This is a genomic window from Paraburkholderia sp. TE9906, from assembly GCF_056279605.1.
Window position 1 is genome coordinate 56943 of the sequence record NZ_JBWCCT010000003.1, and the last position, 57024, is coordinate 113966.

Annotated in this window: 50 protein-coding genes (1 of these 50 cut by a window edge); 20 read left to right on the top strand and 30 right to left on the bottom strand. The window is 65.2% G+C overall.

Features of this window, described 5'->3' with window-relative positions; translation table 11 throughout:
- Window positions 1-29: 29 nt before the first annotated feature.
- The 3 genes from ACZ9H4_RS08030 (at window position 30) to ACZ9H4_RS08040 (ending at window position 3130) form a co-directional block, all read left to right on the top strand.
- Window positions 30-689, top strand: a complete 660-nt coding sequence (locus tag ACZ9H4_RS08030) for a response regulator (RefSeq protein ID WP_408142141.1) — start codon at window positions 30-32, stop codon at window positions 687-689.
- Window positions 689-2053, top strand: a complete 1365-nt coding sequence (locus tag ACZ9H4_RS08035) for an ATP-binding protein (RefSeq protein WP_408142143.1) — start codon at window positions 689-691, stop codon at window positions 2051-2053. Before ACZ9H4_RS08030 ends, ACZ9H4_RS08035 begins: the two co-directional genes overlap by 1 nt.
- A 309-nt stretch (window positions 2054-2362) precedes the next feature.
- Window positions 2363-3130, top strand: a complete 768-nt coding sequence (locus tag ACZ9H4_RS08040) for a ProQ/FinO family protein (protein WP_476118687.1) — start codon at window positions 2363-2365, stop codon at window positions 3128-3130.
- A 17-nt stretch (window positions 3131-3147) separates the two neighbouring features.
- Here ACZ9H4_RS08040 and ACZ9H4_RS08045 read toward each other — a convergent pair whose 3' ends face one another.
- Together ACZ9H4_RS08045 and hpaC are read right to left on the bottom strand one after the other, a co-directional pair.
- Window positions 3148-4500, bottom strand: a complete 1353-nt coding sequence (locus ACZ9H4_RS08045) for a TAXI family TRAP transporter solute-binding subunit (RefSeq protein WP_476118689.1) — start codon at window positions 4498-4500, stop codon at window positions 3148-3150.
- 385 nt (window positions 4501-4885) lie between these two features.
- Window positions 4886-5431 carry a 4-hydroxyphenylacetate 3-monooxygenase, reductase component gene (hpaC, locus tag ACZ9H4_RS08050; protein ID WP_408142149.1) on the bottom strand — a complete coding sequence of 182 codons (546 nt, stop codon included), beginning with the start codon at window positions 5429-5431 and terminating at the stop codon, window positions 4886-4888.
- A gap of 323 nt (window positions 5432-5754) precedes the next feature.
- On the opposite strand from hpaC, the gene ACZ9H4_RS08055 reads away from it, so the two are divergent.
- The gene (locus ACZ9H4_RS08055; protein WP_408142151.1) at window positions 5755-6405 is read left to right on the top strand and encodes a response regulator transcription factor; all 651 of its coding nucleotides are present in this window, start codon (window positions 5755-5757) and stop codon (window positions 6403-6405) included.
- 220 nt (window positions 6406-6625) lie between these two features.
- Here ACZ9H4_RS08055 and ACZ9H4_RS08060 read toward each other — a convergent pair whose 3' ends face one another.
- The 5 genes from ACZ9H4_RS08060 to ACZ9H4_RS08080 form a co-directional block, all read right to left on the bottom strand.
- Complete coding sequence (locus tag ACZ9H4_RS08060) at window positions 6626-7369, bottom strand: SDR family NAD(P)-dependent oxidoreductase (RefSeq protein ID WP_408152660.1); 744 nt, start codon at window positions 7367-7369, stop codon at window positions 6626-6628.
- 115 nt (window positions 7370-7484) lie between these two features.
- A complete protein-coding gene (locus ACZ9H4_RS08065) occupies window positions 7485-8609 on the bottom strand; it encodes an amidase (RefSeq protein ID WP_408142155.1) in 1125 nt (374 codons plus the stop codon).
- Entirely contained in the window at window positions 8606-9121 is a 516-nt protein-coding gene (locus tag ACZ9H4_RS08070) for a nuclear transport factor 2 family protein (protein ID WP_408152658.1), read from the bottom strand. Before ACZ9H4_RS08070 ends, ACZ9H4_RS08065 begins: the two co-directional genes overlap by 4 nt.
- A 20-nt stretch (window positions 9122-9141) precedes the next feature.
- Window positions 9142-9528, bottom strand: a complete 387-nt coding sequence (locus ACZ9H4_RS08075; protein ID WP_408142159.1) for a hypothetical protein — start codon at window positions 9526-9528, stop codon at window positions 9142-9144.
- A gap of 90 nt (window positions 9529-9618) precedes the next feature.
- Window positions 9619-10791, bottom strand: a complete 1173-nt coding sequence (locus ACZ9H4_RS08080) for an acyl-CoA dehydrogenase family protein (protein WP_408142161.1) — start codon at window positions 10789-10791, stop codon at window positions 9619-9621.
- 237 nt (window positions 10792-11028) lie between these two features.
- Here ACZ9H4_RS08080 and ACZ9H4_RS08085 point away from each other — a divergent pair, with 237 nt between their 5' ends.
- A complete protein-coding gene (locus ACZ9H4_RS08085) occupies window positions 11029-12528 on the top strand; it encodes a PAS domain-containing sensor histidine kinase (RefSeq protein ID WP_408324466.1) in 1500 nt (499 codons plus the stop codon).
- A 7-nt stretch (window positions 12529-12535) separates the two neighbouring features.
- On the opposite strand, the gene ACZ9H4_RS08090 is transcribed toward ACZ9H4_RS08085, so the two are convergent.
- The 4 genes from ACZ9H4_RS08090 to ACZ9H4_RS08105 are packed head-to-tail and all read right to left on the bottom strand — an operon-like array spanning window position 12536 to window position 16122.
- Entirely contained in the window at window positions 12536-13852 is a 1317-nt protein-coding gene (locus tag ACZ9H4_RS08090) for an MFS transporter (RefSeq protein ID WP_476118692.1), read from the bottom strand.
- Window positions 13853-13899: 47 nt separating this feature from the next.
- Window positions 13900-14292: a tautomerase family protein gene (locus tag ACZ9H4_RS08095; protein WP_408152656.1), complete on the bottom strand. Its 393-nt coding sequence runs from the start codon at window positions 14290-14292 to the stop codon at window positions 13900-13902.
- Window positions 14293-14341: 49 nt separating this feature from the next.
- Window positions 14342-14842: an aromatic-ring-hydroxylating dioxygenase subunit beta gene (locus tag ACZ9H4_RS08100; RefSeq protein ID WP_408152655.1), complete on the bottom strand. Its 501-nt coding sequence runs from the start codon at window positions 14840-14842 to the stop codon at window positions 14342-14344.
- Entirely contained in the window at window positions 14839-16122 is a 1284-nt protein-coding gene (locus ACZ9H4_RS08105; protein WP_476118695.1) for an aromatic ring-hydroxylating oxygenase subunit alpha, read from the bottom strand. The genes ACZ9H4_RS08100 and ACZ9H4_RS08105 overlap by 4 nt, the downstream gene beginning before the upstream one ends.
- Before the next feature lie 106 nt (window positions 16123-16228).
- Between ACZ9H4_RS08105 and ACZ9H4_RS08110 the strand changes: the two genes are divergently transcribed.
- Window positions 16229-17149 (top strand): LysR family transcriptional regulator, encoded by a 921-nt coding sequence (locus ACZ9H4_RS08110; RefSeq protein ID WP_408142171.1) that lies wholly within the window; start codon window positions 16229-16231, stop codon window positions 17147-17149.
- 13 nt (window positions 17150-17162) lie between these two features.
- Here the strand turns inward: ACZ9H4_RS08110 and ACZ9H4_RS08115 are convergent, their stop codons facing one another.
- Complete coding sequence (locus tag ACZ9H4_RS08115) at window positions 17163-18050, bottom strand: LysR family transcriptional regulator (protein WP_408142173.1); 888 nt, start codon at window positions 18048-18050, stop codon at window positions 17163-17165.
- Window positions 18051-18191: 141 nt separating this feature from the next.
- A complete protein-coding gene (locus tag ACZ9H4_RS08120) occupies window positions 18192-19961 on the bottom strand; it encodes a SulP family inorganic anion transporter (protein WP_476118698.1) in 1770 nt (589 codons plus the stop codon).
- A gap of 275 nt (window positions 19962-20236) precedes the next feature.
- Here ACZ9H4_RS08120 and ACZ9H4_RS08125 point away from each other — a divergent pair, with 275 nt between their 5' ends.
- From ACZ9H4_RS08125 to catC, 3 genes are all read left to right on the top strand, one after another.
- Window positions 20237-21394, top strand: a complete 1158-nt coding sequence (locus ACZ9H4_RS08125; protein WP_408142176.1) for a muconate/chloromuconate family cycloisomerase — start codon at window positions 20237-20239, stop codon at window positions 21392-21394.
- A 37-nt stretch (window positions 21395-21431) separates the two neighbouring features.
- Complete coding sequence (gene catA, locus ACZ9H4_RS08130; protein WP_408142178.1) at window positions 21432-22340, top strand: catechol 1,2-dioxygenase; 909 nt, start codon at window positions 21432-21434, stop codon at window positions 22338-22340.
- 172 nt (window positions 22341-22512) lie between these two features.
- On the top strand, window positions 22513-22803 hold the full coding sequence (gene catC, locus ACZ9H4_RS08135; RefSeq protein ID WP_476118701.1) for a muconolactone Delta-isomerase: 291 nt from the start codon (window positions 22513-22515) through the stop codon (window positions 22801-22803).
- 153 nt (window positions 22804-22956) lie between these two features.
- Here catC and ACZ9H4_RS08140 read toward each other — a convergent pair whose 3' ends face one another.
- Window positions 22957-23937: a PDR/VanB family oxidoreductase gene (locus tag ACZ9H4_RS08140; protein WP_476118702.1), complete on the bottom strand. Its 981-nt coding sequence runs from the start codon at window positions 23935-23937 to the stop codon at window positions 22957-22959.
- A 190-nt stretch (window positions 23938-24127) separates the two neighbouring features.
- A complete protein-coding gene (locus ACZ9H4_RS08145) occupies window positions 24128-25012 on the bottom strand; it encodes a LysR family transcriptional regulator (RefSeq protein WP_408142184.1) in 885 nt (294 codons plus the stop codon).
- Window positions 25013-25150: 138 nt separating this feature from the next.
- Between ACZ9H4_RS08145 and ACZ9H4_RS08150 the strand changes: the two genes are divergently transcribed.
- The gene (locus ACZ9H4_RS08150; protein WP_408152651.1) at window positions 25151-25936 is read left to right on the top strand and encodes a sulfite exporter TauE/SafE family protein; all 786 of its coding nucleotides are present in this window, start codon (window positions 25151-25153) and stop codon (window positions 25934-25936) included.
- A 399-nt stretch (window positions 25937-26335) separates the two neighbouring features.
- Complete coding sequence (locus tag ACZ9H4_RS08155) at window positions 26336-27082, top strand: glucose 1-dehydrogenase (protein WP_408142188.1); 747 nt, start codon at window positions 26336-26338, stop codon at window positions 27080-27082.
- 155 nt (window positions 27083-27237) lie between these two features.
- On the opposite strand, the gene ACZ9H4_RS08160 is transcribed toward ACZ9H4_RS08155, so the two are convergent.
- On the bottom strand, window positions 27238-28119 hold the full coding sequence (locus ACZ9H4_RS08160) for a LysR substrate-binding domain-containing protein (RefSeq protein ID WP_408142476.1): 882 nt from the start codon (window positions 28117-28119) through the stop codon (window positions 27238-27240).
- A 127-nt stretch (window positions 28120-28246) separates the two neighbouring features.
- On the opposite strand from ACZ9H4_RS08160, the gene ACZ9H4_RS08165 reads away from it, so the two are divergent.
- Complete coding sequence (locus ACZ9H4_RS08165) at window positions 28247-29485, top strand: 2-aminoethylphosphonate--pyruvate transaminase (RefSeq protein WP_476118703.1); 1239 nt, start codon at window positions 28247-28249, stop codon at window positions 29483-29485.
- A 32-nt stretch (window positions 29486-29517) separates the two neighbouring features.
- Window positions 29518-30321, top strand: a complete 804-nt coding sequence (gene phnX, locus ACZ9H4_RS08170; RefSeq protein ID WP_476118704.1) for a phosphonoacetaldehyde hydrolase — start codon at window positions 29518-29520, stop codon at window positions 30319-30321.
- A 57-nt stretch (window positions 30322-30378) separates the two neighbouring features.
- Here phnX and ACZ9H4_RS08175 read toward each other — a convergent pair whose 3' ends face one another.
- Both ACZ9H4_RS08175 and ACZ9H4_RS08180 read right to left on the bottom strand, forming a co-directional pair.
- Window positions 30379-31275 carry a LysR family transcriptional regulator gene (locus ACZ9H4_RS08175; protein ID WP_408142194.1) on the bottom strand — a complete coding sequence of 299 codons (897 nt, stop codon included), beginning with the start codon at window positions 31273-31275 and terminating at the stop codon, window positions 30379-30381.
- Between the two features lie 151 nt (window positions 31276-31426).
- The gene (locus ACZ9H4_RS08180; RefSeq protein WP_408142196.1) at window positions 31427-32644 is read right to left on the bottom strand and encodes an amidohydrolase family protein; all 1218 of its coding nucleotides are present in this window, start codon (window positions 32642-32644) and stop codon (window positions 31427-31429) included.
- A gap of 270 nt (window positions 32645-32914) precedes the next feature.
- On the opposite strand from ACZ9H4_RS08180, the gene ACZ9H4_RS08185 reads away from it, so the two are divergent.
- Window positions 32915-33946, top strand: a complete 1032-nt coding sequence (locus ACZ9H4_RS08185) for a GGDEF domain-containing protein (protein WP_476118707.1) — start codon at window positions 32915-32917, stop codon at window positions 33944-33946.
- A gap of 67 nt (window positions 33947-34013) precedes the next feature.
- Here the strand turns inward: ACZ9H4_RS08185 and ACZ9H4_RS08190 are convergent, their stop codons facing one another.
- Complete coding sequence (locus ACZ9H4_RS08190; protein ID WP_476118709.1) at window positions 34014-34922, bottom strand: LysR family transcriptional regulator; 909 nt, start codon at window positions 34920-34922, stop codon at window positions 34014-34016.
- 133 nt (window positions 34923-35055) lie between these two features.
- Here ACZ9H4_RS08190 and ACZ9H4_RS08195 point away from each other — a divergent pair, with 133 nt between their 5' ends.
- Both ACZ9H4_RS08195 and ACZ9H4_RS08200 read left to right on the top strand, forming a co-directional pair.
- Complete coding sequence (locus tag ACZ9H4_RS08195) at window positions 35056-35838, top strand: glucose 1-dehydrogenase (RefSeq protein WP_476118710.1); 783 nt, start codon at window positions 35056-35058, stop codon at window positions 35836-35838.
- Between the two features lie 269 nt (window positions 35839-36107).
- A complete protein-coding gene (locus ACZ9H4_RS08200; RefSeq protein ID WP_408142204.1) occupies window positions 36108-36401 on the top strand; it encodes a hypothetical protein in 294 nt (97 codons plus the stop codon).
- A gap of 91 nt (window positions 36402-36492) precedes the next feature.
- On the opposite strand, the gene ACZ9H4_RS08205 is transcribed toward ACZ9H4_RS08200, so the two are convergent.
- The 5 genes from ACZ9H4_RS08205 to ACZ9H4_RS08225 form a co-directional block, all read right to left on the bottom strand.
- Window positions 36493-39435, bottom strand: coding sequence for an Hsp70 family protein (locus ACZ9H4_RS08205; RefSeq protein WP_476118713.1), 2943 nt, complete (start codon window positions 39433-39435; stop codon window positions 36493-36495).
- A gap of 9 nt (window positions 39436-39444) precedes the next feature.
- Window positions 39445-41292, bottom strand: a complete 1848-nt coding sequence (locus tag ACZ9H4_RS08210; RefSeq protein WP_408142207.1) for an Hsp70 family protein — start codon at window positions 41290-41292, stop codon at window positions 39445-39447.
- A complete protein-coding gene (locus tag ACZ9H4_RS08215; RefSeq protein ID WP_408142209.1) occupies window positions 41289-41867 on the bottom strand; it encodes a DUF2760 domain-containing protein in 579 nt (192 codons plus the stop codon). Before ACZ9H4_RS08215 ends, ACZ9H4_RS08210 begins: the two co-directional genes overlap by 4 nt.
- A gap of 492 nt (window positions 41868-42359) precedes the next feature.
- The gene (locus ACZ9H4_RS08220; RefSeq protein ID WP_476118715.1) at window positions 42360-43043 is read right to left on the bottom strand and encodes a hypothetical protein; all 684 of its coding nucleotides are present in this window, start codon (window positions 43041-43043) and stop codon (window positions 42360-42362) included.
- Window positions 43044-43250: 207 nt separating this feature from the next.
- Complete coding sequence (locus tag ACZ9H4_RS08225; protein WP_476118717.1) at window positions 43251-44474, bottom strand: tyrosine-type recombinase/integrase; 1224 nt, start codon at window positions 44472-44474, stop codon at window positions 43251-43253.
- A 165-nt stretch (window positions 44475-44639) separates the two neighbouring features.
- On the opposite strand from ACZ9H4_RS08225, the gene ACZ9H4_RS08230 reads away from it, so the two are divergent.
- Window positions 44640-45701, top strand: coding sequence for a DNA-binding protein (locus ACZ9H4_RS08230; protein ID WP_476118718.1), 1062 nt, complete (start codon window positions 44640-44642; stop codon window positions 45699-45701).
- A gap of 192 nt (window positions 45702-45893) precedes the next feature.
- On the opposite strand, the gene ACZ9H4_RS08235 is transcribed toward ACZ9H4_RS08230, so the two are convergent.
- The 4 genes from ACZ9H4_RS08235 to ACZ9H4_RS08250 form a co-directional block, all read right to left on the bottom strand.
- Window positions 45894-47456 carry a DHA2 family efflux MFS transporter permease subunit gene (locus ACZ9H4_RS08235; protein ID WP_476118719.1) on the bottom strand — a complete coding sequence of 521 codons (1563 nt, stop codon included), beginning with the start codon at window positions 47454-47456 and terminating at the stop codon, window positions 45894-45896.
- Between the two features lie 80 nt (window positions 47457-47536).
- A complete protein-coding gene (locus ACZ9H4_RS08240; protein ID WP_408324411.1) occupies window positions 47537-48796 on the bottom strand; it encodes an HlyD family efflux transporter periplasmic adaptor subunit in 1260 nt (419 codons plus the stop codon).
- A 41-nt stretch (window positions 48797-48837) separates the two neighbouring features.
- The gene (locus ACZ9H4_RS08245) at window positions 48838-50367 is read right to left on the bottom strand and encodes an efflux transporter outer membrane subunit (RefSeq protein ID WP_476118720.1); all 1530 of its coding nucleotides are present in this window, start codon (window positions 50365-50367) and stop codon (window positions 48838-48840) included.
- Window positions 50368-50469: 102 nt separating this feature from the next.
- A complete protein-coding gene (locus ACZ9H4_RS08250; protein ID WP_408142222.1) occupies window positions 50470-50907 on the bottom strand; it encodes a MarR family winged helix-turn-helix transcriptional regulator in 438 nt (145 codons plus the stop codon).
- Between the two features lie 214 nt (window positions 50908-51121).
- On the opposite strand from ACZ9H4_RS08250, the gene ACZ9H4_RS08255 reads away from it, so the two are divergent.
- Both ACZ9H4_RS08255 and ACZ9H4_RS08260 read left to right on the top strand, forming a co-directional pair.
- Window positions 51122-51820, top strand: coding sequence for an FMN-dependent NADH-azoreductase (locus ACZ9H4_RS08255; RefSeq protein WP_476118721.1), 699 nt, complete (start codon window positions 51122-51124; stop codon window positions 51818-51820).
- Between the two features lie 4 nt (window positions 51821-51824).
- Window positions 51825-52250 (top strand): cupin domain-containing protein, encoded by a 426-nt coding sequence (locus ACZ9H4_RS08260; RefSeq protein WP_408142226.1) that lies wholly within the window; start codon window positions 51825-51827, stop codon window positions 52248-52250.
- 363 nt (window positions 52251-52613) lie between these two features.
- On the opposite strand, the gene ACZ9H4_RS08265 is transcribed toward ACZ9H4_RS08260, so the two are convergent.
- The gene (locus ACZ9H4_RS08265) at window positions 52614-52946 is read right to left on the bottom strand and encodes a hypothetical protein (RefSeq protein ID WP_476118723.1); all 333 of its coding nucleotides are present in this window, start codon (window positions 52944-52946) and stop codon (window positions 52614-52616) included.
- 302 nt (window positions 52947-53248) lie between these two features.
- On the opposite strand from ACZ9H4_RS08265, the gene ACZ9H4_RS08270 reads away from it, so the two are divergent.
- Window positions 53249-54604: an MFS transporter gene (locus ACZ9H4_RS08270; RefSeq protein WP_408152636.1), complete on the top strand. Its 1356-nt coding sequence runs from the start codon at window positions 53249-53251 to the stop codon at window positions 54602-54604.
- 342 nt (window positions 54605-54946) lie between these two features.
- Here ACZ9H4_RS08270 and ACZ9H4_RS08275 read toward each other — a convergent pair whose 3' ends face one another.
- Window positions 54947-57024, bottom strand: partial view of a penicillin-binding protein 1A gene (locus ACZ9H4_RS08275; protein ID WP_476118724.1) — the 3' portion only. Its footprint extends 418 nt past the window's final position; 2078 of the gene's 2496 nt are visible here — the last part of the coding sequence; its start codon lies off the right edge, out of view; its stop codon occupies window positions 54947-54949.

Consider the following 57024-nt stretch of genomic DNA (forward strand, 5'->3'; position numbering starts at 1 on the left):
CGGGAAAAAAACTGGACGGAGAAAAGGCCATGCGCCTGCTACTGGTCGAAGACGACGAGATGATTGCGGAAACGGTGCAGGGCGCGATGCGCCGCTCCGGCTATGCGACCGACTGGGCTGAAGACGGCCGCGCGGCGGAACTATCGCTGGACAATGACGTGTACGACCTCGTGCTGCTCGATCTCGGCCTGCCCAAGAAGGACGGCATCGAAGTGCTCAACGCGTATCGCAAGCGCGGCGGCACCGCGCCGGTGATCATCCTGACCGCGCGCGATGCGGTCGACGAAAGGATTCGCGGCCTCGACGCCGGCGCCGACGATTACCTGATCAAGCCGTTCGACCTCGACGAACTCGCCGCGCGTGTGCGCGCGCTGCTGCGCCGGCGCACCGGCCAGAAGCAGCCCATCTATGCGCACGGCGAACTCACGCTCGACCCCGCCGCGCACGAAGTCACCAAGGACGGTACGCCGCTGCCGCTCGTGCCGCGCGAGTTCGCGCTGCTGCAGGCGCTGATCGAAGAGCCCACCCGCGTGTTCACGAAGGCCGAGCTCGAAGAAAAGCTGTATGGCTGGGGCGAGGAAGTAGGCAGCAACACGATTGAGGTTCACGTGCACAGCTTGCGGCGCAAGATCGGCGCGGAGCAGGTCGTCACGGTGCGCGGCGTCGGTTACCGTCTGAAGAGGTGCTGATGAGGTCGATTCGCCGCTGGCTGCTGGGTTGGCTGATCTTCGGCATGGCGGCGGCCTCGGCCGTGGCCGCCTTCGGGATCTTTCAGACGGCGCGGCAGGAAGCCGGCGAACTGTTCGACTACGAACTGCGCACGATCGCGGTGTCGTTGCCGTCGAACCTGAACGGCGCGGGCGACGGCGAGCATCGCCACCCCGACCTCGGCGGACTGGCCGACGACCGGGTCGTCATCGAAATCTGGGATCGGGGCGGCGAGCAGATCTATCACTCGATGGAGGCGCCGGTGTTCGAGCGGCTGCCTGAGGGCTTCAGCATGGTCGAGCGGGGCGGCTCGCAATGGCGCACCTTCGGCGTGCAGCAGAAAGAGCGCTATGTGCAGGTCGCGCAGCCCATCTCGGTGCGCGAGGACCTCGCGCTGCGGCTCGCGCTGCACACGCTGTGGCCGCTCGGCGTGCTGGTCCCGGTGACGATCGTGCTGGTGCTGCTGGTGGTCGCGCGCGGGCTCGCGCCGATCGGCGGCCTGTCTCGCGCGCTATCGACGCGTTCGATCGACTCGCTCGAACCGCTGCGTCTGGACGGCACCGTGCCGGTCGAAATCAAGCCGCTGGTGGAAGCGCTCAACGATCTGCTGCAAAGGCTGCATACCGCGTCACAGGCGCAGCACACGTTCATTGCCGATGCCGCTCACGAGCTGCGCTCGCCGCTCGCCGCGCTGAAGCTGCAATTGCAGGCGGCTTCGCGCGACGGCTCGTTGAAGGGCGAAGGGCAGACGCTCGAACGAGTCGAGGGACGCGTGAACCGGATCATTCATCTGGTGCAGCAGTTGTTGACCCTCGCGCGCGAGGACGCGCAGCCGGTGACGTCGATGGTGCCGGTCAGCTTGCGCCGGATCGGCGAGCAGGTGGTGGGCGACCTGTCGCTGCTGGCGGAATCGGCGGAGATCGATCTCGGGCTCGAATGCGAAGACGCGCGCACGCCCAACGACGCTTACACGGTGCTCGCCGAGCCGCACGGCGTGGGCGTAATGTTAGCTAACCTGATCAATAACGCGATCCGGCACACGCCGCGCGGCGGCCGTGTCGATGTGATCCTCAAGCGGGCGGGCGCGCGGGTGGGGTTCGACGTCGTCGATAATGGCTCGGGCATTCCGCAGGCCGAGATCGAGCGCGTGTTCGACCGCTTCTATCGCGGCGAGGAAGCGCGCGGCGACGGCAGCGGGCTAGGCCTCGCGATCGTGTCGCGGATCGCCGAGCGGCATCAGCTGGGACTGTCGTTGCGCAATAACGAGGGGCGGCCGGGCCTGTGCGTGGCGGTGTTCGGTCTGAAGGCGCACGATGCCGAGGCGCCTGTGGCCGTCAGAGTCTGACGAGGCTGGGGAAGGGCGCGCGGCGGTGGGCGCGCACATGCTGGTCGCGGGGGCTGGGGGGTCTGCGCGCAGATTCAAACGGCGCCGTGGAATGGAACCGTAAAGTGGGCCCGTAAAGCGGCCCTGTAAAGCGGGCCCATGAAGCGGCAGATTTGCCCGCCACCGGGTCAGCGTCAACGCGAGACGCGCGAGCCGGAACCTAGGTCGCTCATCGCCTCGCGGCTACCCGCGTTTGTGTCCCGATGGCATTGTCACGAGCGCATTGCCACACGCTGCTACAATCTCGTCTTTCTCGATTGATTGTGCGCTATGGGTTTCGAACAACTCGCTGAACTGAAGAAGCAACTGGCCGCGGCACGCGCCGAAGCTGCGCCTGCCGCCAGGTCCGATGCCAAACCGGCATCCAAGCCTGCTTCGAAAGCCGATTCCAAGGCCGGTTCCAGGCCGGGCGCGAAGCCTGCCCGCAGGCCCGCGCAGCCGCGTCGCGACGCGCCCGCAGCGGGCGCGCAAGCGAAGCCGGCGGTGGACGCCAAGCCGGTCGACCCGGTGGTGAAATCGATCGGGCGTCTGCAAAAGCGCTTCCCCATCGCCTTCCCGAAGAATCCGGCGCCCAAGCTGCCGTTGAAGGTCGGCATTTTCGAAGACCTCGTCGTGCATGCGAAGGAACTGTCGCTGAGCGAAGCCGAGTTGCGCGACGCGATCAAGACGTGGTGCCGCGGCAGCCGCTACTGGAAGTGTCTCGTCGAAGGCGCGGCACGCGTCGATCTGACGGGCGCAGCCGCAGGCCAGGTCACCGCGCAGGAAGCGGCGGGCGCGCAGCGTCTGCAGGCGCATCGGGCAGGCAAGGGCGCGCCGAAGGCGGCAGCGGCGGGTGCGTCTGCGGTTGAAGGCGCAACCGAAGCGGCAACTGAAGCGACGAGCGCAGCGCCCAATGTGGCCGAAGCGGCGACCACGCCGGATGCGTCCGACAGCGATGGCAAGCCGCAGGCCAACGCCGCTGAGGCGGCCGTGTCCAACGAAACGGTTGCCGCGCTCGCCAACTCGCCGGCCAATTCCCCGGCCGCACCCGAAGCATAAAGTCCTCGCCACCCCTGCTATGGGGTGCTGCCTTGCCGCTCCGCAGCCGCCAGCCGGCTGCGCACGAAGCCGACGTGTTCGCGTAGCACATAGAACGCGTCGGCGTAGGCGAGCGGCATGCGCAACCGGTTCAACGACGCCTCGATTTCATCCAGTTGAGCGAAGAGCTGCTTGCGCTCTTCGTCGGTCGAATCGGCGAGCGCGTCGCGTTCGATTGCAATCAACGACCCGTAATAGCGATAAATGCGCGAGCGCACGCGCCAGCGGTAGAGCGCGGGAATCACACGCATGGCCGGAAACAGCAGCACCGCCACCGGCAGCAATAGCACCAGCGTGCGGTCGCCGATACTCGCCAGCCAGAATGGCAGCGTGCGGTACAGGAAACTTTTGCCGGTCTTGTAATAGCGCTGCGCGTCCTCGCTGATCTGATATTCATGAGCGGTCGGATTCGGGAATTGCCCCGCACGCTGCAACAGCCCCGGCATGCCATGCACGTCCTGCGCCGCTTCGATCAGCAGGTCGGAGATCGCCGGATGAAGATTGGTCCGCGCGACGAGTTCGACTGTCGGGCTGATCAGATGCACCGTTTCAGGCGGAATCCGATACTTCAGATCCAGCACGCCGGGCGGCAGGTCGATCTGATCGAGGTACGGAAAGAGCCGCGTATACGCGCTCGCTTCTTCGAAATTCATCACCGAAATGCCGGGCACCTTGAGCAGGCGCAGCATCAGGCTGCGCGTGGCCGAGTCGCCGCTGAGGATCGCCGCGTCCACCTCGCCCGAGACCAGTTGGGTGGCGGCCTGCAAACCGTCGCTCGGCACCAGCACGGTGCCGCCGCTGGGCCCGATGCCGTTTGCATCCAGCAGCTTGAGCGACAGCAGGCGCGTACCGCTGCCTTCGCGGCCTATCGCGATGCGCTTACCTTCCAGTTGTGAAAGCTGGGTCACACCGGTACCGCGATAGAACACGACCACCGGGATATAGAAAAGGCTGCCGAGCGACATCAGCGACGACGTGTCAAGCCCGCCGGCGACACCGCCTTGCACGAGCGCGATATCGACATGCTGTTTCGGGTCGAGCAGTCGTTGCAGGTTCTGCACCGAACCGTCGGATTCCAGCACGTTCAGCCGCACGCCGTTGCGGGCGAGGATCTTTTTGTACTGGTTTGCGGTGATGAGAAACGAACTGTCGCGCGGGCCCGCGCTCATCGTGATGGTCTTCGGCGGTGCCGGGTCGACCAGCCAGATCACCAGCGTGAGCGCCAGCACGACGAGCGCGGCCACGAGCACGAATGGCAGCGTGTGATCGCGCCATTCGGCATGCGGCTGCTCGCCGGGAAACTGCGGGGGACGCCGACGCTGAGCTTTCATGGACACTCCGTGGCTGAAGCCGGATAAACACATTGTCCACTGTACGCGGCGGATTTACCGTCGGCAGTTTGCTCTATTGACCATGCGCAGCGCATGGCCGGCCGGTTGCGCTATGTGTGGGATCTGAACGTCATCGCGCACCACGCCCTGATGATTGTCATCGCACGGCATGTCGTGCCGGGTTCGCGGTGCCGCGCCCCTGCAGGCGTGCCCGAATGCACCGGTAAACGGCTTCCGGTTGAACGTTCGACATCCTAAACGTCAATGTCGACGACGTCGATGGTTTTGTTGTTCGGCGGCATGGTGCCGCGCCGAAGGCGCCGATGCGTTCGCACTCAGGTCACAGCGTAGCGGACCACCACAGCCTGCCGCTGGTCAACCCCGTTCAACACGACGCAACCCGCTTGATGCGATGGAAATTGCGATCGAAATAGATCAGTCCGTCACCATCGGCGCGCACGCTGATGCGCGTCGTCTTCACGAACATCACCGAGTGCGAGCCGACTTCCTTCAGATCGACGATCTCGCCTTGCAGGCTCGCGAGCGCATCGCGCAGCACCGGTACGCCGTGTGCGCCGTCGTCCCAGATCGGCCAGCCGAAGCGTTCTTCCATCGGCACCTGGGTCATCCCTGCGAAGTGGCGCGCGAGCAGCTCGTGCTCGCCGGGCAGTACGTTGACACAGACATGCCGGTTGCCTTCGAAGGTCGCGTGCATCGCGCTCGATCGGTTCAGGCAAACGAGCAGCGTGGGCGGCGTATCGGTAACGGAGCACACCGCGCTTGCGGTGACGCCGCAGCGTCCATGCGGACCGGCGGTCGTGATGACGTTGACGGCCGCGCACAGATGCGCCATCGCCTGGCGGAATTGCTGCTTCTCGTTCAGGTGGGCGTCGCTGTCGGCGGTCGCGAGCGGGGGCGGGGTCGTGGTCATGATCTCGGTTCCTTGAGGGCGCGGCATCGTGGGTGCTGATCTGGATTGAAGCGTAATCAATCCGGATCCGGAAAAAAATCCGCACGCGCGGCGCGCAGCTGGGCGTCTTTCCCAACGTTTCTAAAGTTTTCCCCAATGCCCCACGCGTCCTCTGTGCCCTGGTGCACATTTGATTCGAACGACAGGCGCGTGACTGGGTTGTCAGCGCCGATTCAGCGTAACTTTCAGGGTAATTAGCACTTTGCACGGTTTTTTTCGCTGGCTATGATGGTTCGCGCTACACGTCCCGAACCACCCCGTCACGAACTGCTCCCGCGCCTTCCATGCCTCACTCGCCGCCATCCGTTCCCGCTCCCGCACCGATCGTCTATATCGTCGACGACGACAGCGGCATGCGCACGTCGCTCGCATGGCTGCTCGAATCGGTCGGCGTGAAGTCGGCGGGCTTTGCCAATGCGAGCGAGTTTCTTGCCGCGTTCGATCCGGCGATTCCCGCTTGTCTGGTGCTCGACGTGCGCATGCCGGAGCAAAGCGGCTTCGATGTGCAAGCGGAGTTGAACCGGCGGGGCGCCAACTTGCCGATCATTTTCGTCAGCGGCCACGGCGACATTCCGATGTCCGTGCGCGCATTGCAGAACGGCGCGATCGATTTCGTCGAAAAGCCGTATAACTCGCAGCAGATGCTCGATCGCGTGCAGCATGCGTTGAAGCTCGCCGCGCAGCGGCACGTCGCCGGACAGAAGCAGCGCGAACTGCGCAGGCGGATCGAGTCGCTGACCGCGCGCGAAACGGAAGTGCTGCGCGGGGTGATCGACGGCAAGGGCAGCAAACGCATCGCGAGCGATCTGTCGATCAGCGTGAAAACGGTCGACGTGCATCGCGCGAGCATCAAGGACAAACTCGGCGCGGCTTCGATCGCGATGCTGGTGCGCGAAGTAATGGCGGTGTGGGAGGGGGACGGGGCGTCTGGCTGACGGCGTGAGGGCGATGGCGATGCATCCGAACGTCGCTCCCGCTGCGTGCTGCGAACGCACAGTCAACAGACACAGCGACGGCTAACACGAACGCAAGGGCAAGCACACGCGGCGCGTGGAGGTACACCCGGATGGCGCGCCAAAAAGCACACCATGCAGGCACACCAGCGCGTACAAAACCGTACCAAAGCGCACCGCGTGCGTCGAACCTTCTCGCCCTTCACCGCATGAACAATCCGCCATTCACATCCCAGCACGCGCCGTTGGCAAAGTAGGCATTCTCTGCGGCGAGCATCACCGCCACATCGGCGACATAATCCGCCGAGCCCAAACGCCCTGCGGGAATATTGGCGATCACCGCCTTGAGCTTCTCCGGCGCGACGCTTTCGTGCACGATCGGCAAATCCATCGGACCCGGCGAAATGGCGTTGACGGTCACACCGGCCGCGCCGAGGTCGCGCGCAAACACCTTGGTGAGCGTAATCACGCCGCCCTTGGCCGCCGCATAGTGCGCGCCGGTCGCCGAGCCGCCGTTCTGCCCGGCCAGCGACGCGATGTTGACGATGCGCCCCTGGCCGACGTCGGCGAAATGCTGGCCGAACACCTGACAGCCGAACAGCACGCTGCGCAGATTGACGTCGATGACCTGATCGAACTGCTCGGCGGTGATCTCCATCACGGGGACGACCTTGGACGCGCCGGCGTTGTTGACCAACGCGTCCACGCGTCCCCAGCGCTGGAGGATCGCATCGCGCGCGGCTTCGAACGCGGCCTTCGCGGTGACGTCGAGATTCAGCGCGAACGCGCTGGACCCGTCGGCGCTCAGATCGCGCGCGAGCGCCTGCGCGGCAGCGAACGCGATGTCGCCGATCGCGACCGCATAACCGGCCGCGTGAAAACGCACGGCAATCGCGGCGCCCAGGCCGCGTGCGGCACCTGTGACGAGGACGACTCTTTTTTTCATGACTTCGACTCCGTTAGTAAGCGACGGCAGGCGAGAGCGGGCACGACGCGCCGCCATGACACGCGGCAGCATGCGTCACCTGATGTTGCTCGGGCCCGCCCGATCCCGATCGCGTTCAGGCGGCAAGAGCAGCTTCGAAACGCGCCGCAATCGCGCACACCTGTTCGTCCTGTCCTTTACGTCCGACGATCTGCAAACCCGCCTTCAGCGGCGAGCCCGCGATCGGCAGCGGCAAGCTCAACGCGGGATGGCCGCTCAGATTGAACGGCCGGATCAGCGACGACATCGCGATCACCGACGCGCCGCCGCGCGCCTCGTCGAGTGTGATGGGCAGAGCGGGCAGCGTTGGCAGAATCAGCACGTCGACGTTATCGAGCGCATGATCGACGGCCGCGGTGAATTGCCGGCGGATCTGTTGCGCAGCGTCGAGTTGCGCGGCGGTGGTTTTCGCCGCGGCGCGCAGCCGTGTATCGAGATCGACGCCGAGCTTGCCGGTTTCGAGCAGATGACCGAATGCGCGCGATGTCTCCACATTGATGACCGCGAGGCCCGCATCGAACGCAGCCGCCAGCCCGTCGAGCCGTACCGCGTGCGCAGTGCAACCGGCCACATCGGCCGCTCGCGCGAGCGCTGCGCCGATCTCGGGGATCGCTTCGGCCTGCACGACGCCGACCTTGCACGCGCCTTGCCACACGCGTGCGGCCTGCGCGTCGAAGTCGGCGGTGATCGCCTGCATCACGGCCACCAGCATCGACATGTCGCGCGCAAACGGCCCGACGCAATCTAGCGAGGATTCACGCGGCGCCACGCCGTGCCGCGACACGCGGCCGAACGTCGGCTTCAGGCCGAGCACGCCGCAGCACGCGGCGGGCCCGCGAATCGAGCCGCCGGTGTCGGTGCCGAGCGCGGCATCGGCGAGCTTCAGGCCAACCGCCGCAGCCGAACCGCTCGACGATCCGCCCGGAATACGCGTAGCGTCCTGCGGATTTTGCGGTGTGCCGGTGTAGTCGTTGATGCCGGTCATGCCGAACGCGAGTTCATGCATGTTCGCTTTGCCGACGACGCGCCAGCCGGCCGCGAGCAAACGCGCGACGACCTCCGCATGCTCTGCCGCGGGCGCCGTGTCGGCCAGCGCACGGCTTGCGGCCGTGCTCGCGTAGCCGGCGATATCGATCGTGTCCTTGATCGCGATCGACGCTCCTGTGCCGCCCAACGACAACGTCTGGATAAACTCGTTCATGGGTTAGGTGTCCTTGCAGTGACTTGCCACGGCGCATCGAACAGGCGCTCGGTGCGAAAGTGAGTGATGAGCCAGTCGCGGCCATTGTCCGCTGGCGCGAAATCCACTTCGAGGCGCGCCGAGATCAGCTCCGCCGGCGCATCCACATAGCCCGACGCCTGCAGCATGATCCAGCGGCCCTTCGCGGCGGCGCCGCGCACGTCGATCGTTTCCGACGTGAGGAAGTGCACGTTCACCGAGAAATGCGGCGACGGCGGCAGGTAGCGGGACAGCATCGCGATGATTGCCGCATGACCCTTCAGGCATCCGAACTTGTTGGCGTATTGCGGGCCGATGCCTTCCCAGACGGCATCGTGGGCAAACAGCGCGGCGAGCGTCTCGCCTTCGAGCGCGCCGCACGGTACATCGCACAGCGCCATATAACGCGCCATCGTGCGGCGTACCGCAGTCTCGGCTTCGAGCGCGGCGAGCCGTTCGCTCAGCACGCGCAGCGTATCCGGATTCGTCTCCATTGCATCGCGCTCCGTCATGTTCACGCCGCGTTCGCGTGCTGCGGCGGCACTTGCAACGCGCGCCCAACGCGCGCCTCGATCTTGCCATAGCGCCACAGGTTGTATTCGCCGACCGGCGTCGTGCGATACAGATTGCACACGGCGACCGTCGTGTCGAAGTCGCGCACGTCGGCCATGATGTAGAAGGTCCACGGCGAGTTGTCCGCGTGGCCGACGGTGAGGCGGTCATCGTCCATGATGCCGAGCACCTCGACGCCGTCCATTGCTTCGATCGCGGCCAGCATCTTGCCGTAGGCCTGCCACACCGTGCCGATCTGCTCGCGGGGCAAATCGAAGAAATTCTGCGTGACGCCACAGCAGAACAGAACGCGTAGCGGCAGCGCCGGATTGCCGGTCGAGGTGGACATGAGTAGGTTCTCCTTGAAATCGTTTGAACAGAGCAAAGCGAAAATGATCGGGTCGCTTCACCTAACCTGCGGATCGCGCAAAAGCGCCGATCACAAATAACCGGGAATCGGCGGCACGCCGACGAATACCGCACCGGCGCCGTCATAGTTGCCCTCGCCGAGAAACGCGTGCTGCGTGACGACCATCGAGTCGCGCAACAGCCGCTGCAACGGATGGGTGCGATAGATCGCCATCGTGCCGCCAAGCCGGTACGCGCGCTGCACGACCTCGGCGCCTTCGCGCGCGATCTGCGTGGCCGCGAGACGCAGCAGGCTGACCTGATCGGCGGTGACGGGTGTGCCGGCGAGGATCGATTGCCAGACCTCATCGGTGGTGTCGTAGAAGAACGCGCGGGCCGAACGCAATTGCGCCTCGGCTTTGGCGAGTTCGATGCGGTAGTACGCGCGGTCAGCGAGTTGCGGCGCGCCGGTCGTGGTCTTGCGCCCGCCGGCCATCTGATTGGCGACATCGAGCGCGGCGCGGGCCAGCCCGAGGTTGACGACGGCGAGCACCTGCGCCGCATAGGCGATGGTTGGGTAGCGATACAGCGGTTCGTCGACGCATGGTTCGCCGCCGCGCACGAAGGTCCACGCATCGGCGACGAACTGGTCGTGCACGCGCAGATCGTGGCTGCCGGTGCCTTGCATGCCGACCACATCCCAGTTCTCGACGATTTCCACCTGATGCGCACGGAACACGGCAGTGCGTGGCTTGCCGGGCGCGCCCGCGCCGCCCGTGCCGATGCCCACGCCCAGCCAGTCCGCGCCCTTGCAGCCGCTCGCGAATTTCCACGTGCCGTTCACGCGCCAGCCGCCGTCCGCGGGCTGCGCGGATTGCACCGGAAAGAGGCCGCCCGCGAACACCTGGTCGGGTCCGTCGGCATAGATCTCCGCCTGGGTCTGGAGCGGGAGTGCCGCGAGATAGACATTGGCCGAACCGAAACTGGCGACCCACGCGGCCGAACCATCGGCCGCCGCAATCCGCTCGATCATGTCGAGAAAAGCGGTGGGCGCGAGCGCATCGCCGCCGAAGCGCCGCGGCGTGGCCGCGCGATAGATGCCCGCGCGCTTGAGCCTGGCGATCATGTCGCGCGGCACATGCGCAAGCCGGTCGAATTCGTCGCGGCGCGCGGCGATCTCGGCGATCACGTCGGCGAGCGGCAGGCGCGCGCTCATCGACGCGGGGCAGGAGTCGGAGGCGACGGCGATGGCGGTGGCGGACATGTGGGCTTCTCCTTGATTCGATATCGACGGGAATAGGGCGCACGGTGTGGTCGAAGACGACGCGCCGTGCACGGTGAGGCCAGTCTAGGAACGCAAAAAGAACGCTTCAATTGGGATGCGGGGCGCTCTTTTAGGTAACGCGCCGGGGGCGTCTAAAGAAATCTTCAGATACGGATCGCGGGTACTGGTGTTATGTTTCTGCACAGACCAGATCGAACCCGTATGCCGCCACGCCCGATGAATTTCCCCGCCGAAGCCGATTTTCACCGCCTGCTCGACGCGCTGACGCTGTGCGTGCTGCTGCACGACGCCGAGACCAAGGCGATCGTGTGGGCCAACCGCGCGGCGTGTGAGGCGCTTGGCTTCACGCTCGACGAACTGTTGCCGCTTAAAGCGAAGGACATGACGCGCCCGGTGCCGAAATACCGCCGCGAGATCGGCGTGGGCGCGATGGACCGCTCGATCACCGAGGGCCCGCAGGTCTACGAGTGGTGCTACCGTTCGCGCAGCGGCGCCGATATGCTGTCCGAAGCAATTGCCACCTATGTGCCGCTCGCCGGGCGTCCGGTCGTGATGGTGCAGTTCCGCGACATCAGCGCGGAGGACACGCTCAAGCAGACGTTGCGGCGCTACGAATCGCGGCTGCGCGAATTCATGCAGGATCTCGGCGAAGGCGTCGCGGTCCTGACGCCCGCAGGCGTCGTGGAATTCGTCAGCGAGTCCGGACGGCGCGTGCTCGGTCTCGAAGAAGGTGCGCCGATGGGCGACCTGCTCGACTATTGCAGCGCGCCGGATCGCGACCGTCTGCTCGCGCAGCTCGCTGCGGCGCCGCGCATCCAGCCGTCGGCGCCGCAGCGTTACCGGATCACGCGCCGTGACGGCACGCCGGGCTGGCTGCGCATTACGTGCCGGCGCATCGAGATCGAAGACGACCTCAATGGCCGCCTGCTGCACTTTCGCGACGTGACCGACGAGGTGGCCGTGGAAGAGGCGCGCCGCAACGAAGCGCGTCTGCTCGAATATGCGGGGCGTTACAACGCGATGGGCGAAATGGCGACCGCAATCGCTCATGAGTTGAGCCAGCCGCTCGCGGCGGTGCGCAACTTCATCGAAGGGGCGATCCGGCGGCTCGCGCAACCCGGTTCGCTCGACGATGCCGTGTGGGGGCTGCGCAGCGCCGATCGTCAGGCGGAGCACGCGGCGTTGATCATCCGGAGCGTGCGCGATTACATTGCGAGGCGCGAGCCGAGCGAGACGTATGCCGACTTGCGCGAGGTGCTCGCGGATTCCGCCTACTTCATCGAATTGCGCGCGCGCGAGGCGGGCGTGACGGTTACGATCGATCAGGCGAGCGAGCCGTTGCCGGTGTATGTCGAGCGCGTGCTGATCGGCCAGGTGTTGCTCAATCTCGCGTTCAATGCGATCGACGCGTTGGGTCAGGGCACGCAGGCGGACCCGACACTGCCACGAAATAACGAGTTGCGCCTCGTCACTCAACTGCGCGGCAAACACGCGCAGGTCCAGGTGATCGACAACGGGCCCGGCGTGCCCGCCGATGCGTATGGGCGTCTCTTCGACGGCTTCTCGTCGTCGAAGGCGGGCGGCAACGGCATTGGCCTGTCGCTGTGCAAGAACATCGTCACGCGGCACGGCGGCGAGATCTGGGCGAAGCCGGCGCCGCACGGCGGACTCGAATGCAGCTTCACGCTGCCGCTCGCGGTTGCGCCGGCCGCCTGAGCGCGCGTTAATCATGCGCGGTGTGCGTGTTCTTCGGAATGGTCATGAGCGTCAGCGCGGTAATCAGACCGAAGCCGATCAGCATCAACGCAACCGGCCACGGCGCCCGGACTTGCGCATACAGTGCGGTCGCGACCAGTGGCGCGAGTCCGCCGGAAAAGACCGATGCGATTTCGTGGCCGAGCGCCATGCCCGAGTAGCGCACTTCGGTGGGGAACAGTTCGCCCATCAGCGCGGGTTGCGTGCCGATCATCGCGGCGTGGCAGAACGGCAGGCCCAACGCGAGCGACAGGAACACGTAGAGCGGCTGATGCGTGTCGATCAGCCAGAAGGCCGGAAACGCGATCACCACGAGACCGAGCGCGCCGATCATATACACGGGGCGTCGCCCGATGACATCGGAGAGGCGGCCCCACAGCACGATCGTCACGAGTTCGAGCAGCATCGCGATCATCACACCGCCGAGCATCACCGAAACCGGCACCCCGACCGTCTTGCCGTACACCAGCACGAACGACAGAAAAATATACGTGCCGCCGTTTTCCGCCACGCGCAGGCCCATCGCCTGCAAGACCTGCTTCGGATGATTGCGCAGCACGGTCAGCACCGGCATGTGCCTCGGTTTGGCTGCAGCGAAGTCGCGGCTTTCGGGCAAGCGCCGGCGAATATACACACCGACACCGAAGATCAGCACGCTCGCGAGAAACGGCACGCGCCAACCCCACGACATGAAGCTTTCGAGCGGCAGGCGCTGCACCAGATAGAACGCCGCTGCCGACAACACGAAACCGCCGGCCACGCCCAATTGACTGAACGACGCGTAGTAGCCGCGCCGGTTGGCCGGTGCGCTTTCGCTGATCAGGAGCACGCCGCCGCCCCATTCGCCGCCGGAGGCGATGCCTTGCACGATCCGCAGACACACTAGTGCGATGGGCGCGAGAAAGCCGACCTGCGAGAACGTCGGCAACAGGCCGATGCCGAAGGTCGCCACGCCCATCATCATCAGCGTGACGACGAGCGCGCCTTTGCGTCCATGCCGGTCGCCAATGTGGCCGAACACGACGCCGCCCAGCGGCCGCGCGAGAAAGCCGATCGCGAAGCCCGCGAACGCGGCGAGCGTGCCGAGCAACGGATCGCCGTGCAGCGGGAAAAACAGCGGCCCGAAGATCAGCGCGGCGGCCGTGCCGTACAGAAAGAAGTCGTACCATTCGAGCGCATTGCCGATCACGGAGGCGATGATGATCCGCCGCAAGGTCCGCGAAGTGGCCGGCATCGCGGACGCGGGAGGCGATCCGGCCGTGGGGGAAAACGTATCGTTTTGCATCGTCGTGCTCGCTGTTGTCGCGGTATCGTGGGGGGAGGGAAAGGGCGCTAGCGCCCGAGTGACCTCGCGGTGTGGCCGCCGATGCCGAAGTCGGTATTCGGTATGTCCTTGATCATCACACGGGCGGCCGCCAGTGGCGTATCGAGCAGGTTCGCGGCGGTCTCGCTGAGCGCGGCGATCAACGCGGCTTTTTGCGTGGGCGTGCGGCCCGCGATCAGGATCGCGACGATGCTCAACAGCGCGCTGCGTGCACCAGGGGCGTTGCTCGCGCTGAGGCCGCCCACGCCGATGTCGTGCGGCGGCAATTCGCTCAGCAGAATCCGCACCGCTTCGGCAGGCGCGCCGATCGCGTCGACCGTGGCCCGCGTGAGATCCGCGATCAGCTGCGCCTTGCGCGCCGGCGCGTGTCCGGCCGGCAGATAGACTTCTAGTGTAGGCATCGTGTCGTTTTCGCTTCGCTCGTGGGGTCGACGATCGTCGTTCAGGCGATCACAGCAGGAAGCCGATCGCGCTCAACGCATCGGTCGAATCGATCAGGCGAATCACCTTCTGCACGATGCGCGGCTCGCCGCTCGCAAAGCCGATGCGATGCGTGAGGTCCGCCGCGAACAGCGTCGCCTTGCCGCGTTTGTACGCGACGATCACCTGTGCCGAGTTCACCGTGACTTCATCGCTGGCGTCGCTCGTCAGCGTGAAGCGCGAGACCGTGCGCACGGTGCGGGCGGCGTCGCTCGCCGACGCCGAATAGCCGGACGTCATCCGTTGCACGCGTTTTTCGCGCATGTCCTGATCGTCGTACGCGTAGTTCAGCGTGGCGGCGAAGTCGGTGGCGTCGGGTTCGATCGGCACCACGTAGAAGCCCGCCGGGTCCCACAGCGTCAGCCACTCGCGATAGTCCTTGCGATCCAGCAGTTCGGCTTCGCGCCAGATGAGTTCGATCGCGTCGGCGAAGATCTTCTGCGAGAACAGGGTGTTGCGCTCGTCCATCATGCTTGCTCCATCATCGTGCGCCATTGCGCGTACGCTTCGCGCATGCCGGTTTCGTCGGTGGCGTGCGCGGTCTTTTCGCCGTTCGGCGCGGTGTTCTCGCGATTCAGGCCGCGGTTCACGAGAATCGGCAGATCGGGCCCGGCGTGCGAGCCGCGCTGCACGCGCTCCCAGGCTTCGGCGTCATCGGGGCTGCCGAAACCGAACGGGCCCTGGAAGTGTTCGTGAATACGCAGACGCACGCTGTTCGCTTCGTCGGGGCCGCCGTCCATCGCGAGCGCGACGTGACGAATTTCGGTTTCATTCGCGGAAATGGGCCGCAGCACGCGGAAAAACGCCATCGACAACGCGAGATTCGGAAACAGATTCAGGTTGAAGCCGACGCCCATCAGCGAGCGCACGATGCGGCGCACCTCGTCCGGCGCATGATCTTTGGCGAGCGACGCGGCGAGCGCCTCGAAGCGTTCGGGAATGGGCGCGCCGTCATCCTTGTCCAGATCGACGAGTTCGGGCACCAGCACCGCGAGGCTATGGCCATTGCCGAGCGAGCGGCAGAAAGCGTCGTCGCTGGTCATGAAACTGGTGATCGCGGTGGCGGTTTCGTCGTCGATCGATTTCATCCACGATTTGTGGACCACGGGGAAGTGATACAGATCCGTCGTGTTTTCGAGCTGAATCTTCCAGTTGCCGTTGAAGCGGAACCGGTGTTCGCCGTTGGCCTTGATCGGATAGCCCGCGCCCTGCTTCATGAACAGATCGATCCAGGGCTTCGCGCCGCCGAGAAAATCCTCGAGCGGCTCGATTTCCTGATTGAAGCTCGCAAATATCAAACCTTGATAGATTCCGACGCGCAGACTCGCGAGCGGCAGTTCCGTCTTGTCGATCACGCCTTCATAGCCGTCGCCGTACGGCAGTGCGCGCAAGGCGCCGTCGAGGCCGTAGGTCCAGCTGTGATACGGGCACGTGAAGCCTTTTGCGTTGCCCTTGTGCTGTTCGCACACGGTCGCACCGCGATGGCGGCAGCGATTCTGCAGCACGTTGACCGCGCCGCTCCTGTCGCGCACGACGATCACCGGCTGGCGGCCGATCGTCGTGGTGCGGAAGTCGCCGGGGTTCGGCAGTTCGCTTTCGTGCGCGACCCAGATCCACGTCTTGTAGAAAATGCGCTCGAGTTCGGTTTCGAAGACGGCCGGGTCGTAGTACAGCGACGGGGCCACGCGGTCGGACTGCGCGCGCTGGTACAGCGCGCTCGCATCGACGGCCTGATATGAGGATTCGCTCATGACGGTGTAGTGGGGGTGTGGTCGATGGAGCAAAGTCTCGCCGAGTGACTGATATGCGTCAAATTGATCTAAAATAAAAACCAAGATCAACCGCATGGATATCTCGATGAATTCGCTGGACCACGTCGACCTCAACCTGCTGCGCGTTTTTCAGGCGATCGTCGAAGAGCGCAGCCTCACGCGGGCCGGTCAGCGGCTCGCGCTGTCACAGCCGGCCATCAGTTATTCGCTGGGGCGTTTGCGCACGCTGTTCGACGATCCGCTGTTCATTCGCACGCGGGTCGGCATGCAGCCCACGCCGATCGCGCTGGAGTTGTCGGCGATCGTGTCGCGGGCGCTCGACACGGTGCGCGAAGCGCTGCGTTACGCGGAACATTTCGATCCGGCGGTGAGCACGCGCACGTTCCGGCTGTCGCTTTCGGACGCGGGTGAACTGGCTTATCTGCCGCCGATCTGCGAGGCCTTGCACCAGCAGGCGCCACGCGTGAAATTGCGCATCGAGCCGTTGCCGGTCGAAGAAATCGAAGACGCGTTGCGCGCGAGCCGGCTCGATTTCGCCATCGGCAACCTGCCGACACTCACTGCGCGCACGCGTCATCAGGCATTGTTTGAGGAAACCTATGTGTGCATGACGCGCAAGCGACGCGGCTTGCCGCGCGCGAAAGAGCTGGGTCTGAAGGCGTTTCTGGAGGCGTCGCACGTGCAGATCACGTCGGTCGAGCACAGCCACCATGCGCTCGACGACGAGTTCCGCGCGCAAGGCGTCGGGCGTCATATCGCGCTGGAACTACCGCATTTCGTCGCGCTGCCGAGCGTGCTCGCCGTGACCGATCTGTTCGCGACGCTGCCGCGCCGCCTTGCGCAGATTTTCAACCGCAGCGGCGGCTTTCAGATTTACGAGTTGCCGGTGAGTCTGCCGGTCGCGGCGGTCACGATGCACTGGCACGAGCATTTCGACCAGGACGAGGGCAACGTGTGGCTGCGCACGCTGATGGCGGACATCGTGCGGCGCTTCGACGAGCAGTGACGCCGTTGCGGCGTCACGTCCGTTTGAAGAGCCCGCGTGCAAGCGAACACATCAGCGTGGTGGCGGGCGACTCGTCCTGCAAACGGCGGCTCATGATGATCGGCGAGGCGATGCTGGCCGCCGGAATCGGCCGGTACACGACGCCATGCGCGCGCAAACCTTCCACGCTTTCCGGCACGAGGCACACGCCCACGCGCGCCGCGACCAGACCGAGGGCGGTCTGCAATTCCCGCACTTCATGAATCGCCTTCGGCTCCAGCGCGTGATCGTGCAGCGCCGAGAGCTGCTGGTCGGCATAGCTCGGGCGCGGCGTGCTCGGATAGACGATCAGCGTTTCCTGCGCGAGCGCGGCGAGGGTCAGCGGCTTCTTTTGCCGCGCGAGCGGATGGTCTTGCGGCAGCGCCGCAATCATCCGTTCTTCGACGAGCACTTCGCGCGCCAGTTGCGCGTCGTCGAAACGCAGGCGGCCAAAGCCGACGTCGATACGGCCGCCTTTGAGCGCGGCCAGCTGCTCGATCGTGAACATTTCGATCAGCGACAACTCGATATGCGGCGCGGCCTCGCGAAACGCGCGGATCACGGCGGGTAGCGCACCGTACAGCGTGGAGGGCACGAAGCCGATCACGATGCGCTCGGCCAGCTGCGCGAGCCGGCGCGTGAGCGGCGCGAGTTCGTCAGCTTCGTCGACGAGGCGCTTCGCCTGCGTATAGAAAATGCGGCCGGCTTCGGTCAAACGCAGCGGACGCGAGCCGCGTTCGAACAGCGGCAGGCCGACGCTTTCCTCGATCTGCTGAATCTGCCGGCTTAGCGGCGGCTGCGTCATGTGCAGGCGATTGGCGGCCCGCGTGATGTTCATTTCTTCCGCGACCGCGATGAAGTAGCGGAGTTGGCGAAGTTCCATGCAGTCCCCTAAGGTACAGGTTTTCTTATCGATCTCGAACGTTGCTGAGCATGTGGCAGGCCGTGCGGCGAAGGCGCAGATTAGTTCAGGCGGGCGGGTATGGTCAATGTTCGCGTCTGCCATGTACGCCACATACGCCGCTCATGGCCGCCGCGACGCCCCGCCATGCTCATCCGTGGCGGCGCCGGATTCCCTCTCGTAGTCGTCGACCGCACTGCCCACCGTCGGATGGAAGCGCCGCTCGCCAATCACATCAGTCAGTTCGAAGCGGATCAGCTTGTCACGCACCGGATCCTTCATTTCGGCGAAATGCAGCGTGATGCCGCGCTCGCCGAGAATCCGGCTCAGTTCCCGCAGCATGTCGGCGGAAGTGACGTCGACACTGGTCACCGGCTCCGCCGCGACGACGACCCGGCGAACCTGCGAGGGATAGTCGTCGACCGCTTCCAGAAGCCGATCCTGAAACAGCTCCGCGTTGGCGAAGAAGAGCGGCGCGTCCCAGCGAAACAGCAGAAGCCCCGCGGGCCGCGCGGCATGCGGATAGCGCTTGATGTCATGGTATCCGCGCAAACCTTCCACGTGACCGAGAACCGCGTAATGAGGCCGCCAGCCGTCCCAGAGAAATTCGATGATCGCGATCACCACCGCGAGACAGATGCCCGGAATCGCACCGAATACCGCGACACCGGCGAAGCACGCGAGCGAGAGCCAGAACTCCCACTGCTGGATGCGGTAGATGCGCTTGAGGTCCGTCACTTCGAACAGGCCAAGGGCTGCGGCAATCACGACTGCGGCGAGCGCGCTGTTGGGCAGGTAGCGCATCAGATTGGGCGCCGCCAGCAGCAGCGCCGCAACGGCCAGCGCGCCGACGACGCCGGTCAGTTGCGTGCGCGCGCCCGCCGCTTCGGCCACTGGCGTGCGCGAGGCGCTGCTGCTGATCGGAAAGCCCTGGAAAAAACCTGCCGCGAGGTTGGCCGCACCTAGGCCCACCATTTCCTGATTCGGGTCGACGCGGCTGTGAAGCCGTGCGGCGAAGGTGCGCGACAGCACGCTCGTGTCGGCGAACGAAATCAACGCCACCGCGCATCCGCCGAGCAGGATCTTGACCAGGTCGGCGCCGCTGGCCCACGGCAGGACGAAAGCGGGCAAGCCTTGCGGGATTTTGCCCAGCACTTTGACGCCGGCGCTGTCGAGGTCGAACAGGTAGACGCACAGCGTCGCCAGCACCACGGCGATAAGAATGCCGGGCAGCTTTTCGAAGCGCTTGAGCAGCAGGATCAGGGCGAGACTGCCCGCACCGACCGCCAGGCTGTACCCGTTGACTTTCCCGCCGGCGATGGCCTGTGTCAGGTTCAACAGGATGCCGAGAGAACTATCGCCGTTGCCGGAGACGCCGAAGAGCCGCGGCAGCTGGCTGATCAGGACGGTGATCGCGATGCCGTTCATGTAGCCGTATCGAATGGGCTTGGACAGCAGCTCGGTGATGAAGCCCAAGCGCAGCAGTCCCATGACGATGCAGAACACGCCGGAGACGATCGCCAGCATGCTGGCCACCGCGATGGCGCGCGATGGATCGCCCATGGCAAGCGTCACGACGACCGAGAGGATCGGCGCCGCGAGCGCGGAGTCCGGACCCACGACCAGAATCCGGCTCGGACCGAAGAGCGCGTAGGCGAGCAGCGGAACGATCGTCGCGTACAGGCCGACGACACCAGGGACGCCGGACGCCTCGGCATAGGCGATGCCGACGGGCACCAGCATCGTCGTCAGGACGAGACCCGCCGCCACGTCCTTTGGCAGCCAACTGAGCTGATACCCCTTCAGCATCACGAGTCCGGGGAGCCTGCGCAGCCATCCTTGCGGGCGGTTCGCGGGATGCCCGGCAGCGGGCGTGGATTGGTCGGATTGCATGAGTCGGCTATTGACCGTCGAAGCGCGGTTGCGCGTGAGAGGGTTGGACGTCGCCTTCGTTCCTTCGTTATCTGACAGAAAGAATAGTGCACAGCCGCCGAAGGCAGTAGAGGGTTCGTGTGCTGGGCCTGCCGTGAGCTGTGTCGCGTTGCTCAAACCCGTTCCCGCGTTCCATACCGCCAGAGTATGGAACTAGTCTGAATGAGTGTTGGACTGCTTGACGGGTTTGTTTCTAATATGGGGCTCCAGGTTAAAGCCGTTCAGGAGGGCAACGAATGACAGCAACACCCGTGAAGATCGAGAGCGTGGAGACGATTCTCGTCGACGTACCGACGATCCGTCCGCACCGTCTCTCGGTCGCAACGATGAACTGCCAGACGCTGGTGCTGGTGCGCATCCGTTGCGCGGACGGCGTGGTCGGCGTGGGCGAGGGCACCACGATCGGCGGCCTCGCGTATGGCGAGGAGAGCCCGGAGAGCATCAAGGTCAACATCGACACGTATTTCGCGCCGCTGCTCAAAGGAATGGACGCAACCCGTCCCGGCGCCGCGATGGCGAAATTGCGCGAGCTGTTTCAAGGCAACCGCTTTGCGAAGTCCGCGCTCGAAACCGCGTTGTTCGACGCGCAGGCGCAACGCGTCGGCGTGCCGTTGTCGGAGTTGTTCGGCGGCCGCGTGCGCGAGTCGGTGGATGTCGCATGGACGCTTGCGAGCGGCGACACGAAGCGCGATATCGACGAAGCCGAGCAGGTCTACGAGACAAAACGCCATCGCGTGTTCAAGCTGAAGATCGGCTCGCGCGCAGTGGCCGACGACGTCGCGCATGTGGTCGCGATCGGGAAAGCGCTCGCAGGATACGGTGAAGTGCGGGTCGACGTGAACCAGGCATGGACCGAATCGGAAGCGATCTGGGCGGGCCGCCGTTTCGCCGACGCCGGCGTCGCGCTGATCGAGCAGCCGATCGCCGCCGAGAACCGCGCGGGCCTGAAGCGCCTGACCGATCTCGCCCAGGTGCCGATCATGGCCGACGAAGCGCTGCACGGCCCGGCGGATGCGTTCGCGATTGCGAGCGCGCGTGCCGCCGATGTCTTCGCGGTGAAGATCGCACAATCGGGCGGCTTGAGCGGCGCCGCGCAGGTGGCGGCGATTGCGTCTGCCGCGAATATCGACCTGTACGGCGGCACGATGCTCGAAGGCGCGGTGGGCACGATCGCGTCGGCGCAACTCTTCAGTACCTTCGGCGAATTGAAGTGGGGCACCGAGCTGTTCGGCCCGCTGCTGTTGACCGAAGAAATTCTCACCGAACCGCTGCGCTACGAAAATTTTGCGCTGCATCTGCCGCAGGGTCCAGGCCTCGGCATCTCGCTCGACTGGGACAAGATCGACCGTCTGCGGCGCGATACGCGCCAGGGCGCGAGCGTTACCGTGAAGTAATTTAGCGATCCAGAATATCAAACCAGGGAGATACCCCATGAACAAGCAAGCCATCGATACGTTGCTGCAAAAGATCAACGACAGCGCCACCAGCGAAGGTAATCCGCGCACGAAGCAGATCGTGAACCGGATCGTGCAGGACCTGTTCTATACGATCGAAGATCTCGACGTGCAGCCCGACGAGTTCTGGACCGCGCTGAACTATCTCGGCGACGCCGGCAAGAGCGGCGAGCTGGGCTTGCTCGCAGCGGGTCTCGGGTTCGAACATTTTCTCGATCTGCGTCTGGACGAAGCGGAAGCGAAGGCCGGCATTGAAGGCGGCACGCCGCGCACGATCGAAGGCCCGTTGTATGTGGCGGGCGCACCGGAGTCGGTCGGCCATGCACGGCTCGACGACGGCACCGATCCGGGCCAGACGCTCGTGATGCGCGGCCGCGTGCTCGGCGAGGACGGCCAGCCGCTCGCGAATGCGCTGGTCGAAGTGTGGCATGCGAACCATCTCGGCAATTACTCGTACTTCGACAAATCGCAGCCGGCGTTCAACCTGCGCCGCTCGATCCGTACGGATGCCGAAGGCAAATACAGCTTCCGCAGCGTCGTGCCGGTCGGCTATAGCGTGCCGCCGCAAGGTCAGACGCAATTGCTGCTCGATCAGCTCGGCCGTCACGGGCATCGTCCGGCGCATATCCACTTCTTCGTTTCCGCGCCGGGTTGCCGTAAGTTGACGACGCAGATCAACATCGACGGCGATCCGTATCTGTGGGACGACTTCGCTTTCGCGACGCGCGACGGCCTCGTGCCCGCGCTCAAGCAGGCCGAAGGCGCAGACGGCAAACCGTATGGCGTGGAAGGCAACTTCGCGCTGATCGATTTCGACTTCACGCTGTTCAACGAACGCGACAATCTGCCGGGCGCCGAAGTGGAACGGGTACGCGCCGAGGCCTGATGCTGCGCAGCGTTGAGAGAAGACGCTCGAACGCAGTGCAGGAATTCGTCGACCCAGGCTTGCACGGCGTGTGGCTTGCCGTGTCAGCCAGGGTCCTTCATGACCGATCACGCTATTGATCATGTGTCGATAATCCGTCATGCACGGGATCGATCACCCCAGGAGAGCAAGCATGTTGTTTCACGTCGAGATGACCGTCAATCTGCCGCCGGACATGGATGAGGAACGCGCCGCACGTCTGAAGGCCGACGAGAAAGCGATGTCGCAACGACTTCAGCAGGAAGGCGTATGGCGGCACTTGTGGCGCATTGCCGGGCGCTACGCGAATATCAGTGTGTTCGATGTGGAAAGCCCGGCGCGTCTGCATGACGTGCTGAGCCAGTTGCCGCTGTTTCCGTACATGGATGTCGAAGTGCGCGCGCTGTGCCGGCACGCATCGTCGATTCGCGACGACGACCGGTAAGCGTCGAGGAAGATAAGCAGGAAGAGAACAGGCTCAGGAAGGTGCTGCGAATGCAGCACCTTCTGCTATTGCATGAAGCCGCTGTCGTGCAATGGCGCAATGCAGAAATACGGTTATGCGGTTTTCACGCGCCACGCGCACTACCGCACCACATCAAAGATCCAGCACCAGCACCGGCGACGTCGCGCGCGACACACAGCAGCAGATCACCTTGCCGCTAGCGCGTTCCGCTTTGCTCAGGCAATGGTCGCGATGCTCGGGCGTGCCGCTCACCACGTCGATCATGCAGGTGCCGCAGACGCCCTCGCCACACGACGTATCCACTTCGATGCCGATCGACGCCAGCGCCGCCACGATGGTCGTGTCCTTGTCGACGTGCACGGTTGCGCCGCTGCTGGCGATCCGCACGTCGAACGCGTCGAGCGTCGCAGCTTCACCGCTCATGGCAGCGGAAGCCGGCTCGGCCGCAAAACGTTCGAGGTGAATGGCGTCCGGCGCGACGCACGTTTCGCCGATCGCGACCACGCGTTCCATGAAAGGCGCGGGGCCGCAGGTGTAAATATGCGTGCCTTCACGCGAGCCTTGCAGACAATCGCCGAGCACCGCATCGAGCTGCTCGCGCGTGACGCCGAAGTGAAACTTCACGTGATCGCTGAACGGCGCGCGCGAGAGCAACGGCAAGAACGCCGCATGCTCCGCGCTGCGTGCGAAATAGTGCAGCGTGAAGCGCTGTCGCTGCTTCAGCAACCGGTAGGCCATGCTCAATAACGGTGTCACGCCGATGCCCGCGGCGACCAGAATGTGTTCGTCGGCGCCGGGCGCAAGCTGGAACAGATTGCGCGGCGCGCCGATCGTCAGTTCGCTGCCGACCGTGACTTCGTCGTGCAGCGCACGCGAGCCGCCGCGCGAAGCGTCTTCGCGCTTCACCGCAAACAGATGCGCGTCGCGCTGATCCGGGTCGCCGCATAACGAATATTGACGCGTGAGCCCGGACGGGCCGACGACGTCGATGTGCGCGCCGGGTTCGTAGTGGTCGAACGGCTGGCCATCCAGACGCGAGACGCTGAACGAGCGCACGCCGTGCGCTTCGTCACGCACGCTCTCGACACGTACGTTGAAAGTGGTTCTTTCCATGATTCTGCCGACAAGAAATAACGCTGCAAGGCGCACTGCGGTGAGCAGTGCGGGCGCCGCGCGCATGGGTTGCAGGCGGTCGTGCGTCAAGGATAAGAACTCGGGATAAATCAGGCAAATCGATTAAAAATAGCTATATGAATAAATGCGACTGATATCAATGAGGTGAGCCGGACCCCGTCCGAAACCGCTAGATGCCAGCCAGATGCCGCACCAGTGCCTTTTCCAGCCGCGACATCGCGTTCAGCTCGCGCATGCAGACCAGCAAGCGGCGCGAGGCCCAGCTCTCGGCCAGCTCGATCGTGCGAATGCCCGGCGTGCCGCGATAGCGCCTCGCCGCCGTGGCCGGCACGATGCCGACCCCGGCACCCTGTTCGACCATGCAGCAGATGCCGTCGAAGGTACGCATGTGCGCGCGATAGCTGAGCGTTTGCCCGGCCAGCAAAGCGCGCTCGCCGAGATACGCGTGCAACGCGCTGTCCGCGCTGAGACCGATGAATTCGCGCGCGGCCACTTCCGCGAGCGTGGCGCGCCGGCGCGTAGCGAGCGGGTCGTCGCGGCTCGTGATCAGCACCAGCTTGTCGACGGCAAACGCAAACGTCTGCAGTGCGCCATGTTCGACTGCATCGGAAATGATGCCGATCTCCGCGGCGCCGGTCAGCACGGCCTTGACGGTCTCGCTGCTTTGACGCTCCTTCAGATCGATCTGCACGTTCGGGTGATCGCGTAGAAACAGGCCGATCGCCGACGGCAGGAACTCGGTGATCGCGGCGGTATTGGTCCACAGGCGAATGCAGGCTTTGCGTCCCTCCTGATGCTCGCCCAGTTCGCCTTGCATCCTTTCTATCTGCCCGAGCACGAGCCGCGCATGGTGCGCGAGCGTATCGCCGGTCGGCGTGGATTCGACACCGCGGCGGCCGCGTTCGAGCAGCGGCATGCCCAGCGCGTCTTCCATGCCGCGCAGCCGGGCGCTGGCCGAGGGCAGCGACATGTTCGCGCGCGCGGCCCCGTGCGTGATGCTGCCGGTGTCGAGTACATGGAGAAAGAGCCGGAGATCGATGAAGTCGAAGCGCATGAGCGTGTGGTTCGGGTGAGCGCTGCTGGAGGGAATTGAGACTTAGTCTCAGCCTAAGTCACGATACGTATCTTACGCATTGTGGACCGCGCGGCGGTGCTTGAAAATCGCTCACATCACTTCAATAAAAATCTGCCGATGATCTCTTCGTTTGCGAGTCTGTTTTCCGGTCCGCTTCCGGGTTCGATTGCGCTGCATGCCAGCGTGATCGCCGCGACCTTCGTGGTGGCCGGTTTCGTAAAAGGCGTGACCGGCATGGGTCTGCCCACCGTCGCAATGGGCGTGCTCGGCATGCTGATGCTGCCCGCTCAGGCGGCCGCCTTGCTGCTGTTGCCGTCGTTCGTCACGAACGTGTGGCAACTGTTCGCGGGGCCGAGCGTGCGGGCGCTGCTCAAGCGCTTGTGGCCGATGATGGCGGGCATCGTCGGCGGTACGCTCGCGGCGGCGTCGTTCATTGCGGGGGCGGGCGGTGCATGGGCGGTCGTCGGACTCGGCGCCGCGTTGACGCTGTATGCGGTGGCCGGCTTGCTGGCGTGGCGCTTCCCGGTGCCGGCGCGGCACGAGCGCTGGCTGTCGCCGGCGATCGGCGCGCTTACCGGTCTGGTCACAGGCGGCACCGGCGTGTTCGTGGTGCCGGCGGTCCCTTATCTGCAGTCGCTCGCGCTGAAGAAAGAGGAGCTGGTGCAAGCGCTCGGTCTGTCGTTCACCGTGTCGACCATCGCGCTGGCCATCGGACTCGCGAGCGAGCATGCATTTGCCGCCGACGAGCTAGGTGTATCGCTCGCCGCCGTCGCACCGGCACTGATCGGTATGTGGATCGGCCAGCGCGTGCGCGGACTCATCAGCCCGGCGAGCTTTCGCCGCTGGTTCTTCATCTGCCTGCTCGGACTCGGCATTCAATTGATGGCGCGCGCATTCGTTTAATAAGAATGCGATGGCAGCGGACAACGGAGAGATATCGTGTTGCACGTCATTCTGGATACGCTCGGTGCGCTGGCGGTGCTGGCAAGTGTTGGCGCGCAGATTGCGCTGATACGTAAGCGCTGAGTTCATTTCTCGCCCCCATCTAGCCAGCTGCACAATGCGGACCGCCATCGTCTCGCGAGCACGCACGCACGCATGCACGCGCATGCTGATGCAGCAGATTGCCGATTGTTCGGCTCAACCGACGTATCTATTCGCCGTCAGCCGCTTTATCCCGCACGCTGACATGCCTACATTGTGTCCAGTGACAGCGCCACTGCAAATCCAGCTTCATCGACGTGCATTCCGCGAATCTTCGCGACAGCGCGTCGGCGCAAATCCCATTTAAAGGACATGATCATGAGCAAGCTCACAGGTAAAGTCGCGGTCGTAACAGGCGGATCGAAAGGCATCGGCGCGGCCATCGCGAAGGCATTGGCGGCGCAGGGCGCATCGGTGGTCGTGAACTATGCGTCCAGCAAGGCAGGCGCCGACAGCGTGGTCGAAGCGATCACCGCGGCGGGTGGCAAGGCCATCGCGGTCGGCGGGGACGTCGCCAAAGCGGCCGACGCGCAAGGCATCATCGATGCGGCGGTCGAAACCTATGGCCGTCTCGACATCCTCGTCAACAACTCGGGCGTGTACGAGTTTTCGCCGATCGAGCAGATCACCGAAGAACACTTCCATAAGCATTTCAATGTGAACGTGCTCGGTCTGCTGCTGACCACGCAGGCGGCGGTCAAACATCTCGGCGAAGGCGGCAGCATCGTCAACGTCAGCTCGGTGGTGAGCCGCATCACGCCGCCGGGCAGCGCGGTCTATACGGCGACCAAAGGCGCGGTGGACGGCATCACGGGCGTGCTCGCGAAGGAACTCGGCCCGCGCAAGATTCGCGTGAATTCCGTGAATCCGGGCATGGTCGCGACCGAAGGCACGCATAGCGCGGGGATCATTGGTTCGGATCTCGAAGCGTGGGCGCTCGGCACGACGCCGCTGGGACGCATCGGCCAACCTGACGATATCGCGGATGTCGTCGTGTTCCTCGCCTCCAACGATTCGCGCTGGCTGACGGGCGAGAGTCTGATTGCGAGCGGCGGCTCGCGCTGAGCGAGCCTGTAGTGCGATGGCGTGCGGTGCAGCCCGCGAGGACGGTGGCCGCAACCGCATGCCTGACACTGACAGTACAGCAGCAGGGAAGTACTCCCGCCCGGCAAGTGACTCGCCGCAAATTCCAGTCATCACCTGCCGGGCACCTCATATTTTCATCCAGCCACAACCGCGGCGGCGCCAGGCAACTGCACCGCAAACAACGCATCGAGCAGATTCGACCCCGGCCGCTCGGCGAGCCGCGTTAGCGATTCGATCATCTGCACCCGGCAATCCTGCAGCGGGATCATCCTGATCCGCCGCGACTCATTGAATTCGGCGCGCGCGATCACGCCCACGCCGATGCCTTGCGCGACCGCTTCTTCCAACGCCTCGCGTCCGTCCACGTACATCACTGGCTCGACCTGCAACGACTCCCGCACCAGCTCGATTTCGAGCAGCTGCTGCGTGACCGACTGCGACTCGCGGAAAATCATCGGCTGTTTGACCAGTTCCGCGTAGCTCAGTCTGCGTTTCTTCGCGACCGGATCGCCGGCCGGCACCATCGCCACCAGCGGATCGCGCCGCAACACGCGCGACTCCAGCCGGCTGTGCACTTGCGGCGCGGCGGTGATGGCCGCGTCGACCGCGCTCGACAGCACGCGCTGCATGCAGTCCGCCGCGTTGGCGATCGACAGCGTCACGACGATTCCGGGATGGAGCTTGCGAAACGCGCCGATCAGCGTGACCGCGAGATCGGGCGCATCGGCGGCCAGCGACAGCGAGCCGGACTCGAGCCCACCCGCCGACTCCAGCAGTTGCCGCGCGTCGCGCTCGCACCCGAGCATGTGGCGCGTCACGCTGAACAGGCGCAAACCCAGTTCGGTGGTTTCGACGCCGCGTGGACCGCGTTCGAACAGCTTGACGCCGTAATCCTGCTCCAGCCGCCGCACGTGATCCGACACGGCCGGCTGCGTCAGCGACAAGGCCTGCGCCGCTTTCGAAAACCCGCCGTGTTCCGCGACCGCATGAAACGCCCGCAATTGCGCGTATTGCACGTGTGCCTCGCCGCTCGTTTCGAGCAATAAGTTTTTACGATACCGCCATCGATTATATCGATTTTACCGATGCCACACGGTTCTGTACTGTGTCACGCATCGACATAGCGACACCGGAGTTCTGCACATGGAAAGCGCGATCGGTCATTCAGCCTCTTCAACCGCGCCCGGCGCGCTGCCATGCGCCGCGCCGGCGAGCGGCGAGCCATATCTGTTGACGCCGGGGCCGCTGACCACCGCGCGCTCGACCAAAGAAGCCATGCTGCGCGACTGGGGCTCGTGGGACGGCGATTTCCGGGCGATGACCGCGCAGTTGCGCGCGAGCCTGCTCGACATCGCGGGCGCTGGCACGGACAACCCCGCCGGCGACTACGACTGCGTGCCGCTGCAAGGCAGCGGCAGCTATTGCGTCGAAGCGATGCTCGGCAGTCTGGTGCCGCGCGACGGCCACGCGCTCGTGCTTGCCAACGGCGCCTACGGCAAACGCATCGCCACCACGCTCGGCTATCTGGGCCGCGCCTACACGCTGCTCGACAAGGGCGACTATCTGCCGCCGCGCGGCGCCGAAATTGAACGCATGCTGGATGCCGATCCGCGCATCACGCACGTGGTCGCGGTGCATTGCGAAACCAGCTCGGGGATTCTCAATCCGCTCGCGGAGATCGCCGCGGCCACGGCGAAGAAAGGCCGCAAGCTGCTGATCGATTCGATGAGCGCGTTCGGCGCGGTGCCGCTCGACGTGCGCGAGACGGCCTGCGAGGCGTTCGTGTCGTCGGCGAATAAATGCATCGAGGGCGTGCCCGGTTTCGGCTTCGTGATCGCGCGCAAGCGCGCGTTGCAGGAAGCGAAGGGCCGCAGCCATTCGCTCGCGCTCGACGTCTACGATCAATGGGACGTGATGAACCGCACCGGGCAGTGGCGCTTCACGCCGCCCACCCACACGGTGGCCGCGTTTATCGAGGCGCTGCGTCTGCACAAGCTCGAAGGCGGTCAGCCGGGGCGTCTCGCGCGATACGCGAACAATCGCGACGTGCTGGTCGAAGGCATGCAGGCGCTCGGTTTCGAGCCGCTGCTGAATGCGCGCTGGCGCTCGCCGATCATCGTGACGTTTTTCGCGCCGGCGCATCCGTCGTTCGAATTCACGCGCTTCTACGAATTGATGAAACAGCAGGGCTTCATCATCTATCCGGGCAAGCTGACGGTGGTGGAGAGCTTTCGCATCGGCTGCATCGGCCAGGTGGATGAGCACGTGATGCGCCGCGTGGTGCAGGCCTGCGCCGCGTCGTTGCAGGCGCTCGGCGTCGATCACGCGGCGCCGCCTGCAGCGGCGCTCGAAGAAAGCAAGGCATTGGCGCAAGCGCAATGATCGACGAGGCCACCTCATGAGGATTGAAACCAATGAAACACGTTAAAGCGGTGATTTTCGACTGGGCCGGCACGGTGGTCGACTACGGCTCGCTCGCGCCGATGGGTGCGTTCGTCGAGACCTTCGAGCAGTTCGGCGTCCCGATCACAATCGACGAAGCGCGCGGCCCGATGGGCATGGCCAAGCGTCCGCATATCGCCGCGCTGATGGCGTTGCCGCGCGTCGCGCGCGCCTGGGCCGACCAATACGGGCACGCGCCGAACGAAGCCGATATCGACGCCATCTACGACGTGTTCGTGCCGAAGAACATCGCGGTGGCGGCGAGCTACAGCTCGGTGATTCCGGGCGTGGCCAAAGTGGCGAGCGCGCTGCGCGAGGACGATATCCGCATCGGCACGACCACCGGCTACACGCGCGAGATCATCGACGAGATCCTGCCGGGCGCGGCGGCGCAGGGATTCTCACCGGACAGCATCGTCTGCACCGGCGACACGCCCGAAGGGCGGCCGTCGCCGTACATGATCTACCGGACAATGCCGGCACTGGGCGTCTGGCGCACGAGGGAGGTCATCAAGGTCGACGATACCGCGGTCGGTATCGAAGAGGGGCTCAACGCCGGGACGTGGACGGTCGGCGTCGCGGTGAGCGGCAACGCGTTCGGCATGACCGAAGCGCAGGTCAAGGCGTTGTCGCCGGATGAGTTCGCGTCGCGCCGTCACGCGGCGTTCCAGAAGTTGCAGGCGGCGGGCGCGCACTATGTGATCGACAGCGTCGCCGATCTGATGCCGGTGGTGTACGACATCGACGCGCGTCTTGCGCGCGGCGAGCGCCCGTGATGCGGTGAAGCTGGCTGAGCGGGGTGAAACGACCAGCCGCGCGTCATTCCCGTCAACTCACTCGAAATATCCCACGGCCAGATCGATGAATTCCCGCACCTTGCGCGGCACGAACTCGCGGCTTGGATAAACCAGCGACACCGCGACGTCGCCATTGAGCATCGTGTAGTCGCCGAGTATCCGCACCAGCGTGCCGGCGTGCAATTCGTCGGCGACCATCTCCAGCGGCAGCAACGCGATGCCCATCGCGCCCAGCGCCGCCTGTTTCTGCATGATCATGCTGTTCACCGTGAACGACGCATCGAGCGCGACGCTCTCGTCGTTGCCGCCGTCCTTGCTGAAGATCCAGCTCTGCGGACTCGTGTCGAGTGGCGCTGCGATCACCCGATGCCCCGCGAGATCGGCCGGCCTCGCGGGCTGCCCGGCCTGCGCGAGATAGGCGGCCGACGCCACCGGCACCGCGTGCGAATTGAGCAGACGCCGCACCACCAGCGATTCCGAGCGGATCATATGTTCGGTCACGATACCCACGTCGAAACCGCCTTCGAGCAGATCGACGCGCTTTTCGGTCAGCGTGACACGCAGATTCACGTGCGGAAACTTGGCCTGGTACTCCGCGAACAGCGGCGTGAGGCGAAACAGCGAGAAGCTGCCCAGCGCGACGATACGCAGATCGCCGGCGACTTCCTTCGAGGTCGTGGTCGCGCGCGATTCGACTTCTTCGAGCTCGGCGAGCAGGACGCGGCAACCGTCCGCGTACTCCGCGCCGGCTTCGGTCAGCACGACCTTGCGCGTGGTGCGCTGGAACAGGCGAATGCCGAGATGCTGTTCGAGGCTCGACACGTGACGCGTCACGACCGAGGTCGAAACGCCGAGGTGCGCCGCGGCCTGCGCGAAGCTGCCCGCGTCGGCGACCTTGACGAATGCCTGCATGGCCTGAAAGAGATTGATCATGTGAGTGCGGGAAACGTGTTGGTGCGTGTGCGTGTGCGTGCGTGCGTGTTCGTGGACGCCGGTGGCGTGGAGTGTAGCGCGAGGTGCCGGCGCGGCAATGGAGGCGGCGACCACACCCATCCGTGCCGTGCCGCGCGTTTCAGCCGCCCGGCTAATGTTGCGCGTGCGCGCCGTCGCGCGCGACGATCCGGCCGTTCGCCATCACGAGCTTGCGGGCCGGCCGCGCGACGATCGCATGCGCAAGCGTGTCGGCGTCCACCAGCACGAGGTCGGCGCGCGCGCCCGCCTGCAATCCGTAGTGCGTGAATCCGCAACCGCGCGCCGCTGTGCCGCTCACACAGTCGAATGCGAGCGCGAGGTCGTCATCGCGGCGCAGGTTGTAGCGCATGGCGATCAGCATCGCGCGTTCGAGCATGTCCGGCGAGCCGTACGGCGTCCACGTGTCGCGAATGCCGTCGTTGCCGCCGAACAGCGTGACGCCTTGGTCGACGCAGGCTTGCAGCGGCGGCACCGGCGTCGACGGCGGGGCAGTTGTCAGCAGCGCGACGCGCAGATCGGCGAGGCGCGCGAGCAACGCATCGCGTTCGCGCTCGGGCAGCGCGCCGAGACAGAACGCGTGACTCACCACCACCTGGCCTTGCATGCCGAGCGCCGCGACGCGATCTAGCAGAAGGCCGAGTGTGAATGCGCCGATTTCGCCGGGCTCGTGCAGATGAATATCGATCGGCTTCTGATGACGCTGCGCGAGGCCGAACGTCAGGTCCAGCGACGCCACCGGATCGCCGTCGATCAGCGCCGGGTCGAGCGCGCCGAGCACATCGGCGCCCGCGCTCAACGCGCGATCGAGTAGAGCGTCGGTGCCTCGCCGGCCAAGCAGGCCCGATTGCGGAAACGCGACGATCTGCAGGTCGAGCACGTCGCGCAGCGCGGCGCGCGTGGCGAGCACGCCCTCGAGGTGGCGCAGACCCGCCTCGGTGTCGATGTCGACGTGCGTGCGCAGCCGCGTCGTGCCCGCGAGCAGAAACGCGCGGGCCAGCGCGAGCGACTGCACGCCCGCGTCGTGGCCGCTCTGCGCGCGCCAGCGCCGTTCGTTCTCGATGCGGTCGGTCAGTTTCGGCCCGACCTCGTTGCGATACCAGCGCATGCCCCAATGGGTCTTGTCCAGATGCGTATGGCCTTCGACGAAACCGGGCAGCAGCAGCGCACCGGCGCCGTCTTCGATCGTGATGCCGGGCGCGCGCGCGAGGTCCGGACCGATGGCCGCGATGCGGCCGTCGGCGATCGACACGTCGACGCGTGCGCCATCGGTCTGGCGCACGTTCGTGATGAGCCGGGCGTTCGTCATACTGGAAGGGGCAGTGGTGGTCATGAGCAGGTCGACGGCACGGACAAGTGCAGCGCGCCGCATGGCGCAAGCAATGGTCAGTTGAATGAAGCGCGCTGCCTGATCGGCAGGCAAACGAAGACGGCGCGCGGCTGGCGTGTGATTGTACTTCGCGAGGCCGCGCGCCGATCGCCGCCGCCGGGTTGCCCATCGTCGGGTCCGCCGTCGAAAGCGCTCACCGCGCGCGCGCCGAAGCGCTCAAGTTTCGTACGTTTATGCCGTTGACATAGGCTGATCACATTCCGGGACCCAGCCGTGCAACTCGCTCACAGTAACGACCGTCTCTCCAGCCGGATGGCCGTCGACCCGTTCGCCCCCGGTGAACCCGAGGTGGAGTCTTCGGTCATCGAGTGGTTGTTGCACGACGATCAGGTGATGCGCGAGTGCTTTACCCATGCGGCGGAAATCCTCAAGAGCGTGACCGGCGCGGCGATCACCGCGATCACGCTGCTCGACGAGGAGTACCAGCATTACCGGGCCGAGGTCGGCATGGCGATGCCGCTCGTCACGCGGGCCCGGTCGCTGGCCGACTATGCGGTGCGCGACGGGGATCTGTTCGTCATCGAGGACACCCACGACGACAGCCGCTTCGGCGAGTGCATGCTGGTGCAGCGCTATCCGTTCGTGCGCTTCTATGCGGCGATCGCGCTGCGAGCGCCGAATGGCGAGATCGTCGGCGCGTTGTGCGCGATGGACCCGTCGCCTGGCCGGCTCGACGCGGGGCAGCAGGGCGTGTTCTACCATCTGCGCGCGATGATCGAAAACGACCTGAAGATGCGCACGGCCACCGCGATCGATCCGCTCACGCAGTTGTACAACCGGCGCTTTCTGCTCGAGAGCATCGCGCGGCGCTGGAAGGAAGCGCGGGACGGCGACGTGATGGGCTCGGTGGTGGTCGACGTGGACTGGTTCAAGCAATACAACGACACCTACGGCCACCAGGCCGGCGATCATTGCCTGTGCAAAGTGGCCTCGGTGATGCAGGCGGCGGCCGATGGCGAGCGCGTCGTCGTCGGACGCATGGGCGGCGAAGAGTTCGGGCTGCTGGTGCTGCACGCGGAGACCGCGGCGCTCGCCGATACGCTCGAAACGCTGCGGCGGGGCGTCGTCGATCTGGCGATCGAGCATCGTGCCTCGCCGCTCGGCGTGGTGACGGTAAGCGTGGGGGCGTCGTTGACACGCATCAGCGAGCACGCGCGGCTCGCGCATCGCGATGGCTTCGCGAGCGCGGACCGCGCGTTATATCGCTCGAAGCATGGCGGCAGGAACCAGGTGACGATGGCGTAGGGCGGCGGCGCTTCGCCCGCGAACGGCGATCGGTGAACGGCCGCGCACGAGGCAAGCGACGCTACCGTCAGCTATCCTGAAGATTCGCGTAAAGCTGGCTCACCCAGTCGGCGAACACACGCACCTTCGTGCTGTAGCGCCGGCTCGGCGGATACGCGAGATAAACCTGCAGCGGCGCGGGCCGCCAGTCGGTGAGAATCGGCACGAGTTCGCCGCGCGCAATCGCCGGGCGCACCATGAAATCAAGCGTATGCACGATACCGAGGCCCGCCAGCGCGGTCGCGAGATGCGCGTTGCTTTCGCTCACCAGCACCGGACTGCGCGCGCCGCCTGGCACGATCGACTCGCCGTCCCTCTCGAAGCGCAACGGCTGCGTGACGCCGCTGCTCGCGGAAAAATAGCCGACGACCGCGTGCCCGTCATCGACGATCTGCTGCGGGTGCAACGGTGTGCCATGCGCGGCCAGATACGCCGGGCTTGCGCAGGTGGTCCAGCGCAGCGTGCCGATCGCATGCGTGACGAGCGCAGGGTCGTCCGCGGTGCTGCGAATCGCGCAATCGATGTTCTCGGCAATCAGGTCGGCGGTGCGGTCCGTCACGCTCAACTGCACCTGAATGTCCGGATAACGCGCGCAAAACGCCGGCAGCGCGGGAATCAGAATGCCGCTCGCGGTCGAACCGCCGCTGTCCACGCGCAACGCGCCGCGCGGATTCGCGCGGTCGCGCCCCAAGGTTGCCTCGATATCGTCGAGTTCGGTGAGCAGCGGCTGGATGCGCTCGTAGTAGGCGACGCCGTCGGTCGTCACGTTGACGCTGCGCGTGCTGCGTTCGAGCAACTTCACGCCGAGATGGTCTTCGAGCGATCGGACCCACTTGCTCACGGTCGCGTTGGGCATCTGCAGCGATTGAGCGGCGCGGCTGAAGCCGCCGGTTTCCACGACCCGCGCGAAGATGCGGATGGCTTGCAGGTGATCCATGAGTTCTCTGCTTTCGGGGTGATTATCCACGACGGTGAATAAAGAAACCACAGGATACATATTTATCTCTGTGCGCGCGTGAAATATGCTGGCGTCACTGGGTCAACTGCCCTCACACACAACGGAGCTAGCCATGAATCAGTCCACTCAAGGGAACATCCACACCACTAAACATGCCGGCAAGATCGTGCTGGTCACCGGCGGCAGCAGCGGCATCGGCCTTGCCGCCGCGACCCGTTTCGCGCGGGAAGGCGCGACGGTCTACATCACCGGCCGGCGTCAGGCGGAACTGGACGAAGCAGTGGAGCGCATCGGGCGCGGCGCGGTCGCGATTCGCGCGGATATCTCGTCGGCCGCCGATCTCGACCGGATGTTCAGCACGGTGCAGGCCGCCCATCAGCGGCTCGATATTCTGTTTGCGAATGCGGGCGGCGGCGAGTTCACACCGCTTGGCGAAATCACCGAAGCGCAGTTCGACAAGTACTTCGATATCAACGTCAAAGGCACGCTGTTCACGGTGCAAAAAGCGTTGCCCTTGATGCCGCGCGGCAGCGCGATCGTGCTCACGGGCTCGGTCACCTCGATACAGGGCGTCCCGGCGTTCGGCGTGTATGCGGCGACCAAGGCGGCATTGCGTTCGTTTGCGCGCACCTGGGCATCGGATCTCAAGGGCCGCGATATTCGCGTCAACGTGGTCGCGCCCGGGGTAGTGGTCACGCCCGCGTACAAGTCGGAGCTGCACATGAGCGACGAGCAGATCGAAGCGTACCGGCAGCATGTCAGCGCGACCACGCCGCTCGGCCGCGTCGGCGAACCGGACGAGATCGCGAAGGCCGTCTCGTTCCTCGCCTCGGACGACGCGAGTTACATCACGGGAATCGAGTTGTTCGTCGACGGTGGGATGGTGCAGGTGTAATCGGCAGGGCAACACGAAAACCGACATAGCGTGAAGAAGGCCGGGACAACCGGCCTTTTTTACATGTGGCGCCGGGTTGAGCACGGGCGGATAGAGCAGGAAAGACCGAGTCGGCAGCCCGTGCAACGGGCGCAATAAAATTGGCCGGATCTCATGCCGTTTCCCCGGTCACGCATAAGGTTTCCTTAAGGTACGGTTGTTTACATAGTCGGCGGCGCGCGCGTATCAGTCGGCACGATGCGCCTCGAAAACGACGGAGAAAAACAACGATGCCCAACGAACGAAAGCGTGGCGGCAAACAAGGCGGCAAGCGCGACCTGCAGGCCGAGAAGACGCTTTACAGATCGATCTACCAGATAGAGTTGGCGCGCGGCAGTTCGTACATTGCCAGCACGCGGAGTCCGGCGACGCAACGCATCGCGATTGCCGAGGTCTTTCAGGAATTTCACCTGCGGTACGGTCCCGACACGGCGAACATCTTTCGCGAACTGTTGGCGGAGAGCCTGAGGCGACGCGGCGATCCGCCGGCGGCGCAGGCCGTCCTGAGTTTCGAGCCAGGCTGATTGCGAGGGTGCAAGTTCGCCGAACCCACGCGTTCAAACTTGCTTGCCCCGAAGCGGCCATGACGCGAGGGGCAAGAGAAAAGCGCGAGCCTCACCCTGCGATCAACTTCAGCCCCACCGGCAAGGACTCGCCGAACACGCGGCCTTCGTCGGCGTTGTCGAGCTCGACGCTCTCGCTCACCATCGTGATCCATGCGCGCGGCGCATTGGCCGCTTCGAGCCGGCGTACGACCGTCTGACGCAAATCGTCGGGCAGATCGCGCGAGCGGTCGCCCGTCATGCGCGCGATCTGCACGGCGGCGAACGCCGCAGGGTCGACCTTCTTCCAGTCGAGCGCGAGGATCGTGTTCAGCCATTGCCCGGCGATCTCCGGCGGCACGACGCTATGCGCGCTGCCGTAGAACGGCTGGCGCGCGCCGATACGTCCGACCGCCCACCAGCTCTGATGATTCTCAGCCGGCTTCTTCAGCCGCGTCAGCACCGACTCGCCGAGTTCGATCTTGCGCTCGACCGGAATGCGTTCGAGCGACGCGCTCAATCTGACCATATCGGCGGGGCCCGTTTTCGCGACGTCGAACGGCAGCTTGTGTCGCGACTGCGCGGCCGTTTGCAGGTACGCCATCGCATCGAGCACGCGCAGTTGCGCGCTTTCATCGAGCCCGCCCGCCGCACGGCGCCAGAGCGTCCACCACTCCGACCAGACCTGGCTGTCGTTGACGTATTGAATGCCGTCGTCGAACAGCGACCACAGCTGTTCGACGCGCCATTCGTCGAGCGGATAGCCGAAGCCGGGCCGCACGCAATAGCCGGCGAGGTTCAGCCAGAGCCGTTCGTGATCCGCGGAACGTCGGCGACGGCGCGCGCGTTCCCACAGCGCGCCGAACAGTTCACGCAGCAGCGCGCTGTTCCAGCTTTCGCGTGAGCCCAGCAGTTGTTCGAGTTGTGAGCGCAGCCGTTTGACTTCTTTCGGGTCGACGTTTTGGGCACGCGAACCGAAGCAGCGGTCGATCTGTTCGAGCGCGGGGTCGGCAGCCGGATGACGGGCCGATGTGGAGTCGGCGGGCAGGTCCACGCGTGCGTCCTCGCCGCGCAACTGGAATTCGAGCAGCCAGCGTTGCGCGGGATCGTCGCGTTCGATGCAGTGCACGTCGAGCGTGCCCACTTCGGTGAACGACGTGGCGATCCGCACGAGGGTTTCGCGCGCGATGCGCTCGCCGCGCGGTTGCACGACGGTGGCGATCGGCGGCAGGCGCACGAAGTCGCCGCCCGCCAGATCGATCAGCTCGCCGGCCTGATAAACCGTGTCCGCGCTCGACGACACCAGATGAAAACGCACCGGATGCCCGAGGCGCAACGCGAAGGTGCGATCGGCGATCAGGATCTCGTGGCCTTCCTCGGTGCCGCGCGGCAGCAGGCAGATGCCGCGTTGCGCAGGTTCGGCGGCGGAGTGGCCGTCGGCGCGGGTGTCGGTGTCGTCGTCGAGCACGAGGAAGTAGCTGCGCGGCGAGCCGCCGCCGATTTTCGGCGCGTTGCCCGCGCGCGCCAGCGAATAGGCGACCGCGCCGCGCGCGACGGCCACATCGGGATCGTCGTTGTGCAGCACGTTGAGCGGGGCACCGCGCCACATGCCGAGAGTATCGGCGAGACGTTGCGTGAGCGCTTCGGCGCGGAATACGCCGCCGTTCAGGAGGAGGGTGTCGGGAATCGGGAGAGCGGCGGTGTTGTCTCCAGTGCTGGTGGAGACACCGTTTTCGCCGGGTGTGTTATTTGCGGCAGAGGCACCGCCCGCACGCGAGTCCGTGCTCTCACCACCATCCCCTCCACCTAGCGCCTTGCGCGACTGCGCCGCGAACCGGCTCAAAAACGCCGCGATATGCCGGGTGACCGCCGCATCGGTCGCGTAGGGCAGGCCGAACTCGACAATCGCGCCGCGGGCCCTGCCTGGCCGTTCGTGCGACGCCACCACCGGGAAAAAACCATCGACGATGACCCGCTCGACCTCGTCACGCGTCACCTGCGCAGTACGCGCGCCGCCGATCAGCTTCGCCCCCGCGCCGAGCAGCGTGATCGACGCCGAATCCGGCGCCTGCGGGCCGAGCAGGTGTTCTTTCGCCCTGCGGCAGCGCTCGACCAGTTGCGACAGACTCGCCGCCGATAACCGTGCGTTCGGCGTGCGCGCATCGCCACCCGGCAACCGCGCCTCGACCAGATGCGCGAGCGCGAGATCCATGTTGTCGCCGCCGAGCATCAGATGATTGCCCACGCCGATGCGCGTGAGTTGCGGCTCGCCGTCCTTCATGCCCACTTCGATCAGCGTGAGATCGGTGGTGCCGCCGCCGACGTCGCAGATCAGCACGAGTCGCGAGTGCGCGAGTTCGCTCGCAAGCCGCTCGCGATGATGAAACAGCCAGTCGTAGAACGCCGCCTGCGGCTCTTCGAGCAGCCGCAGCGCAGGCAGACCGGCAAGCCGTGCCGCTTCGACGGTCAGCGCGCGCGCACCTTCGTCGAACGATGCGGGCACCGTGAGCACCACGTCCTGCTGTTCGAGCGGTGCGTCGGGGAAGCGTTGATTCCACGCGGCGCGCACGTGTGCGAGATAGCTCGCGCTCGCGTCGACGGGCGAGACTTTGCGGACATCGTCGGCAGCGCCCCACGGCAGGATCGGCGCCACGCGGTCGACCGACGCGTGCGAGAGCCAGCTTTTCGCGCTCGCTACCAGCCGTCCCGGCACCTGAGCGCCCAGCACACGCGCGAGCTGGCCGATCACGACGGGCGGCGCCCCGTCGGCGGCTGCGCGATCCGCCGTGGACCACGGCAATTGCAGATCGCCCGCGCTCAGCTCGCCCGCGGCCGCCTGATAGCGCACCGAGGGCAGCAGCGGCCGCGCGGCGACTTCGCCGGGGCTCACCAGCTGCTCGATCTCGAACACCCGGATCGGCGCAGCGCCGTCCTGCGCGCCGGCCTCCGCATAGGCGAGCACCGTGTTGCTGGTGCCGAGATCGATGCCGACGCTGTAGCGCTTCATCTCGCTCACGCAGGCGCGTTATGCCGACGCGCTGCCGCGCACGTCGAACTCGACTTTCCAGCGCTCGTCGGAGCCGCGCGGCATCGCTTCCAGTTCGAGCGTGCCCGCTTCGGTGACGCGCGCATGCAGCTTCACCGGCACGACTTCACCGGCGGTGCGGCCGGAGGCGGGCAGCGTCGCCTGGATTTCCTCGAGTTCCTGCAATTCCTCGGGGCCCCAGAAGTCGAGCAGCGTGCCGACCTGATCCTGACGACGCACCGACGACCCGAAAAAGCGGAAGTGCACCGGCTCGCCGACCACGAGGCCGAACTCCTGCGCGGGCAATTCGGCCTCGGTGCCTTCCTCCATGCCGAACGGCGCGACGCACAGCGCCTGCACCGGCGGTTCGAGCCCGGGCACGGCCGGCATCGCCGATTCGATCGCGATGTAGTACGCGCGCGCGGTGCCGCCGCGAATCCGCACGCCCTGGCCGCGCCGCACGTAGCCGTAGTAAGCCGCGCCGCGCGCGACCGCTAGATCGAGGTCCGCGCCTTCGAGCAGGCGCGCCGGCGCCGCGCCTTCCGCCGTGAGCCATTGGTTGAGCGTGCCCATGATGCGCTCGACGAGCAGCGGCGACTTGAACACGCCGCCGTTGAACAGCACGGCGGTGGGGTGCAGGAAGCTCGCGCCTTCGACCGCCTGATCGCGCAAGCCTTCGATTTCGGCGAGCGCGCCGGCCTGACGGCCGAGGAACGCCGCCAGATGCCGCGTGATGCCCGCGTCCTGCGCGTACGGCAAGCCGAGTTGCGTCAGACCGACGCGCGCGCGGCTGACCGGCCGCGCCGCGCTATCCACCTGCGGGAAGAAGCCTTCGAGGATGGTCTGCGTCAACTCCGCGCGCGTCAGTTCCGTGCGGATCGAACCGCCGATCAGCTTCGAGCCGCGGCTCGGCACGACGAGCGGCACGGTATCGGTGGCGGGGTCGCTGAGCAGCGTTTCCTTCGCCGAGCGGCACGCGTAGGTGAGGGCGCGCAGTTGCCACGCGTCGGCCTGGGTGCCTTGGGCCGCGAGCTTGCGCGCGACCACGTGCGCGAGCGCGAGGTCCATGTTGTCGCCGCCGAGCAGAATATGTTCGCCGACCGCGATGCGATGCAATTCGAGATTGCCGTCGCGCTCGATCACCGCGATCAGCGAGAGGTCGGTCGTGCCGCCGCCCACGTCGACCACGAGGATGATGTCGCCGACCTTGACCTGCTTGCGCCAGCCGCCGGTGCTCTTCTGAATCCAGCTATAGAGCGCGGCTTGCGGTTCTTCGAGCAGCGTCATGCGGCCAAAGCCCGCGGCCTCGGCGGCCTCGGCGGTCAGCTCGCGCGCGGCCGGATCGAACGAGGCGGGGATCGTCACTGTGATGTCCTGCTGGACGAACGGCGCGTCCGGATGAGCGTGGTCCCAGGCTTCGCGCAGGTGCGTCAGATAGCGCACCGAGCTTTCGAGCGGCGACACGCGCGCGACTTCGGGCGGCGCGTCGTTGGGCAGAATCGCCGCGCGGCGATCGACGCCCGGATGGCACAGCCAGCTCTTCGCGCTCGACACGAGCCGGATCGGCGTGGCCGCGCCGCGGCTGCGGGCGAACTCGCCGACCGCGAACTCGCGCTGGCCGGTCCAGGGCAGATAGAGATCGCCCGCGGCCAGTTCGTCCGGATGCGGCAAATAGAGGAAGGAGGGCAGCAGATCGAGGTTGTCGATGGCGCCGGGGCCGGTCAGTTGGGCGATTGGCAGCACGCCCTGGGCGGTTTTTTCGCCGTCGCTCGCGCTCGTGTCCACGTAGGACAGCGCGCAGTGCGTGGTGCCGAGGTCGATGCCGATCGAATAGCGTGCGTCGCTCACAGTTCCACCTCCGCCGGTGCGATGACCTTGGCGTTGTGGCTGTCCGCGAGTTTCGGCAGACGAACCTCGTCGACGCGCCAGCCGCGATGGCTGATGCTGCCGTTGAACGGCGCTTTCCCGACGACGTTGCCGGTCAGGCGGATCGAACTCGCGTCGAAACCTTCGGCGAGCGTGACGCGCGCGCCTTCGGCTTCGTCGCGCACCGGGCGGATTGTGAAATGCTCGCGCAGCGTCGCACGGCAGCCCTCGTGCACGAGGCGCGCGGCGGCGCCGATGTCGGCGTCGCTGTAGTTCCTGATGTCCTCTTCGACGAAATCGATGAAGCGCGCGTCGCGTTGCAACAGGCCGAGCAGTTGCAGCGCGGCCTCGGGAGTGGCTTCTTTCAGCGTGGGCGCGGGTTGTGATGCAGGCGCGGGCGCCGGGGCCGGTGTCTGCGTGGGCGCGCTTGCGCCCACGGTTTCACCTTGACGCAGACGCAACACGCCGGCGGCGAATTCGCCATTGCCGAGAATGCTGAAAAACGTGCCGACGGCAAGTGAAATCCTGCCGAGGAAGGATGGGTTCGAATCGGTCATAAATGCTCCTGAGGTGCTCTGTTAAAGGACGAGCTGTCCTGGCTGCGCCGCACGCGACGGGCCGCCTGGCCCTTGCCGGGTCTGACCGGGCCGCCGTCGTGCGTGATTGCGAAGGCCGGCGGCAAGCTTGCAGCCGGCGGCGATTCAGCGGTAGCGCGAAAGTCGTATTTTGCCTTGCGGCGCGCCCGAAGCGGACAAAGGCGGCCATTCTAGCGGGCAATCGGGCGAGATTGGCGGGTTGTTGCGAGGAGGGCGGAAGTGCGCCAGGCAGGTAGGCTGACAGATCAGGCAGGCAAATCTGCGCGTTCGGGTCCTGAGCCGGCTGGTGCCGGTTGGTGCCTGTTGGATCAATACGCGCGGTCAATGCGCCCGCCGGGGTAGCGCCGCTTTGCATGAGAGCGGACGGGAGCGGACGGGAGCGGGCGAAAGCTGCGATGAACGGCCGGTCTCAACGGCCCGGCTCGCCCGGTTATCCAATGCAGCGTGGCGAAATTACGATTTCTTCGGGTCCTTCGGCGCCGGTCGGGCTGCCGGCGCCGGCTTGCCCGGCGCAACAGCATGCGCGACCGGCATCGGACCCGGCGTGGGCTGGCCGCGTCCGGCGACGGCCGGCGCAGATTCTCCCGGATGCCCCATCTGCGGATGGCCGCCGCCTTGACGGCTCTCACCGATGTGGTGGTCCCCACCCATGCGATGGTCTGCGCCAATCGGATGATCCGGCAATCGGCCTTCATGGTTCGCCATCACCCGGTGCAATTCTTCGCGGCGATGAAACACGTCCGCGCGGTGGTCGCCATGGGCGTAGAACTGGCGATGCCGGGCGCCATTCGGACCAACCACCCAGATATAGGTGTCGCCGCCAGAAATGAAGACGTCGTGATCGACGACGTTTGCGACGTAGACATCGGTGGGCATCGGCTGGTAAGCCTCCTCGACCACCATGGGCGCCGGCGGCGAGGGCGCGAGCGCACTCGCGATCACGTCATTGACTTTGTTCGGGTCGATCACGAGCTGGCCTTGCTCGTTGGTCGCGCATCCCGCCAGAAGGGCCGTCAATGCAGCCGATGCCAGCAGGGCTTTTCTTATGGTTTTCAACTTCAATCCCCAGTCCGTATTGATTATGTTGTCGAACGACTCATTATTAACGGTCAGGGGTTTGGGGTTCTTGATATGCAATGACTCGCCTCGCGAGTCATGCTGATTACGACGTATTACAGCAGCGGCGTGAAGCGTGAATTATCGAGCATTCGCGGAAGTCAATGCCGAAGATCGATTCATGCCTTTTGAACAGAAAGGATTTATTTGAAAAACCTTTGGCACTCACGCGCGATTGGCCCAGATGTTCAATCGGACGCGACTCATCTAAAGGCCTGACATGACGCGTCATGGCGCATTGCCCGGTTCATCGTCTTTGGTCCTGCCCGCATCCCAATTCATTCTGTGACGATTAACGGTTTCCTTATGCCGCGCGTCGTCTTCCGTGTGCAGATAAAGACTCGTCGTATTGAGCGACACGTGTCCGAGGTTGTCGCGGATGGTGCGCAGATCGACGCCGCCATCGGCCTGATGAGAGCCTGCGGTATGGCGCAGCCAGTGAGCCGACGCCCGTTCGAGCTCATCGGCGCGATCGGCGAACGCCGGACCTCGCGCGCGCAGCCATGACGCCGCGCCGCTGAAAATGCCCTTGATCGCATCGTGGATCGCGGAGCGCGACAGACAGCGATTTCTGCCCTTGAACGGAATGACGAGCGGCGTTTCCTCGGAGCGTGTGGGCAGGGCGGCGAGACCATTCTGGGTCCGGTAGCTGCGCAACTCCTGAACCAGTTCGACCGAGACGGGGACGATCCGCTCCTTATCACCCTTGCCCAGCGTTTCCAGCCACCACTGATCCTTGCCGTCCGCGCCGAGTCTGCGGAAAAAGCTGCCCATCTGGCCGCCGGCGACTTCGGAAATCCGCATGCCCTGCAGATAGAACAGCGTGGTCAGCCAGCGGCAGCGTGCGTAGTAGGCGCATTGCGCGTCGGTGTCCCGCGGCAGTTGTTCGACGAAGAGCTTCACTTCGTCCCAGAGCGACGTCGACAGATAGCGCGTGACGCGCGGCGCCGAGCGTTTGGCTCGTTGCCGCAGCAAGGCCATCGGATTGCCGCGCAGATAGCCGGCGTTGACCAGCCACGTGAACATCGCGTTCAGGATGATCAGCGCCTGACGCTGGCTGGCCGGCGACAGCGGCCCGTTGAACGGCCGCCAGCGCTCATCGCCACGCGCATATTTTCCGCCGTTGGCCGACATCCAGCGGCTGGCCGGCTGCGGATCCACGAGAAACGTTTTGAATACCAGTAGATCTTCGTGGGTCAGCGATGACAGCGGCTTGCCCAATTGCACGACCGCCCACAGCAGCAGCCGCTCGGCTTCCTTGCGGTAGTTGTCAAAGGTGGTTTTCGTGTCGGCGTAATTCGACAGCCAGGCGCGCACGGCCTCCAGATCGTTGCGGGCTGAAAGCTGCGAATTCTCGATCGCGCCGCGATTGGTGCCGTCGCGGCCATCGAGACTCTCCGGGACGGCGAGCGTTTCGACAGGCTGAACGGTGGCTAGCTGGGCATTGGACACGGTCTGAGGGCTCCAGATTGCAAGGAAAACGCCAAATCAGGCGACTATACACTAAACACGACATTATAGTACTAATGTCGTGTTTGAGGTTGTGAAATGTAGCGTTATATAGGATTTACGTTGTATTATCAACACATCAAAGTTCTCTGATCGTTTCCCGCGCCCATGACACTCGAATCCGACATTGAAGCCGTCCGCGAACACGCCGCCGACACGCAAGCGCTATATCGCGAGGTCTGCGCGCTGATGTTCTTCCGGTACGGCGAAACCCCGACCGCCAACCGGCTTTACCAGCTGGTGCGCAAAGGCAGCATGAGCGCGCCGGCCAAGGCGCTGCGCGACTTCTGGGTCGAGGTGCGCGAAAAGACCCGCGTCGATGTTGGCCGTCCGGACTTGCCGCCCGAGGTCGCCAAGGCGGCGGGCGAACTGGCCGCCAACCTGTGGCGACTATCGAGCGACGCGGCGAGCGCCGCGCTGGACGTATTCAGGCAGGACGCGCAGTCGGACATCGCCGCAGCTCGCCAGCAGGCGCAGGACATGGAAGCGCAGCGCAATGACGCGGCGCTGAAAGCCGACCAGGCTGCCCGCAACGCCGCCGCGCTCGGCCAGCAGATCAGCGGGCTCGAAGCGCGCCTCGTCGAACTGCAAACGGCCAACGACATGCTGAAGAGGCAACTGGCTGTCTCGAAGGACGAAATCTCGGCAGGCACGGCCGCACTGGCGGACGCACGACGCGATTTCGCCGAGGAATTGGCCAAACTGCGCCAGTCGCACGATCTGAACGAACAGCGGCTGGCGGCGACCGAAAAGCGGGCCTTGCTTGAAATCGAGAGCGAACGGGCGGCGGCCAGTCGCGCGCGCAAGGAACTGCAAGCGGCCAATGAACGGATCGCGTCGCTGGAAACCGAACATCGCTCGGAGCGCGACGCCTTGCGCGATGAGCTCGCGACGGCGAAGGCCGACCTGGCCGCGTCGAGATCGAGATGTGCGGCAATCGATGCGCAACTCGCGGAAAAGGATGCGTTGCTAGTTGAGCGGATCGCCTCGACGGACCTGCTTCGCGAGCGCCTTGAAACAATGTCGCGGCGACTGGAAACGGCGCGCACTGAGCCCGCCTCCGGACGCCCTTCTCGCCGGTCCCGCGTGAAGGCCGAGCGTCAGGCGCGTGCGTCGGTCGATTTTTCGGGTGGGCCTTTCGTCAAACGGCCGCCAAGCAATAAGCGATGAACGCCGCGCCGCAGTGGATGCAATGGCGGCGGCGTTCAGAGTTTTGAAGCGCGCGCTATGAGCACCGCAGCGGGGCGCCCATGAATCCGCCCAATCCGCCCGCTTCTCTGCCCATTCTCTGCTCATTCTCTGCTCATTCTCTGCTCATTCTCTGCTCATTCTCTGCCCATTCAGTGCCCATTCAGTGCCCATTCAGTGCCCACCCGCCCCAGCTGCTGCCGCCGCGCTCGCGTGATCGGGCTTCGTCACCCAGATCAGCGGGATGATCAATACAAAGATCACCGCCGACAGCCAGAAAATATCGTTCAGGCCAAGCATTGCCGCCTGCGTGTTCAACGAGTGCTCGAAGTACGCCATCGCCTGAGCCGGGCTGCCGCCCACCGAACTGTGCAACGAATCGAGCGCGGACATGAAGGTCGGATTGTCGACGCTCGTCTGCTCGGCGAGCCGCGCGTGATGCAGGATCGTCCGGTTGTTCCATCCGGTCGATGCCAGCGACGTCCCCACAGCCCCGGCAAACACCCGCACGAAATTCGACAGCCCCGCCGCCGCCGGAATCCTGTCCGCGGAGAGACCGGACAGAATGATCGCGGTGAGCGGCACGAAGAAGAACGCGGTCGGGAACCCTTGCAACAGGGTCGGCAATACGAGCGTCCACGTATCCACGCCCGTCGTGTAGTGCGAGCGCATGAAAAACACCCCCGCGAAGCCGATGAACGCCAGCGTTGCCAATACCCGCGCGTCCGACTTCGGCAGGAGCTTCGCGATCACCGGCGCGAGCACCACCGCGAAGATGCCGAGCGGCGCGGTCGCGAGGCCGGCATCCACGGAGCGGTAGTTCAGGTAGCCCTGCATCCATTGCGGCAGCAGCACGAGGTTCGAGAAAAACACCGCATAGGCCACTGAAATCGCAATCGTGCCGCCGAGGAAATTTCGTTTTCCGAACAATCTCAGATCGACGATCGGACTCTTTTCGGTCAACTCCCAGATCACGAAGAACGCGAAGCTGATCGCCGCGAACACGGTCAACGCGACGATCACCGGCGAATTGAACCAGTCGAGGTCCTTGCCTTTGTCGAGCATGATCTGCAGCGACCCGACCCATGCGATCAGCGAGATCAGCCCGATCATGTCGATCGGCAGACGCCGCGTCGGGGTTTCGCGAGTGCGATAGATCGCCCACGTCACGCCGGCGGCGAACAGGCCCACTGGAATGTTGATGTAGAAAATCCACGACCACGAGTAGCTGTCGGTGATCCAGCCGCCGAGCGCGGGGCCGGCGATCGGCCCGACGGTCGCCGTCATCGCCCACAGCGCCAACGCGTGCGAGCTTTTTTCCTTCGGATACGAACCGAGCAGGATCGCTTGCGACAGCGGAATCAACGGCCCCGCCACCGCGCCTTGCAGGATCCGCGCGGCGAGCAGCACCGGCAGATTCGGCGCGATGCCGCACAGCCACGACGACAGCACGAACAGCAGGATCGCCCACACGAACAGCTTGATCTGCCCGACGCGCTGCGTGAGCCAGCCCGTCAGGGGAATCGCGATCGCGTTGGCGGCCGCGAACAGCGTGATCACCCACGTGCCCTCGTCCACCGACACGCCCAGGTTGCCGGCGATCGTCGGAATCGCCACGTTCGCGATCGACGAATCCAGCACGTTCATAAACGTGGCCAGCGCCACGGCAAGCGTGGCCAGTACGAGCTTGCCGCCTGTCAACGGCGGCAGCGTCGCCGCAGTGCCCGATCCATTCATGTCATCACCTGTCGAGGAAGATAAAACTATCTGACTTATCAGTTAATTGGGCGAAAAGCCCGGCCTGCGCGGCTGCCGTTTCAGCCCGCCTTGCGCGGTGTGGGCTTTTGCGCCGCGTTCTTTTGCGTCGTGCTGGCCGCGATCTCGCGCGTGGCCGGCATGTTCTGCGCGATGATCCGGGCGATTTCCGCATCCGCATCGGCGCCGTATTGCGCGAACACATCCGTGCGGTACGTGGTGCCGGCCGCCGCGCCGAGCTGCGCGCCCGACTCTTCGCGCGTGTCGACGTCGACCTGCATCGACAGCCCGATACGCAGCGGATGCCCGTTCAGTTCGCTTTGATCGAGCTGGATGCGCGCCGGCAGCCGCTGCACGACCTTGATCCAGTTGCCGGTGGCGTTCTGCGCGGGCAACACCGCGAAGGCGGCGCCCGTCCCCGCCGAAAAGCCCACTACCCGGCCGTGATACTTGACGCCCGAGCCGTACACGTCGGCGGTAAGCGTGACGGGTTGGCCGATGCGCATGTGGTTAAGCTGGCCTTCCTTGAAGTTCGCATCGACCCAGACGCCGTCGAGCGGCACGATCGCCATCAGCGGCGTGCCTGGCGCGACGCGCTGGCCGACCTGCACCGAACGCCGCGCGACGTAGCCGGTCACCGGCGCGGGCAAGGTGTTGCGCGCGTAGTTCAGATAGGCGTCGCGCACTTTCGTGGCGGCGGCCTGCACGTTCGGATGCTGTTCGATCGACGTGCGATCGGTCAGCGCATGGTTGGCCTCGGCTTGCTGGCGCGCGGCGTCGAGCGCGGCCTGGGCGGAGCTGACCGCGTCGCGGGCATGGGCGATTTCCTCGCCGGATACCGCGCCCGTCTCGGCCACGGTCAGGCGGCGCTTCAGGTCGTCGTTCGCACGCGCGAGATCGGACTGGCGTTGCGCGACGGTGGCCGCGTAGAAGTCGTTGTTCACGTAGAGGCCGCTGACCTGGCGCACGGTCTGGCCGAGCGACGCTTCCGCATCGGCCAGCGCGATCTTCGCGTCGGCGTTGTCGAGCGTGACGAGCGGCGCGCCCTGCTTGACGATCTGCGTGTCGTCGGCGTTCACCGCGACGACCGTGCCGCTCACTTGCGGCGTCAGTTGGACGAGGTTGCCGCTCACGTACGCGTCGTCGGTGGACTGATGGTACTGGCCCACCGTGAAGTAGTACGCGCCGTAAGCCGCGCCCGCCACCACGACGGTTGCGGCGAGCAGCGTGAGCAGCAGCTTGCGCTTCGTGCGGGGCTGTTGCGTTTCAGGGACCGGGTCCGCTTTCGCGGTCGCGCGGACAGTGTCGATCGTTTCGCTCATGATGGGGCTCCTGACAGATTCGGAATTGTCGCGATGGCGTTTCAACGCGCGGCGACGACGGGTTGAGTGTTTGCCGCCGAAGCGGCCGCTGCCGATGCCGTGGCCGTGGCCGGATTCGCGGCATCGGCGTGGTCGGCATAGCCGCCGCCGAGCGCCACGGCCAGGGCAATCTGCTGATCGCGCCGGTTCATCCTGAGATTGGCGACCTGCTGGTCGGCGGCGAGCGCGGTGGTGTCGGCGTTGAGCACCGTCAGCTGATTGGCGAGGCCGGCCTTGTATTGCGTGAGCGCCAGCTGGTCGGCGCCGCGGGCGGCGTCCTGCGCAGCCTCGGCGTCGACGAGTTGCTGGTCGGTCGAGCGGATTTGCGCGAGCTGCGTCGCGACTTCCGAGAGCGCGGTGACGAGAGTCTGGTTATAGGTGGCGACCGCGTAGTCGAACTCGGCGTAACGGCCCTTCAATTGCGCGCGCAATTGGCCGCCATCGAAGATCGGCAGATGAATCGCCGGGCCGGCCGATGCGGTGCGGCTCGCCGCAGTCAGAAAACGGCCGAAGCCGAACGCGTCGAGCCCAATGGCCGCGCTCAGATTGATGTCGGGATAGAACTCGGCCTTGGCTTCCTTCACGTCGTGAGTCAGCGCATCGACACGCCATTTCGCGGCCACCAGATCGGGGCGGCGGCTCACCAGATCGGCGGGCAGGTTCTCCGGCAGACGCACTTCATCGCCGACGCCGAGCGCCGGCCGCGTGATCGCGAGACCGCGGTCCGGCCCCGCGCCGAGCAACGCCGCCAGTTGATAGCGGGTCGTGACGATGCTGCCGTCGAGCGCGGCCAGCGTCGCGCGGCTGGTGGCGAGATTGGCCTGTGCCGTCTTGCGTTCCACTTGCGTGTCGAGACCACTGGCGATGCGCCCGGCGGTGATACGGTCGATCCGTTCGCGTTGCGTGATCTCCTGCTGCGCGATGTCGCGCAACGCGTAGAGGCGTGCCAACTGGTTATACGCACGCGCCATCGACGACGTGAGCGTCAGCCCGACGACTTCCGCGTCGGCCTGGCTTGCCTGCAGTTGCGACAGCGACGCCTTCAGCGCTTCGCGATTCTTACCCCACAGATCAAGATCGTAGGAAGCGGACAGCAGTCCCTTGTTTTCCGATTGCCATGAACCCGCATACGGCGGCGGCACGAGCGCGGTGCTCGAAAACTGTTGCCGCGTGAACGAGTAGGTCGCGCCGACCTGCGGCATCGTGGCGGCCTTCGCGGTGTCGCTGTAGGCGGCCGCGGCGGCGACTCGGGCGCGGGCCTGTTCGACCGATGGATTGCCCTTCAGCGCTTCGGCGAGCAAGGCCTTCAGTTGCGCGTCGCCGAACTGGTCGGCCCAATCGGCGGCCGGCCAATGACCATTGTCCTGCGGAATGCTTTGCTCAGTCGCGTAGGTCTGCGGCTGCGCCATCTGCCTGTCGCTCGAGATACCGGCGTAGTTCGCGCACGCCGACAGCACGGCCGCGAAGATCACCGTCACACCAGCCTTCGCGACTCGCGACCGGGCTGCCCGGTTAATTAACTGTGATTTCATTTTCTGACCTGTCAGATAAATAGATGAAAAAAAATCGCTGCGATGCTGCACGCCGCTGTCCGTCCTTGAGAGCCCTCGCGTGCGCCTTCGCTTGCGTTGCGCCTAGTCCGCGAGAAACTTGTTCAGCAAGCGGCGGAGTTCTTCGAATTCGGCTTTCGTGAACTTCCTCAAACGCCGGTTAAGCACGACCGGGACGATCTCCGGCAACTGCGCGGCGACCGCTTCGCCCTCTTTCGTCAGCTTCAGGTTGACGACGCGGCGGTCTTCGATGCTGCGCGAGCGCTCCAGCAAACCCTTCGTTTCCAGCTTGTCGAGCATGCGCGTCATCAGGCCGGTGTCGATGCCGAGCAGCTTCGACAACTCGAACGGCGTGGCGGCGACGCCCCGCCGCATCGACAGCAGAATGCCCATCTGCTGTGCCGTGATATCGAGGTCCTTGAGCGCGGCATCCATTTCGGTCACGAGCAGGTTACGCGCTTTGTTGATCGAAAAGCCCACGCTTTGCGTGAGGCTGAAACTATCCGGCGAGTAATGATTCATCGTGGCCTCCTGGTGGGTGAGCGGAACTTTATCTGCGAAGTCAGATATTGTCAAAGTTGATTCCGGTACTTCACTGTTTCATGGCGCGGCCTATCTCGCGGCGCGGCAGTGCGTCAAAGTGGTTACCTTGAATTAGACAAAACCGGTCATTTCATAAAGCCAGTCGAGTCTTTAATCTGCATTCAGGTTAATCACTAACGCAAGGACGGAAATCATGAAGATCATGCACGTCGACGCCAGCGCGAAACGCGAGCGCTCCAACTCCCGCGCGTTGAGCCGCTATTTTCTGGAACGCCTGTGCGAAGAGCGCGTGGACCTCGAAGTCGACTACCTCGACGTCACGGTCGATACCCCGCCGCACGTCACCGAGGCTTTCGCGATTGCGACCTACACCCCGACCCACGAACGTACGGCGGCGATGAAGGCGACGCTGGCGGCATCGGATGCGCTGTGCAAGCGCCTGCTCGCCGCCGATGCACTCGTCTTCGCGATGCCGATGTACAACTGGTCGATGCCTTCGGCGTTCAAGGCGTACATCGACAGCGTCACGCGCACCGGCCTCACCTACGTGAACTCGGAAGATGGCCACACCGTCGGGCAACTCGTGCGCCAGAAGGTGCTGTTCATCACGAGTCGTGGCGCGGACTTGCGCGCGGGCTCGCCCTACGAATCGATGGATGCGCTCACGCCGGCGTTGAAAGCGGCTTTCGGCTTTCTCGGGGTCGCCGAGCCGACTTTCGTCGATGCGCAGCCGCTGCAATTTGCGAACCCCGAGGCGCGCGCGGAAGCACTCGAACGGGCACGCACGGAACTGGTCGAGGTAGCGGCAAATTGGGCGAAGCAGGTTCACGCTACCGCGGATGCGCTCACCGCCGATACAAACAATGAAGTCATGACGCTTTGTCAGGAGTAACGCAATGAAGATTCGCACCCTTATCGCGGCGACGTTGGCCGGATTCTCGATCATCGGCGCTTCGCCGTCCGCGTTCGCCGCCGACTCCACCGCTCGCGAAACGATCACACCTGCTTTCGCCGAAGCGATTGCGAACGTGCCGGGCAAGACGATGACCGCGCTGGTGGTCGACTACGCGCCGGGCGGCAAGTCGCCGTCGCATCGGCACGGCCAGGCCTTCGTGGTCGGCTATGTGCTGTCGGGCGCGATTCGCAGCCGGGTCAACAATGGCGAGGAGCGCGTCTATCACGCGGGCGAATACTGGACCGAGAAGCCCGGCGTCCATCATACGGTTAGCGAAAACGCGAGCGCGACCGAACCGGCGAAACTGCTCGCCATCTTCGTGGCGGATACGAAAGACAAAAACCTCGTCACGTTCGACAAGAAGTGACGGCGTGGCAGCGGCCCTCGTTGCCGCGCACGCAAGCAGGCGGCCGGCGCGGTTGAGGCGTCGAAGCCGCCTGCCGGCATTTTTTCGTTGAGTACGGTGAGCGGAGCGAACGAGGCAGTGCGGCGTCTGGTGCTGCCGCGAAAGTCGTCGCAATTGCGATGCTTCTATTAGTTGCCGCACGCCGCGGCCGCGCGTGTCATGGAAAGGTTTCGTTAAAGCCGGCGTGGCGGCTTTCGAATACACGCGTCAATGGATTCGCGGTTTGTGAATGCTGCGGCGGGCCAGCGGCTCATCGCCGACGCAGACACACACCTGCATTGCGGAAAAACGGCGAGCGCATATCGCACCCCTGCCCGCTTCACACTAGAACTTCGGATGGCACTCGAAATTAACCGACGACGCGTGCTCCGACATCACCTGCACACCGGTGACGGTTTCTGTCGTGACGCTGCTGTGCATTCCGCGACGCTCGCAATAGTCGCGCGCTTCGTTCACCGCGTGTTCGTGCGCGCGCGCCCATGCCATGCGCCCGCCTGTCGCGCTGGCCGCGACCGTGTAGGTACCGGGCTTGTCGCTGGCGACGACGTCGCTCGTCGATGCACAGCCCACGAGGCTCGCGCTCGCGAGCACGGCCGCGATAAAACCGCGCACGCGGTGGTGGGATTCGAGTAGTCGAGGGGAATGATGGAGGGCCATGTGATACCTGTACTTTTTCTCGCGGATTACCAAACGTAATTATCCGCAATCGCATGCAAGAGATCAGCCTCGCCACCTGAAAACACTGTTACGCGTGTATTAACAATCTTTCGAAACGTTGCGGCGCGCGTCCACGCGTCATTTCATTCCACGCCCATTGCCTTTTGCCGCCGCGGCACATTCGTTGCTCCCTCGCTCCGACATCACGGCACGTGTAAAAGCCTTCCGCAAACGCATTTCAGCGCCTAGTCTGTAACGACACCGTTCAAACGAAACCGGAAAGTGGACCGGAGGAGACATCGATGGAACTCGAAGCACGCACCCTGAAACGTGTCACGGTTCGGCTCGTGCCGTTCCTGATCCTTTGCTATTTCATCGCCTATCTGGATCGTGTCAACGTGGGCTTTGCCGCGTTGCAGATGAACAAGGCGCTCGACCTGTCGGCCAGTGCGTTCGGTTTCGGCGCGGGGGTCTTCTTCATCGCGTATTTTTTCTTCGAAGTGCCGTCCAACCTGCTGCTCGAACGCTTCGGCGCGCGCCGCTGGATCGCGCGGATCATGTTCACGTGGGGCATTCTCGCGGGCGCGATGGCGTTCATCCCCGATATCTCGCGCTACACGGGACTCTCGCCCGCGCATGTCTTTTATGGCCTGCGCATTCTGCTGGGCGTGGCCGAGGCGGGCTTCTTTCCCGGCATCATTTTCCTGCTGACGCTGTGGTTCCCGGCCGCCTATCGCGGCCGCGTGGTCGGCTATTTCATGGCGGCGATTCCACTGTCCACGGTGATCGGCGGGCCGATTTCCGGTGCGCTGCTGTCGCTCGACGGCCACGGCGGACTCGCCGGCTGGCAGTGGGTGTATCTGATCGAGGCGCTGCCCGCCGTGTTCCTTTCGTTTGCGGTGCTGTTCTACCTGACCGACCGGCCCGCCGACGCCACCTGGCTCGCCGCCGAAGAACGCGACTGGCTGGTTGCGCGCCAGAAACAGGAGCGCGAGCATCGTGAAGCCGCGCGCGCCTTCAGCGTGAAGGAAGCGCTGATCAATCCGCGCGTGCTTGCCATCGCCCTCATCTATTTCGGCGCGAACGCGACCAATTACGGGCTGAGCTTCTTCCTGCCGCAGATCGTCAAGTCCTTCGGTCTCACCAACCTGCAGACGGGTTTCGTGACGTCGCTGCCGTATATCGTCGGCGTGATCAGCATGGTGCTGTGGGGGCGGCATTCGGACCACAAGCTCGAACGCCGATGGCACGTCGCGATCGCGCTGCTGGTCGCGGCCGGCGGCATCGCGGCGGCGGCCGGGCTCGACAATCCGGTGCAGAAGATGATCGCATTGTCGATCGCCGGGTTCGGCATCTTCGGCTGCCTGCCGGTGATCTGGACGTTGCCGGCCGCGTTCCTGTCGGGCGCGGCGGCAGCGGGCGGAATTGCCGCGATCAACTCGCTCGGCAATCTGGCCGGATTCTTCGGACCGTTCGCGATGGGCTGGATCAAGGACAGCACCGGCGGCTTCGGCGCGGGTTTGCTGTGCCTGTCGGGCGCGGGACTCGTGGGGGTCGCGGCGGTGTTGCTGCTGCATCACGATGCGTCGCTCGAAGCGTCGGCATCCGGGCTGCCTGATCCGCGCGCGGCGGGCGGTGCTAATGTGGCGCGATCTTAGTGGTGGATGGGGTGGCAGAGATGCGGCGCGATGGGGCATCACGCCGTGCACGAAGCGCGGGATAGCCCCGGCTTGTGGACGAGGCCAAGCGACGCGTGAGCCGAAGCGGTCACGCTGCGGTGACGCAACCGCGCTGCAGCGACATAGACTCGGGATCTTGCCGCGCTATCCGAACGTATTGATCAACGCGATCGAGCCCCGGCCGCACCGATGCCCGTGAGCAGCTCGGACCCCGCGCCCAGACCGCCGGAATCGAGGGAGCGCTCAGCGAACCAACCGCGCTGAGCGCCCCCCGGAGCCATCGCATCGTGCGGCCCCGGTCTCGCAGACTGCTCTCCACGCTCAGCGCGCCGCGCTGCCGTTCATCGTCGCCCCTTCGCCGGGCGTGCTATCCGCATCGGGCGGCACGACATCGTCCGGGGTGGGCGTCGGCGCGATGGCCGGCGCACCGCCGCCGCGCGCTTCACCGTCGACCGCCCCGCTCGCGGGCGCCGGCGCCGATCCCGGCGCTTGTAGCAGCGGCGGCAAGTCGCGCGGCTCGACCACCGTCTCCGACACCGCGGACGCCGCCGACGCCTGAGGCGCAACGGTTTCAACCGGCGCCCGGCGCACCGGGCTGCGCGGCGCAGCCGGCTTCTCCGGTTTGACCGGCGCCGCCGCCAGCAACTGCTGGAACCAGTCGCGCAACCGGCCGGTGCGTTCGGCGAACCAGCCCGGTGCCTGCGCCGTATCGAACTTGACGTGCGTGTCGACGAGCCGCGAGCGTTGCGCGCGCTGGAAGAAGTCGCCGACGATCGGCAGCGCGCTATGCGCCCCCTGCCCCCAGTAATCGCTGCGCAACGTGACCCGGCTGTCGTTGAAACCCACCCACGCGCCCGCCACCAGTTGCGGATGAATCAGGATGAACCAGCCGTCCGCGTTGCCCTGGGTCGTACCCGTCTTGCCCGCGACGTCGCCGCGCACGCCGAAGCGGCCGCGAATGCTCGAACCGGTGCCGCGGCTCACGACGTCGCGCATCACGTCGACCAGCGTGCGGGCGGCATCGGCGGGCAGTTCCTGGCGGGACGGCGCCGGCGCGAAATCGGCCAGCACCTCGCCGTTGCGATCTTCGATGCGTGTGACCATCACCGGCTCCACATAGCCGCCGAGGTTGGCGATCGTGCCGTAGGCCGACACCATCTCCTTGAGCGTCACCGGGCTCGTGCCGAGCGCGAGCGACGGCACCGGGTCGAGTTCGCTGTCGCGCACGCCCATGTCGCGCGCGAGGCGCGCGACCTTGGTCGGGCCGACCGTCTCCATCACCTGCGCGGTAATGCGGTTGCGCGAAAACGCGAGCGCGTCGCGCAGGCTGATCGCGCGCTCGCTCGGTTCGTCCTCGTCGCTCGGACGCCAGACTTCGCCGCCCGCCAGCGGAATTTCGACGGGCTTGTCGACCAGCGTATCGGACGGTTTGGCGCCCGCCTCGAAGGCCGCCGCATAGACGAACGGCTTGAACGTCGAGCCCGGCTGACGGCGCGCCTGCTGCACGTGGTCGAACGGGTCCTGGCTGAAGTCGCGGCTGCCGACCCACGCCCTGATCTGGCCGTTGCGCGGGTCCATCGCGAGGAAGTCGGCCTGCACGCGGGTCTTCGTCTCGCAGACCGACTTCACCAGATCGTGATCGGATGCGACGCGCTTGAGTGCGTCGTCGTCGCTCAGGCCCGCGTCTTTCGCGGCGCGGAACTCGGGCGTCTCGCGCAGGAAAGTCTGCAGCAGGTCGCGGCCGCTCGAACATCCCGAGCGCGTGCCCCACGCCGAGTTCGCGATGCCCTGCAACTGGTTGCCCTGCAGCGTGACGGCCTGGGTCGCCATGTTCTGCAGGCGCGAATCGATAGTGGTGCGCACCACGAGGCCGTCAGAGTAGATGTTGTAGTCGTTGCGATCAGCCCATGCCGCGAGCCACTTGCGCAGTTGCTGCGCGAAGTGCGGCGCGGGTCCGGGCGGCTCGGTCTGACGCTCGAAATCGATGCGCAACGGGCGGCGCTTGAGCGTCTCGTAGGCGGCGGGCGTCAGCTTGCCGTACTTGACCATCTGCGCGAGCACCGTATTGCGGCGATCCAGCGCGCGCTCCGGGTTCAGCACCGGGTTGTAATAGCTGTTGCCCTTGAGCATGCCGGTGAGCGTCGCACTTTCCAGCACGTTCAGGTCGGACGCCGATTTGTCGAAATAGGTGCGTGCCGCCATCTCGATGCCGTATGCGTTGTACAGGAACGGCACCGTGTTCAGGTAGGTTTCGAGAATCTCGTCCTTGCTGTAGAGCGCTTCGATCTTGAACGCCGTGATCGCTTCCTTGAGCTTGCGCGTGAGGGTCGGCGCGCGGCCGATCTCGTCCGGATAGAGGTTGCGCGCGAGTTGCTGCGTGATGGTCGAGCCGCCCTGGC

Coding starts and splice junctions, on each gene's coding strand:
- ACZ9H4_RS08030 (WP_408142141.1), top strand. CDS start 30: ATGCGCCTGCTACTGGTCGAAGACGACGAGATGATTGCGGAAACGGTG.
- ACZ9H4_RS08035 (WP_408142143.1), top strand. CDS start 689: ATGAGGTCGATTCGCCGCTGGCTGCTGGGTTGGCTGATCTTCGGCATG.
- ACZ9H4_RS08040 (WP_476118687.1), top strand. CDS start 2,363: ATGGGTTTCGAACAACTCGCTGAACTGAAGAAGCAACTGGCCGCGGCA.
- ACZ9H4_RS08045 (WP_476118689.1), bottom strand. CDS start 4,500: ATGAAAGCTCAGCGTCGGCGTCCCCCGCAGTTTCCCGGCGAGCAGCCG.
- hpaC (WP_408142149.1), bottom strand. CDS start 5,431: ATGACCACGACCCCGCCCCCGCTCGCGACCGCCGACAGCGACGCCCAC.
- ACZ9H4_RS08055 (WP_408142151.1), top strand. CDS start 5,755: ATGCCTCACTCGCCGCCATCCGTTCCCGCTCCCGCACCGATCGTCTAT.
- ACZ9H4_RS08060 (WP_408152660.1), bottom strand. CDS start 7,369: ATGAAAAAAAGAGTCGTCCTCGTCACAGGTGCCGCACGCGGCCTGGGC.
- ACZ9H4_RS08065 (WP_408142155.1), bottom strand. CDS start 8,609: ATGAACGAGTTTATCCAGACGTTGTCGTTGGGCGGCACAGGAGCGTCG.
- ACZ9H4_RS08070 (WP_408152658.1), bottom strand. CDS start 9,121: ATGGAGACGAATCCGGATACGCTGCGCGTGCTGAGCGAACGGCTCGCC.
- ACZ9H4_RS08075 (WP_408142159.1), bottom strand. CDS start 9,528: ATGTCCACCTCGACCGGCAATCCGGCGCTGCCGCTACGCGTTCTGTTC.
- ACZ9H4_RS08080 (WP_408142161.1), bottom strand. CDS start 10,791: ATGTCCGCCACCGCCATCGCCGTCGCCTCCGACTCCTGCCCCGCGTCG.
- ACZ9H4_RS08085 (WP_408324466.1), top strand. CDS start 11,029: ATGAATTTCCCCGCCGAAGCCGATTTTCACCGCCTGCTCGACGCGCTG.
- ACZ9H4_RS08090 (WP_476118692.1), bottom strand. CDS start 13,852: ATGCAAAACGATACGTTTTCCCCCACGGCCGGATCGCCTCCCGCGTCC.
- ACZ9H4_RS08095 (WP_408152656.1), bottom strand. CDS start 14,292: ATGCCTACACTAGAAGTCTATCTGCCGGCCGGACACGCGCCGGCGCGC.
- ACZ9H4_RS08100 (WP_408152655.1), bottom strand. CDS start 14,842: ATGATGGACGAGCGCAACACCCTGTTCTCGCAGAAGATCTTCGCCGAC.
- ACZ9H4_RS08105 (WP_476118695.1), bottom strand. CDS start 16,122: ATGAGCGAATCCTCATATCAGGCCGTCGATGCGAGCGCGCTGTACCAG.
- ACZ9H4_RS08110 (WP_408142171.1), top strand. CDS start 16,229: ATGAATTCGCTGGACCACGTCGACCTCAACCTGCTGCGCGTTTTTCAG.
- ACZ9H4_RS08115 (WP_408142173.1), bottom strand. CDS start 18,050: ATGGAACTTCGCCAACTCCGCTACTTCATCGCGGTCGCGGAAGAAATG.
- ACZ9H4_RS08120 (WP_476118698.1), bottom strand. CDS start 19,961: ATGCAATCCGACCAATCCACGCCCGCTGCCGGGCATCCCGCGAACCGC.
- ACZ9H4_RS08125 (WP_408142176.1), top strand. CDS start 20,237: ATGACAGCAACACCCGTGAAGATCGAGAGCGTGGAGACGATTCTCGTC.
- catA (WP_408142178.1), top strand. CDS start 21,432: ATGAACAAGCAAGCCATCGATACGTTGCTGCAAAAGATCAACGACAGC.
- catC (WP_476118701.1), top strand. CDS start 22,513: ATGTTGTTTCACGTCGAGATGACCGTCAATCTGCCGCCGGACATGGAT.
- ACZ9H4_RS08140 (WP_476118702.1), bottom strand. CDS start 23,937: ATGGAAAGAACCACTTTCAACGTACGTGTCGAGAGCGTGCGTGACGAA.
- ACZ9H4_RS08145 (WP_408142184.1), bottom strand. CDS start 25,012: ATGCGCTTCGACTTCATCGATCTCCGGCTCTTTCTCCATGTACTCGAC.
- ACZ9H4_RS08150 (WP_408152651.1), top strand. CDS start 25,151: ATGATCTCTTCGTTTGCGAGTCTGTTTTCCGGTCCGCTTCCGGGTTCG.
- ACZ9H4_RS08155 (WP_408142188.1), top strand. CDS start 26,336: ATGAGCAAGCTCACAGGTAAAGTCGCGGTCGTAACAGGCGGATCGAAA.
- ACZ9H4_RS08165 (WP_476118703.1), top strand. CDS start 28,247: ATGGAAAGCGCGATCGGTCATTCAGCCTCTTCAACCGCGCCCGGCGCG.
- phnX (WP_476118704.1), top strand. CDS start 29,518: ATGAAACACGTTAAAGCGGTGATTTTCGACTGGGCCGGCACGGTGGTC.
- ACZ9H4_RS08175 (WP_408142194.1), bottom strand. CDS start 31,275: ATGATCAATCTCTTTCAGGCCATGCAGGCATTCGTCAAGGTCGCCGAC.
- ACZ9H4_RS08180 (WP_408142196.1), bottom strand. CDS start 32,644: ATGACCACCACTGCCCCTTCCAGTATGACGAACGCCCGGCTCATCACG.
- ACZ9H4_RS08190 (WP_476118709.1), bottom strand. CDS start 34,922: ATGGATCACCTGCAAGCCATCCGCATCTTCGCGCGGGTCGTGGAAACC.
- ACZ9H4_RS08195 (WP_476118710.1), top strand. CDS start 35,056: ATGAATCAGTCCACTCAAGGGAACATCCACACCACTAAACATGCCGGC.
- ACZ9H4_RS08200 (WP_408142204.1), top strand. CDS start 36,108: ATGCCCAACGAACGAAAGCGTGGCGGCAAACAAGGCGGCAAGCGCGAC.
- ACZ9H4_RS08215 (WP_408142209.1), bottom strand. CDS start 41,867: ATGACCGATTCGAACCCATCCTTCCTCGGCAGGATTTCACTTGCCGTC.
- ACZ9H4_RS08230 (WP_476118718.1), top strand. CDS start 44,640: ATGACACTCGAATCCGACATTGAAGCCGTCCGCGAACACGCCGCCGAC.
- ACZ9H4_RS08235 (WP_476118719.1), bottom strand. CDS start 47,456: ATGAATGGATCGGGCACTGCGGCGACGCTGCCGCCGTTGACAGGCGGC.
- ACZ9H4_RS08240 (WP_408324411.1), bottom strand. CDS start 48,796: ATGAGCGAAACGATCGACACTGTCCGCGCGACCGCGAAAGCGGACCCG.
- ACZ9H4_RS08245 (WP_476118720.1), bottom strand. CDS start 50,367: ATGAAATCACAGTTAATTAACCGGGCAGCCCGGTCGCGAGTCGCGAAG.
- ACZ9H4_RS08250 (WP_408142222.1), bottom strand. CDS start 50,907: ATGAATCATTACTCGCCGGATAGTTTCAGCCTCACGCAAAGCGTGGGC.
- ACZ9H4_RS08255 (WP_476118721.1), top strand. CDS start 51,122: ATGAAGATCATGCACGTCGACGCCAGCGCGAAACGCGAGCGCTCCAAC.
- ACZ9H4_RS08260 (WP_408142226.1), top strand. CDS start 51,825: ATGAAGATTCGCACCCTTATCGCGGCGACGTTGGCCGGATTCTCGATC.
- ACZ9H4_RS08265 (WP_476118723.1), bottom strand. CDS start 52,946: ATGGCCCTCCATCATTCCCCTCGACTACTCGAATCCCACCACCGCGTG.
- ACZ9H4_RS08270 (WP_408152636.1), top strand. CDS start 53,249: ATGGAACTCGAAGCACGCACCCTGAAACGTGTCACGGTTCGGCTCGTG.